Source organism: Pseudomonas sp. AOB-7, assembly GCF_003696305.1.
GTDB lineage: Bacteria > Pseudomonadota > Gammaproteobacteria > Pseudomonadales > Pseudomonadaceae > Aquipseudomonas.
In genome coordinates this window covers 1-42440 of the sequence record NZ_RFFK01000020.1, presented here as the reverse complement: position 1 = coordinate 42440, position 42440 = coordinate 1, and the positions used below count along the sequence as shown (strand labels likewise).

Genomic DNA, 42440 nt, shown 5'->3' with positions numbered 1-42440 from the left:
GATGACGAATCCGAGTCCTACCGTCGCAACGAACTGCTTCGTGCCAGTGAGATCAAGAAGATCCGCATCCGGCGAAATCCATTCTTCAAGTCACTGATGATCGACATGAAGGAAGACAATCAACGCTTCTTTCTGAGCAATACGTCCCTCACAGAGAACTTTTTGGCTGAAGCAAATGCGCTCATCAACCAAGGAGCAAGCAACGCGCCGCAAGCCTCCCTGCAAAAGGCTTAAGCTGCGAGTGGGAGGCAACCGTGCATCGCACTTCAGTTTAGCGACCAGCGCCCTTACCTCGATGTTCGTGCATGCGCCAGCACGATCAGCAATACCGCAAACCCCAACACCCCCGCCCCAACGAACAACTCCTCATACCCCAACGCCTTGGCCAGCACCCCGCTGCTGGCTCCGACGAAGCCGGACAGCAGCAACTGCGCCGAGGCCTGCAGGGTGAAGTCGGCGCCTTCGTGTTCGGGGCGGCACATGCGCATCATGGCGGCGAACAGGGCGACGGTGGACATGCCGTCGGCTACCTGCTCGAACAGGGTCACGGCGTAGACCAGTCCGACATTGCCGCCCCGCCCCACCAACAGTGCCAGGGCGGCGATGCCGAGAGCCTGCAGGGCGCCGAACAGGATCAGCGCGCGCAACACGCCGATACGGGCGTAGAGCAGGCCGCCGAGCAGGGCGCCGGCGATGCCGGCTAGGCTGCTGATCAGGGTCAGTTGGCCGAGCGCCGCGGTGATCCAGCCCTGGTCCACCAGCATCGGTTTGATCATCGGCGAGCCGAGCGAATCGCCCAGCTTGAAGGTCAGCACCACCGCCAGCCAAAGCAGCATGCCGGGTTGCGCCAGCAGGCCGCGGTAGTGCTCGAGCAACAGACGCGGGCCCAGTGCGCTTTCCGCCAATGCCGGCTGGAAGGGCAACATCCGGCGCTCGGGGAACAGCCAGATCGGCACGGTCATCAGCAGGATCAGCCCGGCCAGCAGACCAACGGCAAGGTTCCAGCCCAGCGGGTCGATCACCAGCAGCAAGCCGCTACCGCTGACGATCATGCCGACCTTGTAGCCGCCCACCTGCAGGCTGTTGCCCAGGCCGCGCCAGCGCTCGGGCAGCAGGCGCACGGTAAGGCCGTCGGTGGCGATGTCCTGGGTGGACGCCAGCAGATTGATCGTCAGCAGCAGGCCCAGCAGCAGCCACAGGCCTGAGCCGAACAGGGTCTGCGGCGCCAACGTGGCTAACGCAGCCACGCAGAGGATCACGCCTGCCTGCAGCGGCAGAATCCAGCCGCGGTGATGGCCCAAGCGCGGTGAAGCCAGGCGGTCGATCCAGGGCGCCCAGAACACCTTGAGCAGCCAGGGCAGCGCCAGCAGTTTGAGCAGGCCGATCAGCGCCAGGTCGACGCCGTGCTGGCGCAGCAGCACCGGCAGCGAGTGGGCGATCAGCCCGGACGGCAGGCCCTGCGCGCAATAGAGCGAGGCCAGCAGCACCAGCGTGGCGTTGGACGGGCGAGGTGCGGATGGCGACATGGCGGGCGCTCGCGGCAAAAGCGCAAGCCTAGTGGTTAGCGACTGCGAGCGGCAACGTCCGGGTTACAGTTCGTAGCCCGGCTGGTCGCGGCTAGAGCCCTCCCACGCGCACCGCCGCGAGAGGGCGCTACGAATTATGAGGACCTCACCCGGAAGCAGAGCGAGACTCGTGTTACAGACTCCCCAGACACTCCGTCAGGCCATTGGCCAGGTTTTCCAGGAGTTGCTCGTAGCCCGTGGCGCTCACCGGCAGCTCGCCGCCGAGCGCATCCAGCTCGGCCAGTTTCACCGGCAGGCCGACTGTAAGGGTTTCCGCCAGGCGCGGGCGCAGCGGCGGCTCGCTGAACACGCAGCTGGGGCCGGCCTGCTGCAGGCGCTGGCGCATGGCGGCGACGTGGCGGGCGCCGGGTTGCACCTCGCCGAGCACGCTGAACACGCCGGCATGCTTGAGCCCGTAGGCGGCCTCGAAGTAGTCGTAGGCCTCGTGGAAGACGAAATAGGGCTTGTCGGCGATGCTCGCCAGCTGCGGGCGGATTCGGCCATCCAGTGCATCCAGGCGGGCTTCGAAGGCCTGCAGGTTGGCGGCGTAGCGCGCGGCGTTGGCAACGTCGAGATTGGCCAGGTCGGCGGCCATGCGCGCGGCGATCACCCGGGCGTTGGCCGGCAGCAGCCAGAGGTGGGCGTCGAGGCTGCCGGGGCGATGGTCGTGGTCATGGCCCAGGCCGTCGTCCGCCTGATCATGGCCATGCTCGTCGTGCTCGTGCTCGTGCTCGTGCTCGTGCTCGTGTCCAGCATGGCTGTCGCCGAAATGACGCAGGCTCAGGCCGGGCAGTTCCTGCACCGCCACGTCCGGCTTGTCGCGCCCATCCAGCACCCGCGGCAGGAAGCCTTCCATGTCCGGACCGATCCAGTACAGCAGGTCGGCCTCGCGCACCCGGCGCACGTCGGACGGACGCAGCGCATAGTGGTGCGGCGAGGCGCCGGGGGGCAGCAGCACGTCGGGCACGCCGACGCCGTCCTGCACCGCCGCGGCGATCAGTTGCAGCGGCTTGATGCTGGTGAGCAGGCGCACCTCGGCCTGGGCATTGGCGACGAACAGCAGGGCAACGAGACAGAAAAGACGCGACACGGGGCATACTCGGGCGGGATTGAACGGGTAATATAATAACGTCTCCAGCCCGCGCCGTCCTTGCCCATGACCGACACGCCCCTGGCCTCGCGCCCCCACGACCACTCCCGCTGCGTCAGCCATGCCCTGGCCGAGGCCGAGTCCATCTGCACGCGCCAGGGCCTGCGCCTGACCGCCCTGCGCAAGCGCGTGCTGGAACTGGTGTGGGCCAGCCACAAGCCGCTCGGCGCCTACGACATCCTCGGCGTGCTGAGCGACGAGGACGGCCGCCGCGCCGCGCCACCGACCGTCTACCGGGCGCTGGATTTCCTCCTGGAAAACGGCCTGGTGCACCGCATCGCCTCGCTCAACGCCTTCGTCGGCTGCAGCCACCCGGAACACGCGCACCAGGGCCAGTTCCTGATCTGCCGCGCCTGCCATGCCGCCATCGAGCTGGAACAGCCGGCCATCAGCCAGGCCATAGTCGAGGGCGCCGCCGGGGTCGGCTTCGCCGTCGAAGCCCAGACCGTGGAAGTGGTCGGCCTCTGCGCCGGCTGCAAGGGCGCGGCATGAGCGAGGCGCTGATCCGGCTGGAGCAGGTGAGCGTCAGCTTCAACGGCCAGGCGGTGCTGGAAGACGCCCATCTGAGCGTGCGCCCGGGCGAGATCGTCACCCTGATCGGCCCCAACGGCGCCGGCAAGACCACCCTGGTGCGCGTCGTCCTCGGCCTGCTGCAGGCCGAGCGCGGCAGCGTCTGGCGCAAACCGCGCCTGCGCATCGGCTACATGCCGCAGAAGCTGCACGTGGATGCCACCCTGCCGCTGTCGGTGCTGCGTTTCCTGCGCCTGGTGCCGGGTGTCGACCGCACCCGCGCGCTGGCCGCGCTGGCCGAAGTCGGCGCCGAACAGGTGATCCACAGCCCGCTGCAGGGCATCTCCGGCGGCGAGCTGCAACGCGTGCTGCTGGCCCGCGCGCTGCTGCGCGAGCCCGAACTGCTGGTGCTGGACGAGCCGGTACAGGGCGTCGACGTTGCCGGCCAGGCCGAACTGTACCGGCTGATCTCGCGCCTGCGCGAACGCCACGGCTGCGGCGTGCTGATGGTCTCGCACGACCTGCACCTGGTGATGAGCGCCACCGACCAGGTGGTCTGCCTGAATCGCCATGTGTGCTGCTCCGGCCACCCGGAACAGGTCAGCTTCGATCCGGCCTTTATCGAACTGTTCGGCCAGGACGCCAAGAGCCTGGCCGTCTACCACCACCATCACGACCATGACCACGACCTGCACGGCAGCGTGGTCAAGCCGGGCCTGACCATCCACGGCCCGGCCCACGTCCACGGCCCGGACTGCAAACACTGATGCCCGATTTTCTCCTCAACGCCCTGCTCGCCGGCCTGGCGCTGGCCCTGGTGGCCGGCCCGCTCGGCTCCTTCGTGGTGTGGCGGCGCATGGCCTATTTCGGCGACACCCTGTCCCACGCCGCCCTGCTCGGCGTGGCCCTCGGCCTGATGCTCGACGTCAGCCCGACCCTGGCGGTGACGGTCGGCTGCGTGCTGCTCGCCGTGCTGCTGGTGACTTTGCAGCAGCGCCAACCGCTGGCTTCGGACACCCTGCTGGGCATCCTCGCCCATAGCACCCTGTCATTGGGGCTCGTCGTACTGAGCTTTATGCACGAGGTGCGCATCGACCTGATGGGCTACCTGTTCGGCGACCTGCTCGCCGTCGGCCCGGCCGACCTGGCCTGGATTCTCGGCGGCAGCGCGCTGGTGCTGGTGCTGCTGGCGCTGCTGTGGCGGCCGCTGCTGGCGATCACCGTGCACGAGGAGCTGGCGCGGGTCGAGGGCCTGCCGGTGGCGGCCATCCGCCTGGCGCTGATGCTGCTGATCGCCGTGGTGATCGCCGTGGCGATGAAGATAGTCGGCGTGCTGCTGATCACCTCGCTGCTGATCATCCCCGCGGCCGCCGCCCAGCGCCACGCGCGCACCCCGGAGCAGATGGCCCTGGGCGCCAGCCTGCTCGGCCTGGTGGCGGTGTGCGCCGGGCTCAGCCTGTCCTGGTTCCAGGACACCCCGGCCGGGCCGTCCATAGTCGTCAGCGCCGCCGCGCTGTTTCTCGCCAGCTTCGCCCTGCCCAAGCGCAACGCCTGATAGCGCCCTCGACCCTGCGCAGCCCGGATGCCATCCGGGCCAGAGCCTTGCCGATCGGCGTGAATTCGCCGGTGCAACCCTGTATGATTGCGCGTTTTTTGCACAATCCGAGACGCACAGTCATGAAGTCGTTCGTTTTCCGTGGTTTCCCCCTGCTGCTGGTTCTGTTCCTCGCTGGCTGCCAGCAGGCCCCGCAGCAGCCGCTGCCGCCGGTCGACGAGCTGGTGCTCGCCCTGCGCCAGCTCGACCTGAGCCTGGCCGAGGAGCGGCTGGACGATGCCCAGACCCAGCTCGCCACCCTCGAGCGCAGCGCCGCCGGCGACACCCGTCTCGAGCAGTACCGCCGCCAGCTGGCCGACGCCTATCTGCAGCAGGGCCGCGAAGCCCTGCAGCAGGGCGATCTGGATCGCGCCGCCAAGGCCCTCGGCCAGGCGCGCAGCCTGCTGCCGCAGGCCCCGGCGCTGAGCGGCGATCTGCAGCAGGCCATCGAGAATGCCCGCGACTCCCGCCAGGCCGCCGCCGAACAGCAGGCGCGCGACGCCGCCGCCCAGCTCGACGCGCAGCGTCAGGCGCAACTGCGCGAGCAGCGCCTGGCGGTCGAGCGCCTGGCCGCCGCCGTTCCGGCCAAGCTCGCCGCCCCCGCGCCGGCCGTCGCCGAGCCGCCCAGGGCGCGCCTGATCGATCCCGCCGCGGCCAGCAGCGCGGTGGCCATGCCGATGCTGGACAAGCAGGACAACGAGCACCTGCGCCGCCTGCTCGATGGCGTGGCGGCGGACGTGGTGACCTTCCGCTGCGCCGTGCGCATCGAAGTGCGCGAGGCCAAGGACTATCCTTGGGTCGCGGCGCTGCTGTCGGCGCGGATCAAGAAGCTCGACCCGACCTTTCGCCCGCAGCTGAGCCAGAAGATCGTGCCGCAACAGGTGCCGCGGCTGCTGCTGAGCCCGCAGCGCGGTTGAGTACAGGGTGAGAGTGGATGACCCCGTTTATGCCGGCGAATCCGCGGTGCTGGTGGATGGGTGAAGCGTCATCCACCCCACGGTTCGGCGTAGCGCTTAACGGTAATGCGATTTTGTAATAACCATAGGCCAACAAAGATTTTCTCGGCCTAAACACGGCCGGGTAGACTAGCGCCCTTTTGCGCCCACCCGGCGCCCGCTGGCCGGCTCACCTACCGTGGAGCCCGCCCTTGAACATACCCAAAAGGTCGTTCGCGTGATCCAGTTTCAATCCGTCCACAAGGCCTACCGCGTCGCCGGCCGCGAGATTCCCGCACTGCAGCCGACCGCGCTGCAGATCGAACGCGGTCAGGTGTTCGGCATCATCGGCCATTCCGGCGCCGGCAAGAGCACCCTGCTGCGCCTGATCAACCGCCTGGAGGAGCCCTCCGGCGGGCGCATCGAGATCGACGGCGTCGACGTCACCGCCCTCGATGCCCAGGGCCTGCGCCGCTTCCGCCAGCAGGTCGGGATGATCTTCCAGCACTTCAACCTGCTGTCGTCGAAGACCGTCGCCGACAATATCGCCATGCCGCTGCGCCTGGCCGGCGAGCTGAGCCGCGCCGAGATCGATGCCCGGGTCGCCGAGCTGTTGGCCCGCGTCGGCCTGCAGGAGCACGCCAACAAGTACCCGGCGCAGCTCTCCGGCGGGCAGAAGCAGCGCGTCGGCATCGCCCGGGCGCTGAGCACCCGGCCGAAGATCCTGCTGTGCGACGAGGCCACCAGCGCCCTCGACCCGCAGACCACCGCCGCCGTGCTGCAGCTGCTGGCCGAGATCAACCGCGAACTGGGCCTGACCATAGTGCTGATCACCCACGAGATGGACGTGATCCGCCGCGTCTGCGACCGCGTGGCGGTGATGGACGCCGGCGTCATAGTCGAGGAAGGCCCGGTGGCCCAGGTGTTCCTCCATCCGCAGCACCCGACCACGCGGCGCTTCGTGCTGGAGTCCGAGCACGTCGACGAGGCCGAGCAGCACGACGACTTCGCTCATGTGCAGGGCCGCATCCTGCGCCTGACCTTCCAGGGCGAAGCCACCTACGCGCCGCTGCTGGGTACCGTGGCGCGCGAGACCGGAGTGGACTACAGCATCCTCGCCGGGCGCATCGACCGCATCAAGGACACCCCCTACGGCCAGCTCACACTGGCCCTGACCGGTGGAGACATCGACGCCGCGCTGGCGCGCTTCGGCGCCGCCGAGGTGCATCTGGAGGTACTGCGCTGATGCTCGAACAACTGCTACCCAACGTGTTCTGGCCGGAAATCTGGCAGGCCAGCCTCGACACCCTGAACATGCTGCTCGGCTCCATGCTGTTCACCGTGCTGCTCGGCCTGCCGCTCGGCGTGCTGCTGTTTCTCACCGGCCCGCGCCAGCTGTTCGAACAGAAGGCGCTCTACGGCGCGCTGTCGCTGGTGGTGAACATCCTGCGCTCGGTGCCCTTCGTCATCCTCTTGATCCTGATGATCCCGCTCACCGAGCTGTTGGTCGGCACCTCGCTGGGCGTGGCCGGCGCCATCCCGCCGCTGGTGGTGGGCGCCACGCCGTTCTTCGCCCGTCTGGTGGAGACCGCCCTGCGCGAAGTCGAGCGCGGCATCATCGAGGCGACCCAGGCCATGGGCGCCAGCACCTGGCAGATCATCACCCGCGCGCTGCTGCCCGAGGCCCTGCCCGGGCTGCTGGCGGCGGCCACGGTCACCGCCATCACCCTGGTCTCCTACACCGCCATGAGCGGCCTGATCGGCGGCGGCGGCCTCGGCGACCTGGCCGTGCGCTACGGCTACCAGCGCTACCAGCCGGACGTGATGGCGGTGACCGTGATCCTGCTGCTGATCCTGGTGCAGGTGCTGCAGATGGTCGGTGATCGCCTCGTCGTACATTTTTCTCGCAAGTAATGATGAAAAGCGGCGACTCGCCACCCGCGGGACCCGCGCGAACCTTCCCAAAAGGAACCTTGAAATGAAGAAACTGCTGACTGCCCTGGCCGCTTGCGCGGCCTTCTCGGCCCAGGCCGAAACCCTCAACGTCGCCGCCACCCCGGTGCCGCACGCGGAGATCCTCGAGTTCGTCAAACCGGCGCTGGCCAAAGAAGGCGTGGAACTGAAGGTGCGCGTGTTCACCGACTACGTGCAGCCCAACCTGCAGGTGCAGCAGAAGAACCTCGACGCCAACTTCTTCCAGCACCAGCCCTACCTGGACGAGTTCAACGCCAGCCGCAAGACCGAGCTGGTCGGCGTGGTCGGCGTGCACGTCGAGCCCTTCGGCGCCTACTCCAGCAAGGTCAAGAACCTCGGCGAACTGGCGCAGGGCGCCACCGTGGCCATCCCCAACGACGCCACCAACGGCGGCCGTGCCCTGCTGCTGCTGCAAAAGGCCGGGGTGATCACCCTCAAGCCGGAAGCCGGCATCCTCGCCACGCCGAAGGACATCGTCGAAAACCCCAAGGCGATCAAGGTGCGCGAACTGGAAGCGGCCACCCTGCCGCGCGTGCTGAGCCAGGTCGACCTCGCCCTGATCAACACCAACTACGCCCTGGAAGCCAAGCTCAACCCGACCCAGGACGCCCTGGCCATCGAAGGCAGCGACTCGCCCTACGTCAACCTGCTGGTCGCCCGTCCGGACAACAAGGACAGCGCCGCCATGCAGAAGCTGGCCAAGGCGCTGAACAGCGCCGAGGTCAAAGCCTTTATCGCCGAGAAGTACCAGGGCGCCGTGGTGCCGGCGTTCTAAGCCGCAGCCACTGCCCGATCCAGAAGCCCGCCGCCGTGCGGGCTTTTTTCTGCAGGTTGCGCACGCAGGGTGCCTACGCCTGCAGGCACTGCAGCAGGCAATCCAGCGCCGGCTGGCGCTGGGCGCGGCGCAGCAGGGCGAGCAGTTCGCGGTGGAAGGTCAGCTCGCCCAGCTCGAGCACCCGCAGCCGCGTCGGCCGCTGCAGCCACAGCCCGGCGCGCGGCACCAGGGCCACGCCCATGCCGTTCTCCACCAGGCGCACGATGGCCTCCAGCTCGTCCAGCTCCAGCGCCTCGTGCACGCTCAGGCGCTGTTCGCGGAGGAAACGACTGACCTGACGGCCGCCGAACGAGGCGCGGTCGTAACGCACGAACGGCTGTTCGGCGAGCAGCCGCAGCGGCTCGTCGCCCTCCGTCGCCAGCGGCGCGATCAGCACGAAGGGCTCGCGCGCCAGCGGCACCTGCAGTAGCTCCTTGGGCAGCGGGAACGGCGGCTTGATCAGCAGGGCCAGATCCAGTTCGCCGGCATCCAGCTGGCTGAGCAGCTGCAGCGACACCCCCGGCACCAGCTTCAGCTCGACCCGCGGCGCCAGCTGGCGAAAGCGCGGCAGCGCCTCGGCCAGCAAGCCGGTCTGCAGGGTGGCGATGGCGCCGACGCGCAGCTCACCCTGCCACTGGTCCGCCGCCTGCGGCAGCGCCATCTGCGCGTACAACGCCAGCATCTGCTCGGCCAGCGGCAGGGCATGCCGGCCGGCGGCGTTGAGCACGGCGGCGCGGCCGCTGCGGTCGAACAGACGCACGCCCAGCTGCTGTTCCAGCACGCGCATCTGCGCGCTGACCGCCGACTGGGTCAGGCCGACCTGCTGACCGGCGGCGGCGAAGGTGCCCAGGCGGGCGACGGCGACGAAGGTCTTGAACTCGCGCAGCATCGGCAATCCATCAAAATTATTTGAGCTTGCGAGCAAGGATATTCGCTTTCAATCGATTTGGCTGTTGCTAGGCTGGGGGCGAATAACCAAGAGGAACTCCGCAATGGCCCTAGCCCCCTTTCACCTGGCGATTCCCGTGTACGACCTGGCCGCGGCGCGGCACTTCTACGGCGAGCTGTTCGGCTGCGCCGAAGGCCGCAGCAGCGAGCAGTGGGTGGATTTCGACTTCTTCGGCCACCAGCTGGTGATCCATGAAGCGCCGAAGATGGCGCACCAGGAGGCGGCGCACCGCAACCCGGTGGACGGTCACGACGTGCCGGTGCCGCATTTCGGCGTGGTGCTGGCCTGGGACGACTGGCAGGCGCTGGCCGAGCGCCTGCAGGCACGTGGCACGGCCTTCGTCATCGAGCCCCACGTGCGCTTTGCCGGCCAGGTCGGCGAGCAGGCCACCCTGTTTCTGCTCGATCCCTGCGGCAACGCCCTGGAGTTCAAGGCGTTCAAGGATATCGGCCAGCTGTTCGCCAAGTGAGAGTCGGTGGCGCAGCCTAGGCCAGGATCGTCTGCTGCAGGCGTTCGGGCAGCAGGTCGCGCAGTTGCGGGTTGGCGGCCAGCAGCTGCGGCAGCAGCTCGCGCAGCACGGCCGGTCTGAGGTGGGCGCAGACGTCCGCCTGGCGCGGCAACGGCAGGCCGGCGAGCACCCGGGCGGACACCGCGACGTTGTCGTCGGCGGCCGCCGCCTCGGTCAGCTTGCACAGGTAGGCGGTGGAGAAGCTGCGCAGGCTCTGCACGATCAGCTCGATATCGAGGATATGGCGGGCGATCTGCAGCACGTGGTCGGCGTCGTTGATGCCGTAGATCAGCACCTTGACCTGCCTGGCCGACAGGCATTCGGCGTAGCGCGCGGCGGTGGCGAAGGCGCCGATCACGCAGAGCCGGCGCGCCACCTCCAGGTGCAGGCTGTCGGGCAGGCTGAGGTAGGTGGCGAGGATCAGCTGCGGGTCGAGGTGGGTGGTGACCTGCGCGAGGAACTCGACGGGCAGCGCCAGGATCAGCTCACGCAGCTGCGCCGGCGGCAGATGTGGCGACAGCTGCGCCGCCTGCTCGGGGCCGAGCTTCTGCACCAGGGCCGCCTTCACCGGCACCGGCGCCATGCGCTGCGAAGCCAGCAGCAGGCGCTGGCCAAGGCTCAGGGATGGGGCTTCGGCCATCGGGAACTCCTTGTCGTGAGCGGGAGCCCCCAGCATCTCCTAGGATGGCGCGCGCCGGCAGCCATCTTTGATTCGGTCGGCCCGGCCGTCCCCGCGGCGCCTGGGTAGGGAGGGAACAGCCTCAGTACACCGGGGCGTCGATCTGCGCACGCAGCAAGGCGGCGAAGGCCTCGGCCTCCACCGGCCGGCTGATGAGGAAACCCTGGATCTCGTCGCAGTGCTGGCTCTTGAGGAAATCCATCTGCGCCTGGGTCTCCACCCCCTCGGCGACCACCTTGAGCTCCAGGCTGTGGGCCATGGCGATGATCGCGCGGGTGATCGCCGCGTCCTCGCCGCCCGGCGACAGGTCGCGGATAAAGGTCTGGTCGATCTTCACGTAGTGCACCGGGAAGCGCTTGAGGTAGCTGAGCGAGGAGTAGCCGGTGCCGAAGTCGTCGATCGCCAGTTTCACCCCCAGCTCGCGCAGCTGGCGGAAGGTGGCGATGACGCTGTCGACGTTGTCCAGCAGCTGACTCTCGGTCAGCTCCAGCTCCAGGTATCGCGGCGCCAGGTCGGTTTCCTCCAGCACCTGGCGCACCAGGCTGGTCAGGTTGCCCTGGCGCAGCTGGTGCACCGAGATGTTCACCGACACGCGGATCTCCGCCAGGCCCTGGCGCTGCCACTCGCGCGCCTGCCGACAGGCCTGGCGCAGGACGAATTCGCCGATCGGCGCGATCAGCCCAGTTTCCTCGGCCAGGCCGATGAACTCACCGGGCGGCACCAGCCCCTGCTGCGGATGGCGCCAGCGCACCAGCGCCTCGGCGGCATTCAGGCTGTCGTCGGCCAGGCACAGCTTGGGCTGGTAGAACACCTCCAGCTGGCCCTCCTCGATCGCCTTGCGCAGCTGGTTCTCCAGCTGCAGGCGCTCCAGGGTGCAGGCCTGCAGGTTGTCGGTGAAGAACTGGAAGGTGTTGCCGCCCAGGTGCTTGGCGTGCTGCACGGCCATGTTGGCCTGGCTGATCAGCGCGCTGATCTCGCGCGCGTAGTCCGGCAGCAGGCTGATACCCAGCGAGGCGCTGACCACCAGTTCGTGGCCGCCGACGTCCATCGGCACGCGCAGCTTGGCCAGCAGCCGGCTGGCCACCCGCGCCAGGCTGGACAGGCTGCCGTAGGCATCGAGGATGATGGCGAACTCGTCGCCGGACAGCCGCGCGATGCAGTCGGCCTCCGGCACCGCCTGGGTCAGGCGGCGGCTCATCTGCCGCAGCAGCTGGTCGGCGACCTCGTGGCCGAGGCTGTCGTTGAGCAGCTTGAAGCGGTCCAGGTCGATATGCAGCAGGGCGACGCTGCGCCCGCTCTGCCGCGCGCGCTGGCTGGCCTCGTGCAGGCGCTCCTTGAACAGGCTGCGGTTGGCCAGACCGGTCAGTTCGTCGTAGTGCGACAGGTAGCGCAGGCGCTCCTCGGCCTCGCGCCGCGCGCTGAGGTCGGCGAAGAAGCCGACGATATGGCTGGGCCGCCCGCTGGCGTCGCGCACCAGGTTGAGCTGCAGCCATTGCGGGTAGAGCTCGCCGCTCTTGCGCGTCTCGATCAGCTCGCCCTGCCAGCTGCCGCTGCCGTCCAGCTCCTGGCGGATCAGCTGGTACTGGCGGCGCATCTCGCGGCTGCCGATCAAGCTGGTCACCGTGCGCCCCAACACCTCCTCGCGGGCGTAGCCGGTCACCGCGCTGAACGCGCGGTTGACCGCCAGCAGGCGGTAGTCCGGATCGAGAATGAAGATGCCCTCGCTGGCCGCCTCGAACACCGTCGCCGCCAGGCGCTGCTGCTGCTCCTGCTGACGCCGCGCGCTGACGTCGCGGCGGGTGCCGAGCATGCGCCGCACGCGCCCGGCGGCGTCGCGCTCCACCGCGCGACCACGGTCCTCGATCCACAGCCAATGGCCGTCGGCGTGCTTGAACCGGTATTCCACCTGATAGCCGTCGCTGCGCCCCTTCATATGCTCGACCAGGGCGCGGCGCAGCGTCGGCAGGTCGTCCGGGTGCAGGCGCGGGGTCAGGTCGCGCAGCATCACCTGCACCTGCTCGGCGTCCAGGCCGAACAGCTCGCGCAGGTGCGAGTGGTGCACCTGGTCGCTTTCCAGATCCCAGTCCCACAGGCCCAGTTCGCTGGCCTCCAAGGCCAGGGCCAGGCGCGCCTGGCTCTTGCCCAGGGCGTGGGTCGCCTCGTCCAGTTCCAGGGTACGCTCGGCCACGCGCATTTCCAGCTCGCCATGGGCGCCGCGCAGTTCGCGCTCGGCACGCCGGCGCTGCTCCACCTCGCGCGCCAGCTCCTCGTTGAGGCCCTCGGCGCGCAGCTTGGCGTGCTCCAGGTTGGCGATCAGCGCCTGGTTGTGAAAACGCTGCAGCAGGCTGCGCTGGACCAGGCGGTTGACCTGCCAGGCCACCACCAGCAAGGCCAGCGAGAGGATCACCCCGAGCCCGCCCCAGCCGCGCTGCAGGTTGTTGCCTTCGGCCAGCAGGAAGGCCACCGAGGGCAGCAGGCAGGGCAAGGCGAAGGTGAGGAAGGCCGGCAGGCTGACGGCGTAGGCGACGCTGGCGGAGAGGATCGCCGCGGCGATCAGGCCGTAAAGCAGCGCCTGCTGATAGAAGGCATCGGCCGGCACCAGGACGATGGCGGCGGAGGCCAGGGTCAGCCCCGAGGCGCCGGCGCCGAACAGGAAACGCCGGCGCCAGTGGGCTTCGGCCTGGCGGCTGGGCAGCGCGGCGTCGAAGGCCTTGACCTGCACCAGGCGCAGCAATACCAGCAGCACCATCCAGCCCAGCCAGGCGGCCAGCAGCGGCGCGCGCTGCTCGCTCCATAACAGGAAGGCACAGGCCAGGCCGGTGAGCAGCATCAACAGGGTGGGCAGGCGCGAGCCCTGGTAGAGCAGGCGGGTACGTTCGACGGCGATATCCGTGGCGAACAGCTGTTCGGCCGCGTACGGATCCAGCGTCACTTCAGGGACTACGGCGCTAGTGGTGGCGGTCATAGGCGATTTTCTTGTAATGGTGCCTAGGCGTCGCGGCAGAATACCCGAGACAGGCGCATCGCCCAACCAAGATGTGACCAATTTCACCCGTTCGCGCCTAACTTTCGACGGGCCGTCCGCGCCGCCGCCGCCCTGGTTCGCCGGTCGCCGCGCTGACCCGCCGGTCGTCAGCTGCCGCCGTGCGCCGCGCGCGGTTTGCCCGACGTGGCCGCGCCCCCTAGAATGCCGCGATGCAAAACGACCCCGAACTCCTGATCGCTTCTCTCAACGACGCCCAGGTCCAGGCCGTGGCCGCCCCGCTCGGGCGCCAACTGGTGCTGGCCGGCGCCGGTTCCGGCAAGACCCGCGTGCTGGTGCACCGCATCGCCTGGCTGATCCAGGCGGTGGGCGCCTCGCCCCATTCGATCCTGTCGGTGACCTTCACCAACAAGGCCGCCGCCGAGATGCGCGCGCGCATCGAGCAGATGCTCGGCCACAACCCGGCCGGCATGTGGGTCGGCACCTTCCACGGCCTGGCCCATCGCCTGCTGCGCGCGCACTGGCAGGAAGCCGGGCTGGCGGAGAACTTCCAGATTCTCGACTCCGACGACCAGCAGCGCCTGATCAAGCGGGTGATCCGCGAACTCGGTCTGGACGAGCAGCGCTGGCCGGCCAAGCAGGCGCAGTGGTTTATCAACGGGCAGAAGGACGAGGGCTTGCGCCCGGCGCATATCCAGGCCGGCGGCGACCTGTTCCTGGCCACCATGCGCGGCATCTACGAGGCCTACGAGGCGGCCTGCGCGCGCACCGGGGTGATCGACTTCTCCGAGCTGCTGCTGCGCGCCCTCGACCTGTGGCGCGACAAGCCGGGCCTGCTCGAGCACTACCAGCGGCGCTTCCGCCATATCCTGGTCGACGAGTTCCAGGACACCAACGCCGTGCAGTACGCCTGGCTGCGCCTGCTGGCCCAGGGCGGCGACAGCCTGATGGTGGTGGGCGACGACGACCAGTCGATCTACGGCTGGCGCGGCGCGCGGATCGAGAACATCCAGCAGTTCTCCAGCGACTTCCCCGATACCCAGCTGATCCGCCTGGAGCAGAACTACCGCTCCACCGCCGGCATCCTCAAGGCCGCCAACGCGCTGATCGCCAACAACCAGGGGCGCCTGGGCAAGGAACTCTGGACCGACGGCGACGACGGCGAGCCGCTGGCGCTGTACGCCGCGTTCAACGAGCACGACGAAGCGCGCTACGTGGTCGAGAGCATCGAGGACGCGCTGCGCAAGGAAGGCCTCAAGCGCAGCGAGATCGCCATCCTCTACCGCTCCAACGCCCAGTCGCGGGTGCTGGAAGAGGCGCTGCTGCGCGAGAAGATCCCCTACCGCATCTACGGCGGCCAGCGCTTCTTCGAGCGCGCCGAGATCAAGAACGCCATGGCCTACCTGCGCCTGCTCGACGGCCGCGGCAACGACGCGGCGCTGGAGCGCATCGTCAACGTGCCGGCGCGCGGCATCGGCGAGAAGACCATCGAGAGCATCCGCGAGTACGCCCGCGCCCACGACGTGCACATGTGGGAAGCGATTCGCCTGATGCTGGCGGGCAAGGCTTTGCCGGGGCGCGCCTCCACTGCCCTGGCCGGCTTTATCGAGCTGATCGAGACCCTGGCCGAGAAGGTCCTGGCCATGCCCCTGCACCTGATGACCCAGACCGTCATCGAGCAGAGCGGGCTGATCGCCTATCACCAGGCGGAAAAGGGCGAGAAGGGCCAGGCGCGGGTGGAGAACCTGGAAGAACTGGTCAGCGCCGCGCGCGCCTTCGAGAACGACGAAGACGAGGAGCTGACCCCGCTGCAGGCCTTCCTCACCCACGCCTCGCTGGAGGCCGGCGACACCCAGGCCGCCGAGAACGAGGACAGCATTCAACTGATGACCCTGCACAGCGCCAAGGGCCTGGAATTCCCCCTGGTGTTCCTGGTCGGCATGGAGGAGGGTCTGTTCCCGCACAAGATGAGCCTGGAAGAACCGGGCCGCCTGGAAGAAGAACGCCGCCTGGCCTATGTCGGCATTACCCGTGCCATGCACAGGCTGGTGATCAGTTACGCCGAGACCCGCCGTCTCTACGGGAGCGAGACCTACAACAAGGTGTCGCGCTTCGTCCGCGAAATCCCCGCGCCGCTGATCCAGGAAGTGCGCCTGAGCAACAGCGTCAGCCGGCCCATGAGCACCAGTGCGATGGGCGGCGGCAGCCTGTTCGCCGGCAGCGCCGTGCCGCAGACCCCCTTCAACCTGGGCCAGCGCGTGCGTCACAGCCTGTTCGGCGAGGGCACCATCCTCAATTTCGAGGGTGCCGGCGCGCAGGCGCGGGTGCAGGTGAATTTCGAAAGCGAAGGCAGCAAGTGGCTGATGCTCAGCTACGCCAAGCTGGAGGCGCTTTGACCATCGTCCCGATTCGCCTCCGGACCACGGGATTGAGAACCCACAATAAGGAAGCCCCGATGAATCGCCGTCATCTCTTCACCGCCACCGCGGCCCTGCTGGCCGCCCTCGGCCTGGCCGGCTGCAAGGACGACCAGGCCGGCAGCGAGCAGGCCGCCGCCCCGGCGCAGACCTACCAGTGGAAGATGGTCACCGCCTGGCCGAAGAACTACCCCGGCCTGGGCACCGCCGCCGAGCGCCTGGCCGAGCGGGTCAAGACCATGAGCGACGGCCGCCTGACCATCAAGGTCTACGCCGGCGGCGAACTGGTGCCGCCGCTGGAGGTGTTCGACGCCGTGTCGCGCGGCACCGCCGAGCTGGGCCACGGCGCCGCCTACTACTGGAAGGGCAAGGTCAACACCGCGCAGTTCTTCACTTCGGTGCCGTTCGGCCTGTCGACCCTGGAAATGAACGCCTGGCTGAGCAAGGGCGGCGGCCAGGCGCTGTGGGACGAGGCCTATGCGCCGCACGGGGTGAAGCCCTTCGTGGTCGGCAACACCGGTATGCAGATGGGCGGCTGGTTCAACAAGGAAATCAACTCGCTGGACGACCTCAAGGGCCTGAAGATCCGCACCCCGGGCCTGGGCGGCGAGGTGCTGGCCAAGCTCGGCGCGATCACCGTCAACATCCCCGGCGGCGAGGTGTTCACCGCCCTGCAGACCGGCGCCATCGACGCCACCGACTGGGTCAGCCCCTACAACGACCAGGCCTTCGGCCTGCAGCAGGCGGCCAAGTACTACTACTACCCGGGCTGGCAGGAACCACAGGCGGTGCTCGAGCTGCTGGTCAACCAGAAGGCCCTGGACAGCCTGCCGGCCGACCTGCAGGCGATCCTCACCGAGGCCGCCCGCGGCGCCAGCCAGGACATGCTCGACGACTACGTCTACCACAATGCCCTGGCCCTGGATCAGCTGAAGAAGAGCGGCACCCTGCTCAAGCGCTTTCCCGACGAGGTGCTCGACGCCATGCAGCGCGAGGCCGATGTGGTGCTCGGCGAGCTGGCCGCGCAGAGCGAGCTGAACGGCCGCATCTGGGCCTCGATGAAGGCCTTCCAGGCCCTCGCCGCGCCGATGCATTCGGTCTCGGAGAAGGAACTGTACAACTGGCGCTGAGGCGAGCGTCGCAGCCGGACAAGCGTANAGAAGGAACTGTACAACTGGCGCTGAGGCGAGCGTCGCAGCCGGACAAGCGTAGGGTGGATCGGGGCGCGTAGCTGTCGCTTTCCACATCCAGCAAAGGGTGGATCGGTGAAGCGTGATCCACCCTACGAACTGCGTAGCCCGGATGACATGCCCGCAAACGGAAGCCTCGGCTTCCGTTTGTCGTTTCAGGCCCTGGGTGGCGGCGGCGCGGCCATACTCGAAGGCGAGGTGAACCGATGAAGAAAGCCGCCCTCACCCCAGCCCGCATCCTCGACAGCGCCCTGCAGCTGGCCGACGTCTGCGGCTGGGAGCGCCTGCACCTGTTCGAAGTGGCCGCCGCCCTCGGCGCCGGACTGGACGACATCGCCCCGCACTATCGCGACAAGGACGCCCTGGTCGAAGCCTGGTTCGACCGCGCCGACCTGGCCATGCTGGCCCGCGCACGCCAGCCCGACCTCGCCGAACTGAACGCCGAACAGCGCCTGGAAGCCTGCCTGCTGGCCTGGCTCGACAGCCTCGCCGCGCACCGCGCGGTGACCGGGCAGATGCTGCTGTACAAGCTCGAGCCCGGGCATATCCACCTGCAGCTGCTCGGCCTGATGCGCATCAGCCGCACCGTGCAGTGGTGGCGCGAGGCCGCCGGGCGGGAGACCCTGCACCTGCGCCGCATCGCCGAAGAGACCCTGCTCACCGGCGCCTACCTGCGCAGCTTCGTGCACTGGCTGCGCCACCCCGAGGAAGACGCCGCCGAATTCCGCGCCTTCCTGCGCGGCCAGCTGCGCTGCGGCGCGCTGGCCCTGCTGCTGCGCCGCTGAAGGGGAAATGGCGCGCATGCGCGGCGCGGAAATCCTCGTGCACAGGCCCGGATTGCATCCGGCTACAGGAGCAACCGCACACCGGGGCGCAATCCCGACAAGGCCGTGATGCGCACCGCCTGGGCGGCCCGGCGACAGCCTAGCGCTTCAGACCCGCCATCGCCTCGGCGATCCGCCGTTCCTCCGCCCGCGACGACTGCGCCAAACCCTCACGCACGCCGGCGAAGTCGGCGGCGCCCTTGTTCTGGCTGAGCTTGCGCACGCCCTCGATCCGCCGGATCGGCAGGGCGAAGCCGACGATGGCGCGCAGCATGCTGTCGATATAGCCGGCCGGCGCATCGCTTACCGCCCAGGGCTGCGCCCGCCCCCGCTCGTGATGGGCGCTGAGGCGGCCGACCAGATCGAGCAGACGCTGGCGCTCGTCGAATACCTCGAGCCGGCCGCGCACGTGCACCGCCTGGTAGTTCCAGGTCGGCACCACCTTGCCGTGCTCGGCCTTGCTCGGGTAGTAGCCGGGGCTGACGTAGGCCTCGCCGGCCTGGAAGATCGCCAGCGCCTGGGCGTCGCCGTTCAGCTCGCGCCATTGCGGGTTGGCCCGGGCGAAATGACCGTAGAGGGTGCCGAACTCGCCCTCCTGCGCCACCAGCAGCAACGGCAGATGGCTGGCCTGCAGGCCGTTTGCGCCCGGGCTGACCAGGGTCGCCAGCGGGCTCTGCTCGATCAACTGGTGCAGGGCGGCAAGATCGCTCACGGCGAAGGCTTTCGGCTGATACAAGGTGGCGGCTCCGGACAGGCTCGACTCGACCGCCATGCTGCACCGTCGCGGCGCAAAGCAAAAGCCGGAAACATTCTGTCACTGGTCATCGCCGCCCATGCCGGGCAAGATGCCGCCACGCCTTTCCACCAGAGAGAAAACCGTGATGCAGCGTTTCCTCAGTATCGCCATGGTCCTGTGCCTGGCCCTGACCTTCAGCTTCGAGGCCCATGCCAAGCGCTTCGGCGGCGGCAAGTCGTTCGGCTCCGCGCCCAGCCACCAGACCCGTCAGGCCCAGCCCACGCAGCCCGCCGCCACCGCCCCGACCGCCGGTCGCCAACCGGCCGCCGCCAGCGGCGCCTCGCGCTGGCTAGGCCCGCTGGCCGGCCTGGCCGCCGGCGGCCTGCTCGCCTCGATGTTCATGGGTGACGGCTTCGAAGGCCTGCAGATCATGGACATGCTGATCTTCGGCCTGATCGCCTTCCTGCTGTTCCGCTTCCTCGCCGCCCGTCGCGCCCGCCAGCAGCCGCAAGTCGCCGCCGCCGGCGCGCCCTACCAGCGCGAAATGCCGGCCAGCGCCGCGCCGACCTCGATCTTCGGCGGCAACGCCGCTGCCGCGGCCCGTCCGGTGATCAACGCCCCGGCCTGGTTCAACGAGCAGAGCTTCATCGCCGCCGGTCGCGAGCACTTCCTCAGCCTGCAGCAGCACTGGGACGCCGACGAGATGGACAAGATCGCCGAGTTCGTCACCCCGCAGCTGCTGGACTTCCTCAAACGCGAGCGTGCCGAACTGGGCGAGGGCTTCCAGTCCACCTACATCGACGAGCTGGCCGTGCAGCTGGACGGCGTCGACGACGATGCCGAGAAGACCACCGCCACCCTGACCTTCAGCGGCGTGGCCAAGACCTCGCGTTTCGACCAGGGCGAGCCGTTCAGCGAAAGCTGGCGCCTGGAACGCGCCCAGGGCGACAACCAGCCCTGGCTGATCGCCGGCATCCGCCAGAACTGATCGCGCCGCGCAGCACAGCAACCCGGGCTTGTCCCGGGTTTCTTTTGCCCGTCGACTTTCGGCTAGAGTGATAGCGCCTACCTCGAGGAGCACGCGCGGATGATCGGATACACCACAGTCGGTACCCACGACCTGAACAAGGCCAAGGCCTTCTACGGCGAGCTGCTCGCCGGCCTCGGCGCCAAGCCGCTGGTGGATATCGGCCGGCTGACCCTGTTCGGCACCAGCATGAAGCAGCCGATGTTCGGCGTCTGCCTGCCCTACGACCAGCAGCAGGCCTGCGTCGGCAACGGCTGCATGACCGCCCTGGTGGCGGGCTCGCGGGCCAAGGTCGACGAACTGCACGCCAAGGCGCTGAGCCTCGGCGGCAGCGACGAAGGCGCACCGGGCGAACGCATGCCCGGCTTCTATATCGGCTACTTCCGCGATCCGGACGGCAACAAGCTGGCCTTCTTCCACGCCGGCTGAAGCCGTCGCGCACCGATACCGCCCCAGCAGGCTGTTGGGGTATAAAGCCCGCCGCATTGATCAGGAGGTTGCCCCCGTGGAAGAAGTCATCGAACAGCTGCGCGAACTCAACGAACCGGTGCCGGTGCCGCTGGAGTTGCCGGACGAGGAAACCCTGGTGGAGATCCAGGAGCAGATCCTCATCCACCTGCCCTTCGAGCTGCGCGAGTTCCTGCTCAAGGTCAGCGACGTGGTCTACGGCCGCCTGGAGCCGGTCACCGCCAGCGACCCGCAATCGCACACCTACCTGCCGGAAGTGGCCGCCGAGGCCTGGAGCCTGGGCCTGCCGCGCGACCTGGTGCCGCTGTGCCAGAGCGGCCGCGACTACTACGCGGTGGACGTGGAAGGCCAGGTCTGGCTGTGGGACGGCGACGAGGGCGAGCTGACCGACGAGAGCTGGGACTCGGTGTGGCACTGGTGCCGCGACGTCTGGCTGGAAAGCTGAGGGCCGGGCAGCGGCGCTGGGTCAGGCCGCCGCGAAAGTGCCGCCCGCCGCACTGACCATGCTGGCGGCTAACCCAGCCTGCAGGACTGCCCCCGACGCCGTTGGGGGGCAGCGCCTCACCCCTCGCCCTGCTCCAGCGCCAGCAGGTTGAGCAAAAAGCGCGCGAAGTACAGCAGATCCTGCTCCATCGCCTGACGCGCGGCCTTGGCGTCGCCGGCCTCGATGGCGGCGAAGGCGTCCTCGTGGAAGTCGTTGAGCCGCAGCGACAGGTCGGCGCCGGTGAACAGGCGGTTGAAGAAGGGGCCGATCTGCAGCCACAGCGACTCGATCGAGCGCAGCAGCACCGGGTTGCCGCAGGCGGCGTACAGGTGCAGGTGGAACTGGCTGTTGGCGCGGAGGTAGTCCTGCACCTGGCGCTGCTCGATGGCCGCATCCATGCACGCCACGCAGTCGCGCAGCAGGGCCAGGTCGGCCGCCTGCAGGCGCGGCGTGGCCAGCTCCACCGCCAGCCCTTCCAGACCCAGGCGCACCTGGAAGATGTTCTCGTAGCGCTCGCGGGTCATCGCCGGCACCCGCACCGAACGCTGCGGCTCGCCCTCCAGCGCGCCCTCGGCCACCAGCCGCTGCAACGCCGCGCGCACCGGCATCGGGCTGGTGCCCCACTGCGCCGCCAGGTCGCGGATCTTCAGCCGTTCGCCGGGCTGGAAACGCCCGGCCAGCAGGCCCTCGCGAATCTTCTGGTACAGCTGCTCTTGCAGGTTATCGGCCATCGAGCGCCTCCTGCGGCGGCGCCGGCAGTTGGGCAAGGGTCAGACTACAGTCACGCATGGCGGCCTCCGTGAAAAATGTGCACGAATGTACTCCAGACGCCGCTTTGTGCCTAAGCGACGAACTGGCGCACCTTATTTGTGATCACTAATAACCATGTATTTGCGAAATATAGCGGATTCATCGACATCATTTACTAATATGTGATCACAAAATATCATGCAGCCAGATTCTTACCGAGGTATGCCCAGATGACCGCCAGCGCTATCAGCCCCGCCGCCGTGGAACGCTTCGCCGCCGCCGAGCGCGCCTTGTTCCTGGCCCGCAACCCCAAGTCCGTCGCCCTGGCCGAGCGCGCGCGGCATTCGCTGTACGGCGGTGTGCCGATGCACTGGATGGCCGACTGGTCGACCCCGGTGCCGCTGTTCGTCGAGCGGGCCAAGGGCGCGCGCTTCTACGACGTCGACGGCCACGAGTACATCGACTTCTGCCTGGGCGACACCGGCAGCATGTTCGGCCACTCGCCGGACCCGATCGCCAAGGCCATCGCCGAACAGGGCCACAACGGCCTGACCACCATGCTGCCGGGCGAGGACGCGGTGGTCTGCGGCGAGCTGCTGGCGGCGCGCTTCGGCCTGCCGTTCTGGCAGGTGACCGCCACGGCAACGGACTCGAATCGCTATGTGCTGCGCTGGGCCCGCGCCATTACCCAGCGCAAGACCCTGCTGGTATTCGACGGCTGCTACCACGGCACGGTGGACGACGTGATGGTGCGCCATCGCGATGGCCAGACCGTGGCCCGCTCCGGGCTGGTCGGCCAGGCCTATGACCTGACCCAGTACAGCCGCTCGATCCCGTTCAACGATGTCGCAGCGCTGGAAGCGGCGCTGGCCCAGGGCGACGTCTGCGCCCTGCTCTGCGAGCCGGCCATGACCAATATCGGCATGGTCCTGCCCGAGCCGGGTTTCATGCAGCAGTGCCGGGAACTCACGCGCAAGTACGGCAGCCTGCTAATCATCGACGAAACCCACACCATCTCCACCGATATCGGCGGCTGCACCAAACTCTGGGATCTCGAGCCGGACTTCTTCGTGGTCGGCAAACCCATCGCCGGCGGCGTGCCCTGCGGCATCTTCGGCTGCAGCGCGGCGATGGCCGAGGCCATGACTGAAGCGCGCAAACGCTCCAGCGAAGGCAGCCATGGCCACGGCCACAGCGGCATGGGCACCACCTTGTCGGCCAACGCCCTGGCCATGCACTGCATGCGCGCCAACCTGGAACAGGTGATGACCCCGGCCGCCTACGCCCATATGCTGCCGCTGGCCGCCAGACTGGCGGCGGGCTTTCGCCGCCTGATCGGCAAGCACGCGCTCAAGTGGTCGGTGACCGAGCTGGGCGCACGCTGCGAATTCCAGTTCTGCGCCACCGCGCCGCGCACCGGCGCCGAGGCCGAGGCGGCCTTCCACGACGAGCTGCAGATGGCCCTGCACCTGTACCTGATCAACCGCGGCATCCTGATCACCCCCTTCCACAATATGACCCTGTGCTGCCCCTCGACCACAGAGCAGGATGTGGACCAGCTGATAGGCATGCTCGACCAGGCCCTCACCGAGCTGCTGGCCATTCCCGGCGCCCGCGAATAAAACCGTAGGGTGGATGACGCTCTTTTCATCCACCAACAGGCCACCGATACCCGGTGGATGGATAAAGCGCCATCCACCCTACGCCCCGGTGCACAACGTGCCCATCAGGTGAGAGACCACCATGCAATTCGCCAACCCCCAGGAAGCCCGCGACTTCCTCGAACGCCACCCCGAGGTACGCAGCATCGAGCTGATGCTGATCGACGCCAACGGCATCCCGCGCGGCAAGCTGCTGCACCGCGACGAACTGCTGGCCATCTACGAGCACGGCCGGCCGCTGCCCAGCTCGATCCTGTCGCTGACCATCCAGGGCGAGGACGTCGAAGAAAGCGGCCTGGTCTGGGAGGTGGCCGATGCCGACTGCTGGACCTACCCCATCCCCGGCTCGCTGTGCCTGCAACCCTGGCGCGCGGTGCCCACCGGCCAGCTGCAGGTGAGCATGCACCCGACCGAAGGCCTGCCGGCCACCCCGGGCGATCCACGGCACGTGCTGGTGCGCGCCATCGAGGCGCTCAAGGCCGACGGCTACCACCCGGTGATGGCGGTGGAGCTGGAGTTCTACCTGCTGGACAAGACCCGCGACGCCTGCGGCCGGCCGCAACCGGCGCTGCAGATGAACGGTGTGCGCCCGCAGGCGCCGCAGGTCTACGGCGTGTACGAGCTGGAGCAGCTGCAGCCGTTCCTCGACGACCTCTACGCCGCCTGCGAGGCGCAGGGCCTGCCGGTGCGCACGGCGATCTCCGAATACGCCCCCGGCCAGCTCGAGCTGACCCTGGAGCACCGCTTCGACGCGCTGCAGGCGGTGGACGAAGGCGTGCGCTACAAGCGCCTGGTCAAGGGCGTGGCCAACAAGCACGGGCTGCAGGCCTGCTTCATGGCCAAGCCGTTCGGCGACCAGGCCGGCAGCGGCCTGCATATGCACGTGTCGCTGGCCGACGCGGACGGCAACAATCTCATGGCCAGCGAAGACCCGCAGGGCACGCCGCTGTTGAAATATGCGATTGGCGGGATGATGGCCACGCTCGACGACGCCCTGGCGATCTTCTGCCCCAACGCCAACTCCTTCCGCCGCTTCCAGGCCAACAGCTATGCGCCGCTGGCCAAGAGCTGGGGGGTGAACAACCGCACCGTGTCGTTCCGCGTGCCGGGCGGGCCGGCCAAGAGTCGCCACGTCGAGCACCGCATCTGCGGCGCCGACGCCAACCCCTACCTGGCCGCGGCGGCGATCCTCGCCGGCATCCACAAGGGCATCCGCGAGCGGATCGACCCGTGCCAGGCCATCATCGGCAACGGCTACCAGCAGGCGCGCGAGACCCTGCCCACCGACTGGCTCACCGCGCTGCGCGCGCTGGAGAACTCCGCCTGGGCCAAACAGACGCTGGGCGAGGAGTTCCTCAAGGTGTTCCTGGCGATCAAATGGGCCGAGTACCGCCAGTTCATGGGCGAGGTGGGCGAACAGGACTGGCGCTGGTACCTGAGCCACGCCTGAACGGCGCACCCTGGGCTAAGCTTGCTACGGCGAGGGGCGGGGAGAAACGCATGAAACGCTGGCTGTTGCTGGCTCTGGCACTGCTGGCCAATCTGGGCCAGGGCGAGACGCTGCGCGTCGGTATTGAGCTGCACGACTACTTCCCCTACTACCGCGCCGTCGCCGGCAGCCCGCCCGAAGGCTACTGCCTCGACCTGCTGCAGGCCTTCGCCGAGCACGAGGGCCTGACCCTGGAACTGCTGCCGCAGCCGATCAACCGCCTGTACCGCAACCTGCTCGACGAGCAGAGCCTCGATCTGCTGTTCCCCGACAACCCGGCCTGGGCACGCCAGGCCAAGACCGGCCGGCACCTGCACTACAGCGATGCCGCCGCGCAGATCGTCGACGGCACCCTGGTGCTCGCCGAACGGCGCGGCCAGGGCCTGGCCCGGGTGCGCCAGCTCGGCACGGTGCGCGGCTTCACCGCCGAAGCCTGGCAGCCGCTGCTGGCCAAGGGTGGGGTGGACCTGGTGGAGACCCAGGACATCCAGAGCCTGATCCGCATGGTCGCCCGCGGCCGGCTCGATGCGCTCTACGCCAACCCCCAGGTGGTGCGCTACCAGCTCGGCGAGATGGGCCTGGCCAGCGACTACCTGCAGCTGGATCAGCAACTGCCGCTGACCTACACCAGCTTCCACCTGAGCAGCTACCGCCACCCGGAACTGATCCGCCGCTTCGACCGCTTCCTCGTCGAACAGGACGCCAGCGTGCAGCGGCTCAAGGCGCAGTACGGCCTGCGCTGACGTTCGGCAGCCAAACCGGCCGTGGACTGTGGCGCGCGAGCGCCCGCCGGCGTCCTTGCATGAGGCCGCCGCGATCCCGGCGCCGAGCCGGCACGACAGCAGGCGTCCTGCAGCGTCCCGCCCATCCCCCGCCCACGGAGTACCTATGGAAGCCGGAACCGCACAACTGACGATGACCGTACTGATGACCCCGGACATGGCCAACTTCTCCGGCAACGTCCACGGCGGCACCCTGCTCAAGTACCTCGACGAAGTCGCCTACGCCTGCGCCAGCCGCTACGCCGGTCGCTACGTGGTGACCCTGTCGGTGGACCAGGTGATCTTCCGCGAGCCGGTGCACGTCGGCGAGATGGTCACCTTCCTCGCCTCGGTCAACTACTGCGGGCGCACTTCGATGGAGATCGGCATCAAGGTGATCACCGAGAACATCCGCGAGCGCTCGGTGCGCCACACCAACAGCTGCTTCTTCACCATGGTCGCGGTGGACGAGCAGGGCCGCCCGGCGCCGGTGCCGGAGCTGCAGCCGGATACCCCCGACGGCCTGCGCCGCCAGCGCCAGGCCGCCCAGCGCCGGCAGATCCGCGCCGAACTGCAGCAGCGCTACCAGGCCCTGAGCGAAGAGAAAAGCTGAGAGCCACCCAGCGTCCACCCGACCGCATGGGCTGAGAAGCGGGCGGCAGATGGGCTAAGCTCTGTCTCCCGCCGCCGGAGTCATAATGATCGATCTGTTCGATGTCTTCCTGCTGATGCTGTTCGCCGCCTTCTGCGCCTGGCTGTGGCGCGGCCACGGCATTCGCGAACGCGCCCTGAGCCTGGCCAAGCAGCACTGCGCAAGGCTCGACGTCGAGCTGCTGGACGGCGCGGTGGCCCTGCGCCGCCTGGCCATCCTGCGCGACGCCCGCGGCCACCGGCGCCTGGCGCGGCTCTACGACTTCGAGTTCACCGTCACCGGCGAGCAGCGCCTGCGCGGGCAGATCAGCATGTTCGGCCAGCACCTGGGGCGTATCGAACTGCAGCCGCACCCGGTGCTCGAGGCCCAACCGGAGCCGGTGGCGACCCAGGGCAGCGACAAGGTGATTCGCCTGGAGGATTGGCGGCGCAAGGCCGAGTGAGCCCTCAGCCCTCGTCATCCAGCAGCGCCAGCACCTGCTGCCATTCGCCGCGGCAGCCGTAACTCATCGGCCAGCGCAGCAGCCGGCAACAGCCGCGATGCCAGCGTCCACGGGCCTGATTGCGCCGACAGCCCTCCACCAGCCAGTCACGGTCGAAGGCGCCCCAGACCCCGGCCGTCACCCAGTGGTTGAGCCACACCACCGGCGCCACCTCGTAGTGGAAGATTCGCTCCAGCTCCGCGCGGCTCAGGCCGCTGTTGCGCAGCACCGCGGCGATGCTGCGCAGCCAGGGCTCGTCCAGCTCGCTGTCCAGCCACAGGTCGGACAGCGCCAGCCAGACCTCCTCGCGCTCGGCGCTCAAGACCTAGCCACACTGCAGCAGGAAGTTGGCCACCCGCTCGGCGCTGTCGGCCGGCCGCTCCTGCATGAAGCAGTGCCCGCCGGGCACCACCTGGCCGCGCACATGGGGGTTGCCCGCGCACCAGCGCGCCACCGAGCGGGCGACGAAAGGATAGCTGCGCGCGCCGTGGATCACCTCGGTCGGGGTGCTCACCTTGGCCAGCGACGGCCACAGGCGGCGCGGATAAGAACCGAAGATCTCGGCCTCACGGCTCGGCCGGCACTTGAGCTCGACGCCGTCCGCCACCTCCTTCAGCGCATGCTCGATATAGGCGGAAAAAGCCGCCTCGTCCCAGCCGCGGAACATGCCGCGGCCGTGCAGCGCGGCATGCGCGGCGGGGCGATCCGGCCATTGCCGGCGGCGCTTGCGCGCCTTGCTCGCCATGCCGCTGCGCTGGGCCAGGCCGACCACGTCGGACAGCGCCATGACGCCGATCATCGCCGGGCTGAACAGCACCGGATCGAGCAGCACCGCGCGCCGGAACAGCTCGGGATGCCGGGCCAGGATCAGGCTGGTCAGCACGCCGCCGAAGCTGTGGCCGAGGGCGAAGCGCGGCACCGCGCCGAACGGCGCACGCAACGCCTCGAAGGCCTCCAGCGCCAGCTCGGCGCTGCGGTTCCAGCCGTGGAAGCGGCCGCCGTGATCGCTGTCGCCATGGCCCTGCACGTCGCACAGCCAAAGGTCGAAGTCCTCGGCCAGCCGCGCCAGCATCGGCTCGTAGACCCGCCCGCAGTAGCCGTTGCCGTGCAGGAAATGCAGCAGCGGCTTGCCCGAGGGCGGGCTGTGCCAGCCGCGCAGGGTGAAGCCGGCGGAACAGGAATGGGACCAGGGAAGCAGTTGCATAGAGGACCAGCCGCAGCCAATGACGGCTGGCCAGTGTAGCGGCGCGCCGGCGCCGCGTCAGGCCGGCACGGGCGGCGAATGTTCGGCGATAAAGGCCTGCAGCAGCTGGTTGAGGCGCTGCGGCTGGTCCAGCGGGGTGGCGTGGCCGGAATCCTCGATCACCTCCAGACGGGCGTTGCGCAACTGGGCGACATAGGCGCGCTTGTAGGCCAGCGGCGTGTAGTCGCGGTCGCCGGCCACCACCAGCAGCGGGGTGTCCGCCTGCGCCGCCCGCGGCAAGGCGCTCCAGCCGGGAATGGCACGCATCGCGTGCAGGTAGGAGGTGCGGTCGTTACCGGCGATGCGCTCGATCAGCTGCTCGCGCAGCGCCTGCTGCTCGGCCTTGGGGAACAGCTTGCCGGCCAGCAGCCGCGCCAGCGTCGGCAGGCCGAGCGCGCGCACCAGCAGCAGGCGCAGGCCGACCTGGGCGCGGATCTTCCAGCTGTCCAGCGGAAAGCTCGGCGCGCTGTTGACTACCGCCGCCGCGCGCAGCAGCTCGGGGTGATCGGCGAGCAGCTGGAAGGTGAGCATGCCGCCCATGGAGATGCCGACCAGGACGCACGGCTCGATATCCAGGGCGCGGATGAAGTCGGCCACATCCGCCGCCAGCTCGGCCAGGCTCACCGGCGCACGCAGCGGCGCGCTCTGGCCATGGCCGCGCAGGTCCAGGGCGTAGACCCGATAGTGCCGGGCCAGGTGCTCGATCTGCGGTTGCCAGTCGAGCGAGGAAGAGCCCAGGCCATGCAGCAACAGCACCGCCGGGCCCCGGCCGCGGCAAACATAGGCGATGCGTCCACTGGGTAGATGCAGATAGTCCATAGCTCACTCGACTCCTTAATTAACGACAAACAATAAAGTGCCCTGACTCGCAATAAAGGAATCATCCACCGGGCGTTAATCCATCAACTTTACAGACAACTTTCTAATAATTGATCGGTTATTTGCCTTGACTTGCCAAACCCCCTAGAATCGGCCCGTGCCGGTTCGAGAATTGATCATGTACAGCATCGCCAGCCCTACCCAGGCACGCAGCAAAAAGGCTCTGGAACGCTTCCTCAACGTCGCCGCCGAGCTGCTCGCCAACGACAGCTTCGAAGACACCGGCATTTCCCAGATCGCCCATCTGGCCGAATCCTCGGTGGGCACCTTCTATCGCCTGCTGGGCGACAAGGACGTGCTGCTGTACGCCGTGCACGAACGCTTCATCGAGCAGAGCGGCAGCGCCATCGATGCCCTCGCCGAGCAGCTGGCACATGCCGAAACGCCTTTGCAGGCGCGCGTCGCGGCCTTTATCCAGGGCCTGGTGCGCCAGTTCGACGGCAGCGAGGGCCTGCTCCGCGCGCTGATCCGGCGCAGCTCGGCGGACCTGCGTTTCCGCCAGCGCTTCCATCAGCTCAATGCCCATATCGGTCAGACCTTCTGCCGTATCGCCCTGGCCAACCCGGCCGAACTGGGCCACCCCAATCCCGCCCAGGCGGCCGCTCTGTGCGCCCATCTGCTGCTGGCCGGGATGAACTACTTCACCATGGTCGGCAGCCTCGGCACGACGCCCAGGGAAGTTGTGCCAGATGAACTTTCCCGGCTTATCTGCAATTACCTGAAAGTTGCCGAAAGTTAACGCACACTGTCCCTTCTAAGTTGCGCCGGGGTGAAGTCGGTGGGTTTCAGGGCAATTTCGAACTGATCCGCCGGTTCCTCGTTGGACAGAATACCGATGACATAACGGCCGCCGATCAGGTCGTATATTGCGTCGCCCTTGGTCCACACCAGCGGCTGGTCGTAATAGTTGATGGTGTAGGACTCGCCGAGGCGCCAGAGGTTGTCGCGGTTGTCGTAGTGATCGACCAGCAGGATCTGGTAGCTGTCCTCGTCGAAGTAGAAGTCGCGGCGCTTGTACTGGTGGCGCTGGCCGGCCTTCAGCGTGGCGCGTACGTGCCAGACGCGGTGCAGCTCGTAACGCAGCAGCTCGGGATTGACGTGGCCGCGCTGGACGATGTCGCTGTACTTGTTGCTCTTGGCGGCGAAGCGGTAGCTGTTGTAGGGCACCAGCATTTCCCGCTTGCCCAGCAGCTGCCAGTCGTACTTGTCCGGCGCGCCGGAGAACATGTCGAAGTTGTCGGTGGTGCGCATGCCCTCGGAGGCGGTGCCGGGCGAGTCGTAGGCGACGTTCGGCGTGCGCCGCACGCGGCGCTGGCCGGCGGCGTAGAGCCAGGCCAGACGCGGCTCCTTGACCTGGTTGACGGTCTCGTGAACCAGCAGCTCGGTACCGGCCAGGCGCGCCGGCGCCAGCACCGACTGGCGGAAGTAGAACAGCACGTTGCCGTTGCCCTTGCTGAGATCGCCGGCGTCCTGGTTGAACAGGAACAGGTCCTCGATGCGGGTCATGAAGTAGTCGCCGCTGGCGTGCGGCACGGCCTGGGCGTAGTAGCGCTTGACGCTGTCGCCGCGGTAGCGCACCAGGTGGTTCCACAGCACCTCCAGGCCCGACTGGGGAATGGGAAAGGGCGTGGCCAGCTGGAAGTCGGCGATGCCGTTGCCGTTCTCGATCAGCTTGGCTGTCGTGGCGTTGGTCTTGACCGCGGCGTACACCTTGTCCGGGTAGGACGCCGAGCGCCGGGTCGGGTAGACCTTGAGCTTCCAGCTGTCGTGGTAGCGCTGCAGCATGGCCAGCTGACCGGGGCTGAGCTGCTCGCGGTACTGCTGGGCATTGGCCTGGGTCACAGTGAACAGCGGCTGGTCGGCGGCGAAGGGGTCCTTGTAGCCGAGCTTGGCGTCGAAGGCGCCGCTGTCCTTGGCCAGGCCGCCGTCCCAGGCGGGAATGCTGCCGGCGGCATTGCCGGCGCGCTCGGCCCCCATGGGGGTGAGATCCTGGCCGAGCCGCGCGGCCTGCGCGGCGTCGACCTGGGCCATGACCGGCGCGGCTGCCAGCAGGGCGAAGGCCAGCAGGGCGATATTCAGACGATGCATGGCGTTCCCTCTCAGAAGCTGTATTTGACGTTGAGGCTCAGGTAGTCGCGGTCGGTGCGCTTGTTCGACAAGCCGCCGCCGCTGTAGCCGACGTAGCGGGCGCCGACCGTGAAAGCTTCCTGATAGATGGCGTCGAGGCCCAGCGACCAGCTCTGCGCTTCCTCGTCGAGGCCGTTGGTGAGCTGGGGGGCGACGCCGTTGATGCTGTACTGGTAGCTGAGGCTGGGCGCCAGGGTGACCAAGTTGAACACGTTGCTGTAGGTCAGCTGCAGGCTGGCCTGGGCGCCGTAGGCGCTGCTGGTGGCCTCGTAGTAGTCGACGTCCGACTCCAGGCCCTGCACCCGGCTGGCCACCAGTTCGCTGAACAGGGTCGCGGAGTTGGCGCCGAGCAGCCCGGTGAAGTTGTAGATGGCCGACAGCGAGGCCTGGACCATGTCCTTCTCGCGGTAGCCATCCAGACGCGTGCCCACCGGCAGACCGGCGAGGTTGCCGAACAGGGCGTCCGGCAGGTACTCGCCCAGGCCCAGGGCGATCGGCGTGTCCGGTCGGTAGCTCAGCTCGCCGGCCAGCGACAGGCCGTTGAAGATGCTGTCGCCGCCGACCGAGGTGTTGAAGCTGACGCCGAACAGGTCGCGCTTCTCCAGGTATTCGGCGTAGTAGCGCGAGCTGCTGGCGTCCGGCAGCAGGCCGACCACCGGTACCAGCACCGGCTGGCCGACGGTGAGGCCGATCATCGGCACCTGCATGTTGTAGCGCAGGTAGTAGAAACCCAGTTCGGTGTCGTTCAGCTGCGGCACATACCAGCGCAGGGCCACGCCGTACTGGGGCGAGTCGTCGCCGTCGATGTCCTGCGCCCGCGGCATGAAGGTGCGCGGCAGGTAGCCGCGGATCAGCTCGTTGACGAAGCCGGGGCCGAGCGCCTCGCCGTAGGCCGCGGCCACGGCCGGGCTGTCGAAGGCAGTACCGAGAATAGCCTCCTGCAGCGGCGCCACCGACAGGTAGTTGCAGCCCTCGCCGAGCACGTCGAGGGTCGAGTAGTAGGTGCCGCAGGGGTCGATCTTCGACGCTTCCCAGGCCTTGCCCGGCTGCCAGTAGCCCTCGATGCTGAGGTTGTCGCGCAGCTCGAAGGAGGCATAGACCATGGCGGTCGGCATATAGGCCTCCTTGATCTCCGAACCCGGGGCGCGCAGCGCGTTGATGTCCACCGGGTTGGTGGCGCCGATGCCGTTCTGGTAGAACAGCGACTCGCCCCAGTTGATCACCTGACGGCCGAGACGGGCGTTCAGCGCGCGCTCGCCCAGCGTCCAGCTGCCATAGACGAAGGCGTCGAGCAGGTCGGCGCTGGAGCCGGCTTCGTCGAGGCCGGCGTCGCTGATCGGGCGATGGCGACGCTCGTCGTCCTCGAGCTCGAAGTCGTAGAAGGCGCGGCCGCGGACGAACAGGCCGTATTGTTCCCGATAGCGCAGGTCCAGCTCGGAGACGGCCTTGACCACCTCGGAGAACAGCTCGCCCTTCTTGAAGTTGAGGTTGCCGTCGTCGGAGTTGATCAGCGCCGTGTTGTCGCCTGTGCCGCCGTTGGCGCGGGCGATCAGCTTGCTGTCCTGCCCCTCCATGCGGTAGCTGACGCCGTAGGACAGGGTGGTGTCCAGCGACACGCCCCAGTCGCCATGACGGGTCTGAAACCCCTGCGCCACGCCGAACGGCAGCGCCCCGAGCAATGCCAGGCCGGCTGCCGCCAGGCCCCTTCCTTGATGTGCCACGATGACCTCCAGCTGTTGTTTTTATCGGAATCGGAACATCGGTTCCGAATAAACTAGTACGCTGGTTTCAACCTGGCAAGCCCCCGGTTCTATTTTTCTCCTCTCCGCAGCGCTCAAGCCCGCCGCATTCGCCTGCAGGCCAGGATTGGCGCGGCCTGCAGCACTTGACGGAATCGGAATTCCTGTTTCAATTCGATGCGCGGTACCCATAACAACAACGGAGAATTCCGCCATGTCCCACCTTCGCACCGCCTGTCTCTGCCTGCTGTTGCTGTCCCTATCCACCCTCCAGGCCCAGGCCGCCTCGCGCTGCAGCGAGCGCGCCAAGAGCCTGCTGCTGCCGGCCAAGGTCAGTTGCAGCTATCAGTCCGCCTGGATCGATTCCGGCCTGGTCGGCCAGCGCCAGGTGATCTACCAGACGCCGCTGGGCACGCCGCCGGCCGCCGGCTGGCCGGTGGTGCTGATCTACCAGGGCTCGTTCTTCCCGCTCGACGACTTCACCTACTACAGCAATATGCCGTTCGGCGGCTTCTACGAGGGCAAGCTGATCCAGCGCCTGCTCGACAACGGCTACGCGGTGGTTGCGCCGAGCGCACCGGCCGATCTGTTCTGGCAGACCAATATCCCCGGGCTGGCGCAGCACTACGAGCTGAGCACCGACTACGACTTTCTCGGCAACGTGCTGGAGGCCATCGCCGCCGGCCATTTCGGCCCGCTCGACGCCAGCCGCCAGTACGCCACCGGCATCTCCAGCGGCGGCTACAACAGCAGCCGCATGGCGGTGTCCTTCCCCGGCCGGTTCAAGGCGCTGGCGATCCAGTCCGGCTCCTATGCCAGCTGCTCGGGGCCGCTGTGCAGCGTGCCGACGCTGCCGGCCGACCATCCGCCGACCCTGTTCGTGCACGGCTTCGTCGACCTCACCGTGCCCTGGTGGAGCATGGAGCTGTACTACGACCGCCTGCTCCATCAGGGCATACCAACCGCGCGGCATACCGAGGCGCTGGGCGGGCACGAGTGGTTCGCCAGCTCGCCGGGCAAGATCCTCGCCTGGTTCCAGAGTTATCCCTGACCGCTAACGCGGTCTACGAGACGCGGCAGGCAGCCAGGCCGGCGCGCAGGGCTGCGGCATCCTGCGCTTCGCTGAAGATCAGCTCCAGGCGTGAGTCCTTGCGCCATTCGCTGGCGCGCCAGCCCTCGCCGGCCTGGCCGTGCAGGGCATTGAGCGAGCGCCAGCCGTCTTCGCCGTGCAGCACCGCCTTGGCCCGGCGCCAGTCCAGGCCGTCCAGCCAGCGCTGCACCTGGAGCAGGCCGAAGCGCTGGCTCGGGTGCCAGCGCCAGCCGATGCTCCAGCCTTCGGCCTGATCCTGGATCAGGCAGATGGGTTCATCCGGCGTACGCCACAGCTGCGGCAGGGGCGCTGCGGCGCTGGGCAGTACGGCGGCGCCCGGGTTGCCGGCCTGCGCGGAGCGGCCCGGCAGCAGCGCCAGCTCGAGGCGGCCCTGGGTGGTCCAGAAGAGTGGCAGCGGCGGCAATGCGGCGGCGATACGGGCGCGGTCCTCGGCGCTCAGGCGCTCGCTCTTGTTCAGCAGCAGCAGGCCGGCGCCGTCCAGCGCCAGGCGCTGGCTGTCGGGCAGCGCCTCGCCGCGGGCCAGGGCGGCGGCGTCCAGCACCAGCAGCATCGGCTGCACCGCCAGCACCCCAATCCAGGGCGGCTGGCGCAGCTGCTCCAGCAGTTGCAGCGGGTGGCCGAGGCCGGATGGCTCGATCAACATGCGGTCCGGCCGCGCCCGGCGCAGCAGGCGGCCGAGGCCGACCTGAAAGGGCGCGCCGTTGACGCAGCACAGGCAGCCGCCGGCCACCTCGGCGAGGGCGACGCCGTCCTCGCCGCGCTCCAGCAACGCGGCGTCCAGGCCGATCTGGCCGAATTCGTTGACCAGCACCGCCCAGCGCTCGGCCGCCGGCTTCTGCGCCAGCAGCTGGCGGATCAGGCTGGTCTTGCCGGCGCCGAGGGGGCCGGCGATCAGGTGGGTGGGGATCTGACTGAGCATGGGCCTATGGTCGACGGTCTTGGCTGCCGTTGCCAGCACAGACTGCAGGTGGACGGCATGCTAGATTCGCCGGCAATTTGCTCTGGAGTCGATACGATGCGTGCGTGGTTGCTGCCGTTCTACCTGTTGCCCGGCCTGGCCCTGGGCGAGGCTTGCGTGGTGCACAGCCAGGCCGAGCGCCTGGACGTGCAGCTGTGCCAGGAGAACCGCAATATCCCGAGCCAGCTGTTCCGCGAGGGCTTCTGCCAGCCGCAGCTGCAGGGCCAGAAGGTGGAGGTGGAGTTCCTCGAACAGTGCCCCGCGGGCGCCTACGGCGTGTGCCAGGAGGCGCGGGCCGGCAGCGGCCTGTATCGGCAGGACATCCACTACTACGGCGTGGCCAGCGATGCGCTGTATCTGCAGCCGGCCTGCACCAGCCAGTATCAGGGCACCTGGATCGAACCCTGACATCAAAACGTCACCCAAACCGCGCCTAATGACTGCGGGTACCTCACATGGCCCTCATGTCGAGTCACGCGTCGACATGATCTCTTGGTGCTTAAGGCCGGGGCAGTCGCTCCGGCCTATTTTTTTGGTTCGCCATCCCGTGGGTTGAGGAGCCCGCGACGAAGCCCAACGGAAACCGTCGCAACCGCCCTCAGGCCAGCCAATCCAGGGTCAACAGCAACCGCCGTTCGCCGGCCGGCGGCTGCGGCGAGCGGTGGATCAGCCCACGGCCTTCGTTGCCCTGCCATTTCTCGCCCTTGGCCAGTGCCACCTGGCCGGCCTGCAGCTGACGAATCGCTGCCGCGTCCTGCGGCTCGGCCGACCCATCGCCCAGGCGCGCGCGCGGCATGCCGCCCTCCTCCAGCCACTGGCTGCCGACCCCGGCGTAGCTGGTGATCAGCCGCAGCGGCACGTGATCGACGTGAAAGCGCGGGCACATGGCCTTGTCCAGCACACGCAGGCGCAGGCCGATGCGCTCGGCATCGAGCAGGCAGGCGTAGGCGCGCACCAGCCAGGCCACGTCGGCGAGAAAGGCGGCCTGGCCCGGCAGGTCGGCGTACTGCGCCACCAGGCCGTCGAGATTCGGCGCGCTGTCGGGCGTCGCCAGCTCCAGGGTCATGGACTGCGCCAGGGATTCGCCCTGGGCCAGCAGCGCCGCGGCGAAGTCCTCGATCTGCGCCGGCAGGCGGCGCTGCCAGACGGCCAGGTTGACCTCGTCGCGCAGCACCTCGGTGAGCACCTGGATATCCTCGCCCAGCGCCTGACGCGGCGCCGGGCGCAGCTTGAGGGCCAACATCAGGCCGCCTCCTGCTGCCAGGCGCCGAAGGGATCGGGCAGCAGACGCCAGGCCTCCGGCCCGCCGGCCATTTCCTCGTCGGTGAGCAGGCAGGCGTCCAGCTCGGCGGTCAGCCGGGCGAAGTCGATGTTCTGGCCGATGAACACCAGCTCCTGGCGGCAGTCGCCGACCTCGGCACTCCAGTGCTGCATGATCGCCTGCAGCCCCTCCTCGTCCTGCGGCCAGTGCTGCTTGGCCACGAAGCGCCACCAGCGCCCGGCCAGGCCGTGGCGCATCAGGCCGCCGGCCTGCGACCAGCTGCCGGCCTCCTGGTACTTGCTGGCCAGCCAGAAGAAGCCCTTGGAGCGCAGCAGGCGACCGTTGACCCAGTCGCGGGCGATAAAGTCGAAGAAGCGCTGCGGATGGAAGGGCCGGCGCGCGCGGTAAGCGCTGGAGGCGATGCCGTATTCCTCGGTTTCCGGCACGTGCTCGCCGCGCAGCTCCTTGAGCCAGCCCGGCGCCTGCGCGGCGCGCTCGAAGTCGAAGCGGCCGGTGTCGAGGATCTGGTCCAGGGTGATCTGGCCCATGCTCATGGCCTGGATCTCGGCGTGGGTGTTGAGGCCACGGAGGATGGCCATCAGCTCCTCGCGCTCGGCCTGGCTGATCAGGTCGATCTTGCTGATGAGGATGACGTCGGCGAACTCCACCTGCTCGATCAGCAGGTCGGTGATCGAGCGCTCGTCCTCCTCGCCCAGGGTTTCGCCGCGGCTGGCCAGACTGTCGGCCTCGTGGAAGTCGCGCAGGAAGTTCACCCCGTCGACCACCGTGACCATGGTGTCCAGCCGCGCCAGGTCGGACAGGCTGCGGCCCTGCTCGTCGCGGAAGGTGAAGGTCTCGGCCACCGGCAGCGGCTCGCTGATGCCGGTGGATTCGATCAGCAGGTAGTCGAAACGGCCTTCGCTGGCCAGGCGGCTGACCTCGTCGAGCAGGTCCTCGCGCAGGGTGCAGCAGATGCAGCCGTTGCTCATTTCCACCAGCTTCTCTTCGGCGCGGTTGAGGCTGACGTCCTGCTGGACGGTGGCGCCGTCGATATTGATCTCGCTCATGTCGTTGACGATCACCGCGACCTTGCGGCCCTCGCGGTTCTTCAGCACATGGTTGAGCAGGGTGCTCTTGCCGGCGCCGAGAAAGCCGGACAGCACGGTAACGGGTAGACGCTGATTCATGGGGGTTCCTCGTTCAGTCACGGTCACGCTGATGTTTTTCGCGCTGCTCCTGGCGCTCCTTGGCCTCGATGCACAGGGTCGCGGTGGGGCGCAGCAGCAGCCGCTTGAGGCCGATGGGCTCGCCGGTCTCGGCGCACCAGCCGTATTCGCCGCGCGCCAGGCGTTCGAGCGCCTGGTCGATCTTGTCCAGCAGCTTCTTCTCCCGCTCCAGCAGGCGCAGCTGCCACTGGCGCTGCTCCTCGGCGCTGCCGATATCGGCGACGTCGCTGCTGGTCTCGCGCTCGCGCAGTTCGGCGAATTCCTCGTCGATGCGCGCCTGCAATTCGGCACGCTGGGCCAGCAGCAGGGCGCGGAAGAAGCGCTGCTGGGCGTCGTTCATATAGGCGTCGGCGGGCTGGGCGAGCAGTTCGGCTTCGGTAGGCACAGTCAGGGTCATGGCACATCGGCTGGTTTATTTTTTAGTGTTATAACATAACACTCAATCGAACCAGCAACCCACGGATTTGCGATGAACGTACAGACCCTGCCGGACATAGCCGCCCAAGCCACCCACCACGACCTGCCGCTGGACTGGGTCGGCATGGCCGGCATCGCCCTGCCGCTGCGGCTGGCCGGCCAGACGCTGACGGCCCAGGTCGATATCGGCGTCAGCCTGATTGATGGCGGCGCGCGCGGCATCCATATGTCACGCCTGTACCTGGCCCTGCAGGCGCTGGCCGGCCAACCCCTGGACGTGCCGGCACTGCAGCGGCTGCTGGACGACTGCCTGGGCAGCCACCGCGAGCTGTCGGACAGCGCCAGCCTGACCCTGCGCGGCGCGCTGCCGCTGGAGCGCCCGGCGCTGATCAGCCCGTTGAGCGGCTGGAAGCACTACCCCTTCGAGGTTCGCGCACGCCAGGACGGCCGCCAATTCCAGGTCGAACTGCAGGTCGAGCTGGCCTATTCATCCACCTGCCCGTGCTCGGCAGCGCTGGCCCGGCAGCTGATCCAGCAGCAGTTCAACGAAGATTTCGCGGGCAAAAACCTCGATCGCGCCGACATCATCGGCTGGCTCGGCAGCACCCGGGGCATCCTCGCCACGCCGCACAGCCAGCGCAGCACGGCGACCCTGCAACTGCGCCTGAACCCGGATTGCAAGGAGCTGCCGCTGCTGGCGCTGCTCGACGGCGCCGAGCGCGCCCTCGGCACGCCGGTGCAGACCGCGGTCAAGCGCGCCGACGAGCAGGCCTTCGCCCTGGCCAACGGGCAGAACCTGATGTTCTGCGAAGACGCCGCGCGGCGCCTGCACCGCGCCCTGCGCCAGCTGCCGCAGGCCAGCGCCTTGCGCGTGCGGGTGGTGCACGCGGAAAGCCTGCACGCCCACGACGCGGTGGCCGAGAGCCGCTGGAACTGGGGGTGAGGCACGAGCCGCTGCCCCGCCCGACCATAAACGCTGGCGGGCCTGCGACGGCGTTGGGCGCATTCGGAGGGGCGAATCCCGTGGCCTCTGTGCTTAGATGGAGGCCACCCGCGAGCTAAGGACGCCCCATGCAGATCGAGCTGATCGAGATCCGCGATCACCTGAAGCGCTTTCCGCCTTTCGACAAGCTGCCGGAGGAGACCCTGGGCGAGATCGCCCGCCAGGTGCAGGTCGGCTACTTCAAGGCCGGCAGCGAGATCCTCGCGCCGGGGGCGCCGATCCATGAGCTGCACTACGTGCGCAGCGGCGCGGTGGAGATCCACAGGCGCAGCGGCGAGCTGCACAACCGCCTGACCGAGGGCGAGATCTTCGGCCAGGCCGGGCTGATGGGCGGCAACCGCGTGCGCCTGTCGGCGCGGGCGCTGGAAGACAGCCTGATCTATTTCATCCCCGGCGTCCTGTTCCACCAGCTGTGCGAGCAGTTCGACAGCTTCGCCGACTTCGTCGAGCTGGTCGGCCAGTCGCGCCTGAAGTCGGCGCTGGAGGACAGCCAGGGCAAGGCCAGCGAGCTGATGAAGATCACCGTGCGCAAGCTGGTCACCCGTGCGCCGGTCAGCGTCGTGCCGGACACCCCGGTGCAGGAAGTCGCCCGGGTGATGACCGAGCACAGCGTGTCCTCGGTCATAGTCGTGGCGCCGCAGAAGGACGCCGCGCCGGCCGCCGGCGAGCGCCCCGCGCAGCGGATGGCCGGCATCCTCACCGACCGCGACCTGCGCACCCGCGTGCTGGCCGAAGGCTTGCCCGGCCACACCCCGGTCAGCCAGGTGATGTCGCCCGATCCGATCACCACCCAGGCCGACGACTCGGTATTCGAAGCCATGCTGAGCATGCTGCGGCACAACATCCACCACCTGCCGGTGCTCAGCCGCAACGTGCCGGTGGGCGTCATCAACCTGGCCGATATCGTCCGCTACGAGTCGCGCAGCAGCCTGTACCTGGTCAACGGCATCTTCAACAAGCAGTCGGTCGAGGAGCTCAAGCGCCTGACGCCGGACCTGCGCGCCACCTTCCTGCGCATGGTCGCCGACGACGCCAACGTCAACATGGTCGGCAAAGCCATGAGCGGCATCGGCCGCGCCTTCGCCCAGCGCCTGCTGGCGCTCGCCGAGCACAAGCTCGGCCCGCCGCCGGTGCCCTACTGCTTCATGGTCGCCGGCTCGCTGGCACGCGACGAGCAGCTGCTGCTCACCGACCAGGACAACGCCCTGGTGCTCGACGACAGCTTCGACCCCGCCCTGCACGGCGACTACTTCGCCGAGCTGGCGCAGTTCGTCAACGACGGCCTGGCGACCTGCGGCTATGCCTACTGCAAGGGCGGGATCATGGCCAACAACCCCAAGTGGCGCAAACCGCTGCGGGTATGGCGCGACTACTTCATCCAGTGGATCGAGCAGCCCAACCCGGAGACCCTGCTCAACGCCAGCATCTTCTTCGACCTCGACGGCGTCTACGGCGCCACCGAGCTGGTGGAAAACCTCAAGGACCTGCTCGCCAGCCGCGCCAGCGGCAACCCGGCGTTCCTCGCCGCGCTGGCGCGCAACGCGCTCAATCGCACGCCGCCGCTGGGCTTCTTCCGCACCTTCGTGATGGAGACCGACGGCCAGCAGAAACACATCATCAACCTCAAGGGCCGCGGCACCGCGCCGCTCACCGACCTGATCCGCGTGCACGCCCTGGCCTGCGGCTCCCGCGCGCAGAACTCGCTGGAACGACTGGACGCCATCGCCACCACCAAGCTGCTGCCCAACGAAGCGCTGGAGGGCCTGCGCTACGCCTTCGAATTCCTCGGCCTGGTGCGCATCCGCCACCAGGCGCACGACCTGCAAGCCGAGCGCAAGCTGAGCAACTACATCGAACCGGAGCAGATCAGCAGCGAGGAACGGCACAACCTCAAGGAAGCCTTCCAGATCGTCAGCAATGCGCAGAAATTCCTCCGTTTCCGCTATCCGGCGCAGCCCATGGGGCGTCTGTGATGAGCGCCGCGAACTGGTCCGAGCGCCTGCGTCAGCTCGGCGAAGCTGCCCGCGATCCCCGCCTGGCGGCCTTCTACCGCGCCGGCTGCCCGGCCGCCGAGACGCCGCTGGGCGAGGCGCCCCTGCTCGCCCTGGACGTGGAAACCACCGGCCTGGAGCCGGGCCGCGACGCCATCGTCAGCCTCGGCCTGGTGCCCTTCGATCTGCGCCGCATCCGCTGCCAGGAGGCGCGCTACTGGGTGGTGCGTCCCAGCAGCGAACTGCACGGCGATTCGGTGACCTTCCACCACATCACCCACTCCGACGTGCGCCATGCACCGCCGCTGGACGCGGTGCTCGGCGAGGTGCTCGAGGCCCTGGCCGGCAAGCTGGTGGTGGTGCACTACCACCGCATCGAACGCGGCTTCCTCGACCAGGCGCTGCGCCGCCAGCTGGGCGAGGGGTTGCTGTTTCCCCTGCTCGACACCATGGCGCTGGAGGCGCGCCTGCATCCACGCAGGCGCCCCGGCCTGCTGGGACGCCTGCGCGGGCAACGGCCGATCTCCATCCGCCTGGCCGACAGCCGCCAGCGCTACGGCCTGCCGGCGTACCGCGCGCACCATGCGCTGAGCGACGCGCTGGCCACCGCCGAACTGCTGCAGGCGCAGGCGGCCACTCATCACTGGACGCATACGCCGGTGGGCGAGCTGTGGCACTAGCCGCGCCCCAACCTTCGCAGGGGAATAGCCGGTGCGCCCAGAACGCCCATGAAAAAAGCCGCGATACCCAGCGGCATCGCGGCTTTTTCTCCAGTGCCAGGGGCTCCTCGCACAGACGCTAGTCGCGCGACAGCACCCCGGCTCCGCCCGGCAGCGCACGCGGCTCGCTGAGCAGACCCTTGATGACGGCGACGCACCCCACCAGCAGCACCAGGGTGAACGGCAGGCCGGTGGACACCGCCATGGCCTGCAGCGCCACCAGGCCGCCGCCGAGCAACAGCGCCACGGCCAGCGCGCCCTCGAGCAGCACCCAGAATGCCCGCTGCGGCAGCGGCGCGTTGACCTTGCCGCCGGCGGTGATGGTGTCGATCACCAGGGAACCGGAGTCCGACGAGGTGATGAAGAACAGCACCACTAGCACGATGGCCACGAAGGAGCTGAGCGCACTGATCGGCAGCTGGTCGAGCATGACGAACATCTTCAGCTCCAGCGCCGCCTGCTGCAGCTCGGTCAGACCGCCCAGGGCCTGATGAAACGCGGTGCCGCCGAAGGTGCTCATCCACAGCACCGACACCAGCGACGGCACCAGCAGCACGGCGATGAGGAACTCGCGCACGGTGCGGCCACGGCTGACCCGGGCGATGAACATGCCGACGAAGGGCGACCAGCTGATCCACCAGGCCCAGTAGAAGGCGGTCCAGCCCTGGCTGAAGTTGGCGTCCTCGCGACCGACCGGGTTGGACAGCGCCGGCAGGTACTGCAGGTAGGCACCGAGGTTGTCCAGCACGCCGCTCAGCAGCAGCGCGGTGGGACCGGCGACCACCACGAACAGCAGCAACAGCAGGGCCAGGCCCAGGTTCAGCTCGGACAGGCGCTTGACCCCCTTGTCCACACCGGCCAGCACCGAGCACAGCGCGATCAGGGTGATGACGGCGATCAGCAGCACCTTGGTGGTGGTGTCGGCCGGCAGGCCGAACAGGCTGTGCAGCCCGGCGGAGGCCTGCTCGGCGCCCAGGCCCAGCGAGGTGACCAGGCCGAACAGGGTGGCGAACACCGCGAGGATGTCGATCACATGCCCCGGCCAGCCCCACACCCGCTCACCCAGCAGCGGGAAGAAGATCGAGCGGAACGACAGCGGCAGGCCCTTGTTGAAGGCGAACAGCGCCAGTGCCAGGGCGACTATGGCGTAGATCGCCCAGGGGTG

43 protein-coding genes are annotated in these 42440 nt (G+C 68.3%); 26 read left to right on the top strand and 17 right to left on the bottom strand.

What is annotated here, in order from left to right; all coding sequences use genetic code 11:
* Positions 1-234 (top strand): hypothetical protein (locus EA796_RS23230; RefSeq protein ID WP_158603109.1); only part of this gene is annotated, 234 nt, incomplete at its 5' end.
* Between the two features lie 53 nt (positions 235-287).
* Here the strand turns inward: EA796_RS23230 and EA796_RS22010 are convergent.
* Both EA796_RS22010 and znuA read right to left on the bottom strand, forming a co-directional pair.
* Entirely contained in the window at positions 288-1526 is a 1239-nt protein-coding gene (locus EA796_RS22010) for an MFS transporter (RefSeq protein ID WP_122110168.1), read from the bottom strand.
* 172 nt (positions 1527-1698) lie between these two features.
* Positions 1699-2655, bottom strand: a complete 957-nt coding sequence (gene znuA, locus EA796_RS22005) for a zinc ABC transporter substrate-binding protein ZnuA (protein WP_122110167.1) — start codon at positions 2653-2655, stop codon at positions 1699-1701.
* A gap of 66 nt (positions 2656-2721) precedes the next feature.
* Between znuA and zur the strand changes: the two genes are divergently transcribed.
* The 7 genes from zur to EA796_RS21970 all read left to right on the top strand — a co-directional run bounded on the left by zur (position 2722) and on the right by EA796_RS21970 (position 8503).
* Positions 2722-3207, top strand: coding sequence for a zinc uptake transcriptional repressor Zur (gene zur / locus EA796_RS22000; protein ID WP_122110166.1), 486 nt, complete (start codon positions 2722-2724; stop codon positions 3205-3207).
* Positions 3204-3992, top strand: a complete 789-nt coding sequence (gene znuC / locus EA796_RS21995) for a zinc ABC transporter ATP-binding protein ZnuC (protein WP_122110165.1) — start codon at positions 3204-3206, stop codon at positions 3990-3992. The genes zur and znuC overlap by 4 nt, the downstream gene beginning before the upstream one ends.
* Positions 3992-4780: a zinc ABC transporter permease subunit ZnuB gene (gene znuB, locus EA796_RS21990; RefSeq protein ID WP_021444556.1), complete on the top strand. Its 789-nt coding sequence runs from the start codon at positions 3992-3994 to the stop codon at positions 4778-4780. Before znuC ends, znuB begins: the two co-directional genes overlap by 1 nt.
* A gap of 122 nt (positions 4781-4902) precedes the next feature.
* Positions 4903-5736, top strand: a complete 834-nt coding sequence (locus EA796_RS21985; protein WP_122110164.1) for a PA5502 family lipoprotein — start codon at positions 4903-4905, stop codon at positions 5734-5736.
* A gap of 256 nt (positions 5737-5992) precedes the next feature.
* A complete protein-coding gene (locus EA796_RS21980; RefSeq protein WP_021443437.1) occupies positions 5993-7000 on the top strand; it encodes a methionine ABC transporter ATP-binding protein in 1008 nt (335 codons plus the stop codon).
* Positions 7000-7668 (top strand): methionine ABC transporter permease, encoded by a 669-nt coding sequence (locus EA796_RS21975; protein ID WP_021443438.1) that lies wholly within the window; start codon positions 7000-7002, stop codon positions 7666-7668. The genes EA796_RS21980 and EA796_RS21975 overlap by 1 nt, the downstream gene beginning before the upstream one ends.
* A 64-nt stretch (positions 7669-7732) precedes the next feature.
* Positions 7733-8503, top strand: coding sequence for a MetQ/NlpA family ABC transporter substrate-binding protein (locus EA796_RS21970; protein WP_021443439.1), 771 nt, complete (start codon positions 7733-7735; stop codon positions 8501-8503).
* Positions 8504-8576: 73 nt separating this feature from the next.
* Here the strand turns inward: EA796_RS21970 and EA796_RS21965 are convergent, their stop codons facing one another.
* Positions 8577-9431 carry a LysR substrate-binding domain-containing protein gene (locus EA796_RS21965; RefSeq protein WP_122110163.1) on the bottom strand — a complete coding sequence of 285 codons (855 nt, stop codon included), beginning with the start codon at positions 9429-9431 and terminating at the stop codon, positions 8577-8579.
* A 103-nt stretch (positions 9432-9534) separates the two neighbouring features.
* Here EA796_RS21965 and EA796_RS21960 point away from each other — a divergent pair, with 103 nt between their 5' ends.
* Entirely contained in the window at positions 9535-9960 is a 426-nt protein-coding gene (locus EA796_RS21960) for a VOC family protein (protein WP_122110162.1), read from the top strand.
* 16 nt (positions 9961-9976) lie between these two features.
* Here EA796_RS21960 and EA796_RS21955 read toward each other — a convergent pair whose 3' ends face one another.
* Positions 9977-10639 (bottom strand): hypothetical protein, encoded by a 663-nt coding sequence (locus EA796_RS21955; RefSeq protein ID WP_122110161.1) that lies wholly within the window; start codon positions 10637-10639, stop codon positions 9977-9979.
* 121 nt (positions 10640-10760) lie between these two features.
* Positions 10761-13643 carry an EAL domain-containing protein gene (locus tag EA796_RS21950; protein WP_122110160.1) on the bottom strand — a complete coding sequence of 961 codons (2883 nt, stop codon included), beginning with the start codon at positions 13641-13643 and terminating at the stop codon, positions 10761-10763.
* A gap of 230 nt (positions 13644-13873) precedes the next feature.
* On the opposite strand from EA796_RS21950, the gene uvrD reads away from it, so the two are divergent.
* The 3 genes from uvrD to EA796_RS21935 all read left to right on the top strand — a co-directional run bounded on the left by uvrD (position 13874) and on the right by EA796_RS21935 (position 18053).
* Complete coding sequence (uvrD, locus tag EA796_RS21945) at positions 13874-16057, top strand: DNA helicase II (RefSeq protein WP_122110159.1); 2184 nt, start codon at positions 13874-13876, stop codon at positions 16055-16057.
* 59 nt (positions 16058-16116) lie between these two features.
* Positions 16117-17208, top strand: a complete 1092-nt coding sequence (locus EA796_RS21940) for a TRAP transporter substrate-binding protein (protein ID WP_021443887.1) — start codon at positions 16117-16119, stop codon at positions 17206-17208.
* Between the two features lie 266 nt (positions 17209-17474).
* Complete coding sequence (locus EA796_RS21935) at positions 17475-18053, top strand: TetR family transcriptional regulator (protein WP_021443888.1); 579 nt, start codon at positions 17475-17477, stop codon at positions 18051-18053.
* 139 nt (positions 18054-18192) lie between these two features.
* Here EA796_RS21935 and EA796_RS21930 read toward each other — a convergent pair whose 3' ends face one another.
* On the bottom strand, positions 18193-18828 hold the full coding sequence (locus EA796_RS21930; RefSeq protein ID WP_122110169.1) for an FMN-binding negative transcriptional regulator: 636 nt from the start codon (positions 18826-18828) through the stop codon (positions 18193-18195).
* Positions 18829-18973: 145 nt separating this feature from the next.
* Here EA796_RS21930 and EA796_RS21925 point away from each other — a divergent pair, with 145 nt between their 5' ends.
* The 3 genes from EA796_RS21925 (at position 18974) to EA796_RS21915 (ending at position 20768) form a co-directional block, all read left to right on the top strand.
* Positions 18974-19816, top strand: coding sequence for a Tim44 domain-containing protein (locus tag EA796_RS21925; RefSeq protein ID WP_122110158.1), 843 nt, complete (start codon positions 18974-18976; stop codon positions 19814-19816).
* A 99-nt stretch (positions 19817-19915) separates the two neighbouring features.
* On the top strand, positions 19916-20284 hold the full coding sequence (locus EA796_RS21920; protein WP_021443681.1) for a VOC family protein: 369 nt from the start codon (positions 19916-19918) through the stop codon (positions 20282-20284).
* 76 nt (positions 20285-20360) lie between these two features.
* Positions 20361-20768, top strand: coding sequence for an SMI1/KNR4 family protein (locus EA796_RS21915; protein WP_021443680.1), 408 nt, complete (start codon positions 20361-20363; stop codon positions 20766-20768).
* 116 nt (positions 20769-20884) lie between these two features.
* On the opposite strand, the gene EA796_RS21910 is transcribed toward EA796_RS21915, so the two are convergent.
* On the bottom strand, positions 20885-21538 hold the full coding sequence (locus EA796_RS21910; RefSeq protein ID WP_122110157.1) for a GntR family transcriptional regulator: 654 nt from the start codon (positions 21536-21538) through the stop codon (positions 20885-20887).
* Between the two features lie 249 nt (positions 21539-21787).
* On the opposite strand from EA796_RS21910, the gene EA796_RS21905 reads away from it, so the two are divergent.
* From EA796_RS21905 to EA796_RS21885, 5 genes are all read left to right on the top strand, one after another.
* Complete coding sequence (locus tag EA796_RS21905) at positions 21788-23179, top strand: aspartate aminotransferase family protein (protein WP_122110156.1); 1392 nt, start codon at positions 21788-21790, stop codon at positions 23177-23179.
* Positions 23180-23300: 121 nt separating this feature from the next.
* Positions 23301-24668 (top strand): glutamine synthetase family protein, encoded by a 1368-nt coding sequence (locus EA796_RS21900; protein WP_122110155.1) that lies wholly within the window; start codon positions 23301-23303, stop codon positions 24666-24668.
* A 50-nt stretch (positions 24669-24718) separates the two neighbouring features.
* Positions 24719-25450, top strand: a complete 732-nt coding sequence (locus EA796_RS21895) for an ABC transporter substrate-binding protein (protein WP_158603108.1) — start codon at positions 24719-24721, stop codon at positions 25448-25450.
* 145 nt (positions 25451-25595) lie between these two features.
* Complete coding sequence (locus EA796_RS21890; protein ID WP_021445701.1) at positions 25596-26081, top strand: acyl-CoA thioesterase; 486 nt, start codon at positions 25596-25598, stop codon at positions 26079-26081.
* Between the two features lie 85 nt (positions 26082-26166).
* Complete coding sequence (locus tag EA796_RS21885; protein WP_122110153.1) at positions 26167-26562, top strand: DUF3301 domain-containing protein; 396 nt, start codon at positions 26167-26169, stop codon at positions 26560-26562.
* A 4-nt stretch (positions 26563-26566) separates the two neighbouring features.
* Here the strand turns inward: EA796_RS21885 and EA796_RS21880 are convergent, their stop codons facing one another.
* The 3 genes from EA796_RS21880 to EA796_RS21870 are packed head-to-tail and all read right to left on the bottom strand — an operon-like array spanning position 26567 to position 28663.
* The gene (locus tag EA796_RS21880) at positions 26567-26923 is read right to left on the bottom strand and encodes a hypothetical protein (protein WP_122110152.1); all 357 of its coding nucleotides are present in this window, start codon (positions 26921-26923) and stop codon (positions 26567-26569) included.
* A gap of 3 nt (positions 26924-26926) precedes the next feature.
* The gene (locus EA796_RS21875; protein ID WP_122110151.1) at positions 26927-27805 is read right to left on the bottom strand and encodes an alpha/beta fold hydrolase; all 879 of its coding nucleotides are present in this window, start codon (positions 27803-27805) and stop codon (positions 26927-26929) included.
* 57 nt (positions 27806-27862) lie between these two features.
* Positions 27863-28663, bottom strand: coding sequence for an alpha/beta fold hydrolase (locus tag EA796_RS21870; protein WP_122110150.1), 801 nt, complete (start codon positions 28661-28663; stop codon positions 27863-27865).
* Between the two features lie 178 nt (positions 28664-28841).
* Here EA796_RS21870 and EA796_RS21865 point away from each other — a divergent pair, with 178 nt between their 5' ends.
* Entirely contained in the window at positions 28842-29462 is a 621-nt protein-coding gene (locus tag EA796_RS21865; protein ID WP_122110149.1) for a TetR/AcrR family transcriptional regulator, read from the top strand.
* Here EA796_RS21865 and EA796_RS21860 read toward each other — a convergent pair.
* Both EA796_RS21860 and EA796_RS21855 read right to left on the bottom strand, forming a co-directional pair.
* The gene (locus tag EA796_RS21860; RefSeq protein ID WP_122110148.1) at positions 29459-30811 is read right to left on the bottom strand and encodes a DUF1329 domain-containing protein; all 1353 of its coding nucleotides are present in this window, start codon (positions 30809-30811) and stop codon (positions 29459-29461) included. The two genes, EA796_RS21865 and EA796_RS21860, sit on opposite strands and share 4 nt — an antisense overlap.
* Positions 30812-30822: 11 nt before the next feature.
* Positions 30823-32571 (bottom strand): DUF1302 domain-containing protein, encoded by a 1749-nt coding sequence (locus tag EA796_RS21855; protein ID WP_158603107.1) that lies wholly within the window; start codon positions 32569-32571, stop codon positions 30823-30825.
* 232 nt (positions 32572-32803) lie between these two features.
* On the opposite strand from EA796_RS21855, the gene EA796_RS21850 reads away from it, so the two are divergent.
* Positions 32804-33640 (top strand): alpha/beta hydrolase-fold protein, encoded by an 837-nt coding sequence (locus EA796_RS21850; protein WP_122110146.1) that lies wholly within the window; start codon positions 32804-32806, stop codon positions 33638-33640.
* A gap of 13 nt (positions 33641-33653) precedes the next feature.
* On the opposite strand, the gene EA796_RS21845 is transcribed toward EA796_RS21850, so the two are convergent.
* Positions 33654-34619 carry a GTP-binding protein gene (locus tag EA796_RS21845; RefSeq protein ID WP_122110145.1) on the bottom strand — a complete coding sequence of 322 codons (966 nt, stop codon included), beginning with the start codon at positions 34617-34619 and terminating at the stop codon, positions 33654-33656.
* 96 nt (positions 34620-34715) lie between these two features.
* Between EA796_RS21845 and EA796_RS21840 the strand changes: the two genes are divergently transcribed.
* A complete protein-coding gene (locus EA796_RS21840; protein WP_122110144.1) occupies positions 34716-35066 on the top strand; it encodes an NADH:ubiquinone oxidoreductase in 351 nt (116 codons plus the stop codon).
* Positions 35067-35256: 190 nt separating this feature from the next.
* On the opposite strand, the gene EA796_RS21835 is transcribed toward EA796_RS21840, so the two are convergent.
* Genes EA796_RS21835 through dksA form a run of 3 tightly spaced genes read right to left on the bottom strand, consistent with a single transcriptional unit; the run spans position 35257 to position 37542 of the window.
* Entirely contained in the window at positions 35257-35901 is a 645-nt protein-coding gene (locus EA796_RS21835; RefSeq protein ID WP_021443110.1) for a DUF1826 domain-containing protein, read from the bottom strand.
* The gene (zigA, locus tag EA796_RS21830; RefSeq protein ID WP_122110143.1) at positions 35901-37106 is read right to left on the bottom strand and encodes a zinc metallochaperone GTPase ZigA; all 1206 of its coding nucleotides are present in this window, start codon (positions 37104-37106) and stop codon (positions 35901-35903) included. Before zigA ends, EA796_RS21835 begins: the two co-directional genes overlap by 1 nt.
* Before the next feature lie 13 nt (positions 37107-37119).
* A complete protein-coding gene (gene dksA / locus EA796_RS21825; RefSeq protein ID WP_021443112.1) occupies positions 37120-37542 on the bottom strand; it encodes an RNA polymerase-binding protein DksA in 423 nt (140 codons plus the stop codon).
* A gap of 72 nt (positions 37543-37614) precedes the next feature.
* Between dksA and folE2 the strand changes: the two genes are divergently transcribed.
* The 3 genes from folE2 (at position 37615) to EA796_RS21810 (ending at position 41236) form a co-directional block, all read left to right on the top strand.
* Entirely contained in the window at positions 37615-38505 is an 891-nt protein-coding gene (gene folE2, locus EA796_RS21820; RefSeq protein WP_122110142.1) for a GTP cyclohydrolase FolE2, read from the top strand.
* 128 nt (positions 38506-38633) lie between these two features.
* The gene (locus tag EA796_RS21815) at positions 38634-40538 is read left to right on the top strand and encodes a DUF294 nucleotidyltransferase-like domain-containing protein (RefSeq protein WP_122110141.1); all 1905 of its coding nucleotides are present in this window, start codon (positions 38634-38636) and stop codon (positions 40536-40538) included.
* The gene (locus tag EA796_RS21810) at positions 40538-41236 is read left to right on the top strand and encodes a 3'-5' exonuclease (protein WP_021443115.1); all 699 of its coding nucleotides are present in this window, start codon (positions 40538-40540) and stop codon (positions 41234-41236) included. Before EA796_RS21815 ends, EA796_RS21810 begins: the two co-directional genes overlap by 1 nt.
* Before the next feature lie 118 nt (positions 41237-41354).
* On the opposite strand, the gene EA796_RS21805 is transcribed toward EA796_RS21810, so the two are convergent.
* The coding region (locus EA796_RS21805) for a BCCT family transporter (protein ID WP_178082594.1) at positions 41355-42440 on the bottom strand (1086 nt) is incomplete at its 5' end.

Bases quoted from the DNA above. Each gene is read 5' to 3' on its own strand.
- zigA (WP_122110143.1), bottom strand. From the start codon at position 37,106: ATGAATCAGCGTCTACCCGTTACCGTGCTGTCCGGCTTTCTCGGCGCC.
- EA796_RS21965 (WP_122110163.1), bottom strand. From the start codon at position 9,431: ATGCTGCGCGAGTTCAAGACCTTCGTCGCCGTCGCCCGCCTGGGCACC.
- znuC (WP_122110165.1), top strand. From the start codon at position 3,204: ATGAGCGAGGCGCTGATCCGGCTGGAGCAGGTGAGCGTCAGCTTCAAC.
- EA796_RS21925 (WP_122110158.1), top strand. From the start codon at position 18,974: ATGCAGCGTTTCCTCAGTATCGCCATGGTCCTGTGCCTGGCCCTGACC.
- EA796_RS21975 (WP_021443438.1), top strand. From the start codon at position 7,000: ATGCTCGAACAACTGCTACCCAACGTGTTCTGGCCGGAAATCTGGCAG.
- uvrD (WP_122110159.1), top strand. From the start codon at position 13,874: ATGCAAAACGACCCCGAACTCCTGATCGCTTCTCTCAACGACGCCCAG.
- EA796_RS21860 (WP_122110148.1), bottom strand. From the start codon at position 30,811: ATGCATCGTCTGAATATCGCCCTGCTGGCCTTCGCCCTGCTGGCAGCC.
- EA796_RS21950 (WP_122110160.1), bottom strand. From the start codon at position 13,643: ATGACCGCCACCACTAGCGCCGTAGTCCCTGAAGTGACGCTGGATCCG.
- EA796_RS21850 (WP_122110146.1), top strand. From the start codon at position 32,804: ATGTCCCACCTTCGCACCGCCTGTCTCTGCCTGCTGTTGCTGTCCCTA.
- EA796_RS21920 (WP_021443681.1), top strand. From the start codon at position 19,916: ATGATCGGATACACCACAGTCGGTACCCACGACCTGAACAAGGCCAAG.
- EA796_RS21895 (WP_158603108.1), top strand. From the start codon at position 24,719: ATGAAACGCTGGCTGTTGCTGGCTCTGGCACTGCTGGCCAATCTGGGC.
- folE2 (WP_122110142.1), top strand. From the start codon at position 37,615: ATGAACGTACAGACCCTGCCGGACATAGCCGCCCAAGCCACCCACCAC.
- zur (WP_122110166.1), top strand. From the start codon at position 2,722: ATGACCGACACGCCCCTGGCCTCGCGCCCCCACGACCACTCCCGCTGC.
- znuB (WP_021444556.1), top strand. From the start codon at position 3,992: ATGCCCGATTTTCTCCTCAACGCCCTGCTCGCCGGCCTGGCGCTGGCC.
- EA796_RS21815 (WP_122110141.1), top strand. From the start codon at position 38,634: ATGCAGATCGAGCTGATCGAGATCCGCGATCACCTGAAGCGCTTTCCG.
- EA796_RS21810 (WP_021443115.1), top strand. From the start codon at position 40,538: ATGAGCGCCGCGAACTGGTCCGAGCGCCTGCGTCAGCTCGGCGAAGCT.
- EA796_RS21890 (WP_021445701.1), top strand. From the start codon at position 25,596: ATGGAAGCCGGAACCGCACAACTGACGATGACCGTACTGATGACCCCG.
- EA796_RS21900 (WP_122110155.1), top strand. From the start codon at position 23,301: ATGCAATTCGCCAACCCCCAGGAAGCCCGCGACTTCCTCGAACGCCAC.
- EA796_RS21840 (WP_122110144.1), top strand. From the start codon at position 34,716: ATGCGTGCGTGGTTGCTGCCGTTCTACCTGTTGCCCGGCCTGGCCCTG.
- EA796_RS21905 (WP_122110156.1), top strand. From the start codon at position 21,788: ATGACCGCCAGCGCTATCAGCCCCGCCGCCGTGGAACGCTTCGCCGCC.
- EA796_RS21970 (WP_021443439.1), top strand. From the start codon at position 7,733: ATGAAGAAACTGCTGACTGCCCTGGCCGCTTGCGCGGCCTTCTCGGCC.
- EA796_RS21955 (WP_122110161.1), bottom strand. From the start codon at position 10,639: ATGGCCGAAGCCCCATCCCTGAGCCTTGGCCAGCGCCTGCTGCTGGCT.
- EA796_RS21875 (WP_122110151.1), bottom strand. From the start codon at position 27,805: ATGCAACTGCTTCCCTGGTCCCATTCCTGTTCCGCCGGCTTCACCCTG.
- EA796_RS21835 (WP_021443110.1), bottom strand. From the start codon at position 35,901: ATGTTGGCCCTCAAGCTGCGCCCGGCGCCGCGTCAGGCGCTGGGCGAG.
- EA796_RS21935 (WP_021443888.1), top strand. From the start codon at position 17,475: ATGAAGAAAGCCGCCCTCACCCCAGCCCGCATCCTCGACAGCGCCCTG.
- EA796_RS21885 (WP_122110153.1), top strand. From the start codon at position 26,167: ATGATCGATCTGTTCGATGTCTTCCTGCTGATGCTGTTCGCCGCCTTC.
- EA796_RS21960 (WP_122110162.1), top strand. From the start codon at position 9,535: ATGGCCCTAGCCCCCTTTCACCTGGCGATTCCCGTGTACGACCTGGCC.
- EA796_RS21865 (WP_122110149.1), top strand. From the start codon at position 28,842: ATGTACAGCATCGCCAGCCCTACCCAGGCACGCAGCAAAAAGGCTCTG.
- dksA (WP_021443112.1), bottom strand. From the start codon at position 37,542: ATGACCCTGACTGTGCCTACCGAAGCCGAACTGCTCGCCCAGCCCGCC.
- EA796_RS21870 (WP_122110150.1), bottom strand. From the start codon at position 28,663: ATGGACTATCTGCATCTACCCAGTGGACGCATCGCCTATGTTTGCCGC.
- EA796_RS21910 (WP_122110157.1), bottom strand. From the start codon at position 21,538: ATGGCCGATAACCTGCAAGAGCAGCTGTACCAGAAGATTCGCGAGGGC.
- EA796_RS22010 (WP_122110168.1), bottom strand. From the start codon at position 1,526: ATGTCGCCATCCGCACCTCGCCCGTCCAACGCCACGCTGGTGCTGCTG.
- EA796_RS21985 (WP_122110164.1), top strand. From the start codon at position 4,903: ATGAAGTCGTTCGTTTTCCGTGGTTTCCCCCTGCTGCTGGTTCTGTTC.
- EA796_RS21845 (WP_122110145.1), bottom strand. From the start codon at position 34,619: ATGCTCAGTCAGATCCCCACCCACCTGATCGCCGGCCCCCTCGGCGCC.
- EA796_RS21940 (WP_021443887.1), top strand. From the start codon at position 16,117: ATGAATCGCCGTCATCTCTTCACCGCCACCGCGGCCCTGCTGGCCGCC.